Genomic DNA, 43,946 nt, shown 5'->3' on the forward strand with positions numbered 1-43,946 from the left:
GGCTCACCGACCCCGGCCGTCACCCGCGGAGGGCCCTGAGCCGCGTCACGGTGGCCCGTGGGCTGCCCGGCCTGCCGGCGTGCCGCAGCCGCAGCAGACCGCACGCCACGCGGCCTGAACAGGCACGCAGCACGCGTTCAGGTTCCGTTCAGGTTGACGCTGTCAAGGTCAGTGGTGGTGATCGCCCCCGTGGCGGTCGCTCTTCCGGCAGGGCGCTCGCCCCCATGCGTGGGGCGGGCGCCCTGCCGTACGACCACACAAGGAGCCCCCCACCTTGCAGCAGCCGAAAGTCCTCACCGACTCCGACGTCGCGAGCACGACGAAATCGGTGATGAAGAAACTGCCCGAAGTCACCCTGGCCTTCTGGATCATGAAGATCGCCGCGACGACGCTGGGCGAGACCGCCGGAGACCTGTTCTCCCAGACCCTGAAGCTCGGCTACTTCCTCACCACGATCGTGCTGTTCCTGATCTTCGTGGTGACGCTCGTCGTCCAGCTCCGCTCCAGCCGCTACAACCCGTTCTTCTACTGGACGGTGATTCTGTCGACCAGCATGGCCGGCACCACGATGTCCGACTTCATGAACCGCGACGCCAGCGCCAAGTTCCTCTCGAACGGCGCCACTTCACTCGGCTGGGGACCGCAGGGCCTGGGCCTCGGCTACCCGGCGGGCGCGGCGATCCTGCTCTCGATCCTGCTGGTCATCTTCGCGGTCTGGCGGCTGAGCGGGATGACCTTCCAGATCCGTGACATCGTCACCTTCCGCGGCGAGGCCCTGTTCTGGTCGGCGATCCTCGTCTCCAACACCCTCGGCACCTCCATGGGCGACTTCCTCTCCGACAGCTCCGGCCTCGGCTACGCCGGCGGCGCGCTGCTGGTGACCGGGCTGCTCGCCGTCCTGGTCGCCCTGATGAAGGTGCCCGTGGTGCCGAACGTCCTGCTGTTCTGGATCGCGTTCGTCCTCACCCGCCCGCTCGGCGCCACCGCGGGCGACTTCCTGACCAAGCCGGTCGCCAAGGGCGGTCTGGACCTCGGCACGGCAGGCTCCTCGGCCGTCCTGCTGGCCGTTCTGCTCGGCCTCATGGCCTACGCGCACGTCAAGGAAGGCAAGGCCCGCGCCGAGCGGGGGTAGCCGCCCGGTCGGGGACCACACGGTGTTCTGACGGTGCGAAGGGTCCTCGCAGGTGTGAGCCTGCGGGGACCCTGTTCACGGGTGCCGGATCGCCGTCGGTGGCCAGGCCGGGGCGGTGTACGGACAGCGGAACGTATGGCGGCCCGAACCGATCTCCAACGGGTCGCTGCCGTCGGGGAGCTGGACCTCGGCCCGGGTGTTCGGGGGGATCAGCGCCTCGACGACGAGCGTGCCCCCCTCGATGCGCCAGCCCGCCTCGGCCCTGCCGTACGGAGTTTCGTGGGCCGCCTTCGCCCACGTCAGATCGCCACCCGGGACCGGGGCGATGCGCAGCCGTCGCCAGCCGGGTCCGGCGGCGGCGAGACCCGCGACCGTGCGGTGCAGCCAGTCGGCGACGGCGCCGAGCGCGTAGTGGTTGAAGGAGGTCATCTCGCCGGGGTTGACGGTGCCGTCGGACAGCATCGAGTCCCAGCGCTCCCAGACGGTGGTGGCGCCCATGGTCACCGGGTAGAGCCAGGACGGGCAGCCCTTCTCCAGGAGCATGCGGTAGGCGAGCTGCGGTTCGCCCGCCGCGCACAGGGCGTCGCAGATCAGCGGCGTGCCGGTGAAACCGGTGGCGATACGGAAGGACGCGCGGCGCACGACGTACGCCAACTGTCAGGCGGCGCCCTGCCGTTGGCGTTCCGTCGGGAGGAGGGAGAAGGCGATGGCCAGGGCGTACGCGGTCTGGGTGTCCGAGGCGAGTCGGCCGTCCGGGGTGACGAAATGGTCGGCGAACCGCTCGCGTACCGCCTGTGCGTGGGCGCGGAAGCGGGCCGCGTTCTCCGTGTCGTCCAGGAGTTCGGCGGTCTCGGCGAGAACCTCGGCCGAGCGGACGACGTAGGCGTTGGCGACCAGGTCGCCGTCGGTCCGTGCCTCGCCCGGCCGGTCCGGCGGGGCCTGCGGGTCGAGCCAGTCCCCGAGCTGGAAGTCCTGCCGCCACAGTCCGTCGCCCTCGGCGGTGAGCCGGATCGTGGCCTCACCCCAGGCCCGCATGCTCGGGTACTGGGTGCGCAGCACCTCCAGGTCCCCGAACCGCTGGTACAGGGTCCAGGGGAGGAGCACCGCGACGTCGGCCCACACCGCCTGCGCGCCCACGCCCCGGAAGGCGGTCGGCAGTACGTCGGGGACGACCAGGGGCGGTACGCCGTCCGGCCGTGCCAGCTGTTCCGCGGACAGGTCGCGCAGCCAGCCGAGCAGCATGCCGGAGCAGTCGTGGAGGAAGGACGCGGTGGGTGCGAAGACCTGGATGTCGCCGGTCCAGCCCATGCGTTCGTCGCGCTGCGGGCAGTCCGTGGGGATGTCGAGGAAGTTGCCGCGCATGCCCTGCACGACGTTCTCGTGCAGCCGGCCGACCAGCGGGTCGGAGCACTCGAACCAGCCGGTGCGGGCCATGTCGGTGTGGAGCACGACCGCTTCGACGCGGGTGGGGTCGAGCGGTCCGGGCCAGTTCCCGATCTCGGCGTACCGGAAGCCGTGGAAGGTGAAGCGGGGTTCGTAGCTCTCGGTGCCTTCGCCGCGCAGGACGTAGGTGTCCGTGGCGCGGGCGAACCGCAGGGGGCGGGTGCTCAGTTCGCCGTGCTCCAGCACCTCCGCGTGGCGCAGGGTGATCTCGTGGCCGGCGGGGCCCGAGACACGGATGCGCAGCCGGCCGACCAGGTTCTGTCCGAAGTCCAGGACGGTCTTCCCGGACGGTGTCGTGATGACCTCGACTGCGGCGACGGTCTGGGTGCGTCGCACGGGCGGCCCCGTCGGTGCCACCAACTCGGCTCTGGGCGACGGGAGTTCACGGACAGGTGCCCAGTTGGACGCGTCGTGTCCCGGCGCGGACCAGCCCGGCCGCTCGCACCGCGCGTCGTAGGCCTCACCGTCGTAGATCTCCGAACGCTGCACGGGGCCGGCCGTCGTACGCCAGTGGTCGTCGGTCACGATGGTCTGCGTCGTGCCGTCGGCGTACCCGATCTCCAACTGGGCCAGGAGCGCGCGGTGTTCACCGTAGATGCTGCGCCTGCCGCCGTGGAAGCCCAGTCGTCCCGTGTACCAGCCCTCGCCGAGCAGCGATCCAATGGTGTTCTCACCGGTCCGCAGCAGTGGGGTGACGTCGAACGTCTGGTAGCGCAAGCGGTGTTGGTAGGAGGTCCAGCCGGGGGCCAGGATGTGGTCGCCGACGGGCTCGTCGTTGATCTCGGCCGCGTAGACGCCGTACGCGGTGATGTAGAGCCGGGCCGAGGTCACCGTACCGGTGAGGGTGAAGTCGCGGCGGAGCAGCGCTGCGGGCAGCGGTTCCCCGACCGGGGCGTCGCGGTCCGGGGTGACGGGCCGGGCCGTCCAGTCGGCCGGCTCCAGGAGTCCGGTCTCGGCGTGCGCGGCCGGCGACCAGGGCGACGGCTCGTCCTCGCCCTCGCCCCAGACACGTACGCGTACGCCGACTCGTTCCCGGGAGCCGAGCCGTCGCCCGGGCCAGGGGACGAGGAGGGACTCGGCGGACGCCACGCGTCCGGTGTCGGCGAGGACCGTGCCGTCGGCGGCGGTGATCTCCACCTGGCGGGCGGCCTGCCGCCAGCCCGCGGCGTCGGTGACCGTGCGCCAGCTCAGGCGGGGAGCGGACTCGCCGATGCCCAGGGGCTCGCGGTGGTGCTCGAAGGCGGGTGGTGTGACGTGCACAGGCGTCAACTCCGGCTCGGGTCGTGGCAGATGTACACCCGTGGGGCACCGCCCTCGTCGGGGACGGGTTCCCCGGCGGTGGCGCGCACGCCCTCGCGGACGGTCTCGCCGGTCCGGGGGTCGACCACCCGGTAGGGGAGCGGGACGTTCTCCGGATCGGTGACGACCAGGGGGCCGCCCTCCTCCGCGTAGCAGAGGTACAGCACGCCGGGGACGGACAGGCCCCGGGGCGCCAGGGCGGACCGCCAGTCCGGCCGCATGTCCGTCAGCGGCAGGCCGTCGAGGATCCGGGAGATCAGCCCGACATGGCGGGAGCCCTCGAAGTCCAGCGCCTCCCGCCAGCCCGCGTCCCTGGCGAGGAAGAAGTCCTCGTGCCCGGGTTCGGAGGCGTGCAGCCGCCACTGCCACAGGCTCGCCGCGCCGTACACCACGCCCATCGTGCCGCCGGCGCAGAGGTTGCTCCAGGCCTCGTGCCCCTGCCACCAGCCCGCCGCCCGGCCTGGACGGCCGGTGTTCTCGTACGTCGGCTCGCCGTTGGCCACCGCCTTGGCCGGGGAGTTGCGCCACATGTCCGCGACCCGCTCCTGGACGTGCCCGCCCATGTGGCCGGTCTGGCACCACTGGAAGTGCAGCCAGGCCTCGCTCTGGTGGGCGCGGTTGCCGGCGTGCGGCCGGTAGTGGATGCCGCAGGGCTGGCCGTAGCCGTCCCAGCGGCCGACCTCCGCGCCGCCCGCCGCGATCTGCGGTTCGCCGCCCTCGCCGTCGGCACCGACCAGGTAGACGGCCGGAGCGGCGCCAAAACGGGCGACCAGGTAGCGGCAGTAGCGCGCGTACTCCTGCGGCGGGACCACCGGGCCCGCCGCCCGCAGCCCCTTCCAGCCGAACCCGTGGAAGAGCGGCTGGAGCACGGGGACGATCCCGTGGTCGCGGAGGATGCCGGTCAGCCGGTCGAGGTACTGGAAGTACGCCGGGTTCAGCACATTGACGTGCCCGGTGGGCAGGTCCTCGAAGCCGACGTCGAACCCCTCGTCCGCGGCGCGGTCACGCGGCCCGCGCGCGTCCATGTCGGGCTGGACGCTCATCAGCAGGGCCGCGTTGAAGCCCTTGGCCCGCCGGTCGGCGGCGTACCGCGTGACCTGTTCCTCGGTGGCCCGCCAGGGCAGGGCCCAGGCGGTGTCGCCGACCAGCAGCGCCGGCGTCCCGTCGGCGTGCACCAGGCTGCGTCCGCCGGGCGACATCCGCCAGAAGCCGTGCCGGTGGAAGGCGTCGCCGTCGTCCGCGGCGGGGCGGACGACGAGCGCCCCGCGCTGCCCGGACAGCCCCTCGTCCGCGACGGAACAGCCGCTGCGCCAGGTCCAGCGGCCGTCCGGTTCCGGGGAGGCGAACCGGACCTTCCAGACCCGGCCGCCGTCCCAGAAGGCCGGGCGGCGCAGTACGGCCCCGGACTCGTGCGTGAACTCGGCCCATACGTCGACGTCCGTGTACGGGTTGGCGTACTCGCGCGCTCCGGTCAGGGTGATCTCGGTCTGCCGCCAGGGGGCGGCCACCGGCTCCGGCCGCGTACTGGTCACCACCGGTCACTCCCCGCCGACGGAGATCTCGGCCGTGAGCGGCAGGGTCGTCGACGACGGGCCCGCTGCCAGCCCGAAGGTCCCCGGCTCGACCGCCCAGCGGCCCGCCTCGGTGTCCCAGTGCCGCAGCGCCCGCGCGTCCAGCCGCACCGTCGCGACGACCTCCTCGCCGGCCGCCGCCTCGACCGCGGCGAACCCGGCGAGCCAGCGGACCGGGCGCTCCACACCACTGCCCGGACGGCCCGCGTACACCTGCACGACCTCCTTGCCGTGCCGCGTGCCGCTGTTACGTATCCGTACCTCCGCCGTGAAGCCGGCGTCGGGCCGCACCTCGCCGGGGACGTCGATCGAGACGTAGTCCCAGGTGGTGTACCCGAGTCCGTGGCCGAAGCCGTAGCGGGGCGGCTGCCGTCCGGGACGGCCGTCGCCCCGGTAGCCGATGAACAGCCCCTCGTCGTAGGCGAGGACGCCGTCGACCGGCTCGGTGGCGGGCAGCCCCCGCTCGGACGCGGGCCAGACCGTCGGCAGCCGTCCGCCCGGCTCCGCCACGCCCAGCAGGACATCGGCGAGCGCGTTGCCGAACTCCTGCCCGGGGAACCAGGCGAGCAGCACCGCCGGCACCTCCTCGGCCCAGGGGAGCAGCACCGGGGCCCCGGAGTTGACCACCACGACGGTACGGGGGTTGGCCTCGGCCACCCGGCGGACGAGTTCGTCCTGCCGGCCGGGCAGGGCCAGGCTGTCGCGGTCGAAGCCCTCGCTCTCGACCTCCTCGGTGGTGCCGACCACGACCACGGCGACATCGGCCGCGCGGGCGAGCGCCACGGCCCGCTCGATCTCCTCGTCGTCGCTGCCGTGCGGCGGCTGGAGGTTGAGCTGGAACACGGTGACCGCGTCACCGATGCCGTCGCCCGCGGAGACGGAGTCGATGTCGTGGGTGAGGATGATCTCGGTCTCCTCGCCCTCCGCCAGGCCGATGGCGTGGAGGTGCTGGGGCGGAGTCATCAGCCCCTCCACCAGGTCCGCGCCCGGCGGGAGTTGCAGGCGTACGTCGAAGACCTCCACCCCCGCGACGGACATCCGGAAGCGGCCGATGCCCGAGCCGCCGACGGCGTACCGGCCGGCGTCGGTCGCGCGGACGACGGTGCGGACCTCCACCCGGGCCACCTGACCGGTGGGCACTCCGGCGCCGTAGGACCCCATCCAGGTGTAGGCGGCCCCGGCGCGGCGCTCGGAGCCGAGCAGGGTGCCGTCCGCGGCGAGGAAGCGCACCTCCGTGCCCGCGCCGGAGCCGTCGGGGTGGCGAAGGTATGTCAGAGCCGCCACGGGTGTGCGGGTCTGCGGGGTGACGCCCACTCCGTGGGTGACCTCGACGCCGTCGCCCAGGGCGGCGCGCAGGCCGTCGAGGGGCGAGACGGTGTAGGGCGGGAAGACGGTGGCACTGCCGCCGCCGAGGGTCCGGGCCACGGCGGCGTTGGGGCCGAGGACGGCGATCCTGCTCAAGGCCGCGCCGTCCAGCGGCAGTACGGCGTTCTCGTTGCGGGCCAGCACGAACCCGGCGGCGGCGGTCCTGCGCAGCCGGGCCGCCACCGACGCCGCGTCGTACTCCGGCGGCCGGGCGGTGGCGGGCACGCCGCTCAGCGCGCCGACCCGGGCGGCGAGCCGCAGCAGCCGCAGCACCTTGTCGTCCACGAGCGCCTCGTCGACCTTGCCCTTGCGCACGGCTGCGACCAGCGCGTCGCCCCACGGGCCGATCGGGCCGGGCATCACCAGGTCGAGTGCGGCGCGCGCCGACGGCTCGGTGGTGCGGGTGGCGAACCAGTCCGACATCACCAGCCCGTCGAAGCCCCAGTCGTCGTGCAGGACCTCGCGCAGCAGCGGGCTCTCGGTCATCGGGTGCCCGTTGACCCCGTTGTAGGCGGCCATGACGGCCCAGACGCGGCCCTCGCCGACGATTCGCTCGAACGGCGTCAGGTACAGCTCCCGCAGGGCTCGTTCGCCGATCCGCGCGTCGACCGTCATCCGCTCGGTCTCCGAGTCGTTGCCGACGAAGTGCTTCACGGTGGCCGCGACGCCGCCGCCCTGCACACCGCGCACATAGGCGACCCCGATCCGCGCGGTGAGCAGCGGGTCCTCGCTGAAGCACTCGAAGTGCCGTCCGCCGTAGGGGGTGCGGTGCAGGTTCACGGTGGGGGCGAGGAGGACGTCCACGCCCTTGCCGCGCGCCTCGTGGGCGAGCAGCCCGCCCAGCCCCTCGATCAGCGGCTCGTCCCAGGTCGCGGCCAGCGCCGTGGGCGAGGGCACGTTGGCGGAGGGGCTGCGCTCGTCCCACAGCTCGCCGCGGACTCCGGCCGGGCCGTCCGAGACGACCAGCCGGCGCAGGCCGGCGGCGGGTTCGGGATGCAGGGACCAGAAGTCCGCGCCGGTCAGCAGCCTCACCTTCTGTTCCAGGGTGAGCGCGCCGAGGCGCCTGGCGAACTCTGCTTCGTCAGCCGCGGACGGGGCGTCGGTGGGGGTGGGCTGCCGGGTCACGGCGTCCTCCTCGAAGAAGTGGGGGCGGTGGGGGAAGGGGGTGTCGCGGGGGTGTCGCCGTCGCGCTCGACATCGCGCTCGATGAGCACCCGGACGTCCCAGGGCCCGAGCGCGAGCGAACTTCCGGCGGCCAGGTGTGCGCCGGTGAACAGGTCGCGGACGTCGCCCGGCAGGCGGTAATCGACCGGATCCCAGGCCCAGTTGTGGACGAAGCGCAGGACGGCGCCGTCGGCGGTGGCGGCCGACGTACAGGTGACGGACGCCGGCCGGTCCGCACGCCAGGCGTCGGGCGGGAGCGAGACCGCGGCGACCCAGTCCGCGAGGCTGTGCGAGAGCTCGCGGTCCGGGACGGTGCCGATGTACGTCACCCGGCCGGCGCCGTACTCGTGGGTGGTGACGGCGGCGAACTGGCCCAGGTGCGGATGCCCGTACCCGGCGAGGACGGTGGCGCCCTCCGGGACGAGCCCGTCGGCCCACGCCGTGGCGTGCCCGTGGAGGGCGGGGCCGGGCAGAGAACGGTCCCCCGGAGTGATCGTGACCGGGGTCAGCACATTGGTGAACTCCTGGTAGCACGCGCCCGCGGCGGGGCGCAGCACGCCGGGCATGACCTCGTGCCGGGCGACGGCCTCCTCGTCGGCGTAGCCGGTGCGGGGAGTGAGGACGAGATGGCCGCCGGCCTCGGCGTACCGGCGCAGCAGATCGAGCGTCGCGTCGTCCGCGATGTACAGCGCCGGGACGGCCAGCACCGGCCAGCGGTCCACCAACTCCGGAGGATCAGAGGGCAGTTGCTCCGGCGAAACGATGTCGACGGACAGCCCGGCGTCGAACAGCCCCCGGTAGAACGCGGCGACGATGCGGTCGTAGGACTGCGGATCGCCGAACCAGGCGGGGGTGTTCCCCCTGAGCGGCGCCATGAACTCCATGGCCCAGCGGCTGTCGGCGGACAGCAGCATCGCGACGTCGCTGCGGGGCCGCAGGCCGTCGATCGCCGGGCCGGCCTGCCGGAGCTCCCCGGCGATCACCGAGAGCTCCTGGTACGTGCGGCCGGGCTCCAGGCTGTGGCCGAGGATGCCGCCCCAGTAGGTCTCGGCGCCGTAGTGCAGGGAGTGCCAGTGCCAGTACTCGATCATCCTGGCGCCGCGCGCGACCATGCTCCACACGGCCTGGCGGGCCTGGCCCCGGTAGAGGGGGAAGTTGTCCGCTGAGCCGCCGATCGAGGTGGCGTTGGTCTCCATGACGAGGAAGGGTTCCTGGCGGATGCCGCGCGCCAGGTCGTTCTGGAGGTAGAGCCAGGCGGGTCCTGACCAGGCGACGAAGAACGGATGCAGCCCGTCGGCGGGCTCGTCGGGTCCCGGCAGGGCCAGCCCTTCCTGGGTGGCGTAGTAGATGTTCGCCCCGGCGACGTCGAGGGGCCGGCCGATCGCCGAGATGTCCAGGCCCTGCTGGCCGAGGGCGACACAGGTGGTGACGAAGTGGTGCTCCGGTACGAGGCCGCGGACCAGCTCCGCGTGCCAGGTGATGTACTCCTGGGTCAGCCGGGACTGGTAGCGGCGCCAGGCGAGGTCGTACGACGGGGTGGAGTTGCCGTCCGGGGTCCACAGGTCCGCCCAGTCCTGCAGCCGGTGGGACCAGTAGGTGAGCCCCCAGCGGCGGTTGAGCGTCTCGACGTCGCCGTAGCGTTCGCGGAGGTGGTCCAGGAAGCCCTGGAACACCGAGTCGTTGTGGAAGAGCCGCAGGCCGGGCTCGTTGTCGACCTGCCAGCCGATGACCGCCGGATGGTCGGCGTAGCGCCCCACGATCCTGCGGACCAGCCGCTCGGCGAGATGCCGGAAGGCGGGGTGCGAGTAGTCCGCGTCCTGCCGCATCCCGTACGGAAGGGGCTGCCCGGTGCCGGAACGGGCCGCCGTCTCCGGGTACTTGCGGCGCAGCCACGGCGGGACGGCGTAGGTCGGGGTGCCCACGATCGCCTTGATGCCGCGGTCGTGGGCGGCGTCGAGCACCGGTTGCAGCCAGTCGAGGTCGAACTGCCCCTCGCGGGGTTCCCAGGTCGACCAGACCGACTCGCCGACCCGGATGACGCCGAACCCGGCCTCGGCCATCAGGTCGAGGTCCTGCGCGAGCCGCTCGTACGGCTGGTACTCGGTGTAGTAGGCGGCTCCGAAGAGCATGCGCGGAAAGAATGTGCCCATGCGGTACTGGTGACTTTCTGTCAGGTGCCGGTCGGGTGTCTCGGTCGGGTGTCTCGGACGGGACGAAGGCGTCAGTCCTCGCCCCGGTAACCGAACCGGTCGAAGGCGACGGTTCCCTCGGCGGCGTACATGCCGACGACACGGCCCGTGAAGGACGCCGAGGTCTCGGCGGAGACGTAGCGGCCGTCCAGCACCGCGAGCTCGACCGGTCCGGTACCGGAGTCGGCGGACAGCCGGACCAGGTCCGGGCCGAGGGCGTCGAGACCCATCCCGCTGACCGGCTCGGTCCTGATCTGCAGGGTCACCGGTCCCGGGGGAACCGGCTGCTCCCAGGTCTGGCAGAGCCCGCCCACCCGGGCGCGGGCCCGGGCGACGCCGGCGCCCACCTCGATGTCGTAGTGGTGGCGTTCGTCGATCCGCAGGCTCAGCCCGCCGACTCCGCCGGTGCTGTCCACCCGGACCGAGAAGACGGCCGACCGGTGCTGCTGGCGGCGGCCGACGAACCGCGGACGCGGGTCGTCCATGGCGGAGCCGTCGGCATGCACGACGAGGTGGCCCGGCCGCTCGGTGAGCGAGGACCAGTCGGCGGCCGGTGTCCGTATCGAGAGCCATTCCGGGCCGAGTTCGGCGCCGGTGAAGTCGTCGTGGTGCTCGACCGGTGCGGTGGGCGGTGTCAGCTCGACCGGCTGTACCACCGGCCAGCCGTCGACCCACTCCAGCACGGTGCTGAACGTCTCCCGGCCCATGGGGGAGAAGGCCCTGGTCAGGCCCCCGGGCCGCATGCCCAGCAGGAACAGCGCCCAGCCTCCGTCGGGGGTGCGCACCAGATCGGCATGACCGGTGTTCTGGACCGGGCGGGCGGTGCTGCGGGCGCTGAGCACCGGATTGGCCGGGCAGCCCTCGAAGGGGCCGTCCGGACGGGCGCCCCGGGCGATGCTCACGGCATGCCCGCGCTCGGTGCCGCCCTCGGCGATCAGGAGGTACCAGGTGCCCTCGATCTCGTACAGGTGCGGCGCCTCGGGGAACATCAGTCCGGTACCCGACCACAGCGAGCGGGGTTCTTCGAGGGCCTGGCCGGTCTCCAGGTCCATACGGACCTGCTGGATGCCCAGGTGCTCGCCGGCCCGGTCTCCGTCGAGCTGGAGACCCGAGTAGGTGACGAAACAGGTGCCGTCGGAGTCCCAGGCGAGGTCCGGGTCGATACCGGACACCCCCTGCATGACGACGCCGTCCGACCAGGGCCCCTCCGCCCGGTCGGCGGTGAAGACCAGACTGCCGCGCCCCATCGCGTCGGTGACGACCAGCCAGAAGCGGCCGTCGTGGAACCGGATGGTGGGCGCCCAGGCACCGCCGAGCGTGGGGACCTTCTCCACCGCGAGCTGCCCCGGGCGGGTCACCACGTTGCCGATCTGCTCCCAGTGCACCAGGTCGCGGCTGTGGAACAGCGGCAGGCCGGGAAGGTACTCGAAGCTCGAACAGGCGAGGTAGTAGTCGTCGCCGACGCGGGTGATGCTGGGATCCGGGTGGAAGCCGGGGAGGGCGGGGTTGGGCAGGGTCATGCTCGGTCTCCCGACGTGGAGGCGATAACGGAAGTGTTCGAGGAGGTGCCGGCCGCCATGGCCGCCGCCAGACGGTGCCGCTCGGCCCGGCGCTCCGCCTGCCGACCGGGGTCCGGCACCGGCGCGGCGAGCAACAGCCGCTGCGTGTAGGGGTGTTCGGGCGCGGTGGTGACGGTCGCCGCGTCCCCGGTCTCGACGATCTCCCCGCCGCACATGACCGCCACCCGGTGGCTGATGTGCCGGACCACCGAGAGGTCGTGCGTGACGAAGAGATAGGCGACGCCGGTGCGCTCCTGGATCTCGACGAACAGGTCCAGGACGCGGGCCTGCGTCGACAGGTCCAGTGCGCTGACCGGCTCGTCGCAGACGACGACCCGCGGGTCCCGGGACAACGCCCGGGCGATGGCGATGCGTTGGCGCTGGCCGCCGGAGAACTCCCGCGGCAGCCGCTCCCCGGCGTCGGCGGGCAGCCGGACCTGGTCGAGCAGGTCCTTCACCCGCTTCTCGGCCTCCGTCCGCGAGGTTCCCGCGACTCTCAGCGGCTCGCTGAGGACGTCGGTCACCGTCATCGCCGGGTTGAGCGAGGTGTACGGGTCCTGGAACACGACCTGGATGTCGTCGCTGAGCGCCCGGCGCTCCTTTCGGCCCAGGCCCGAGATGACCTTGCCGCGGTAGCGGACGGTGCCGGAGGTGACCGGAGCCAGTCCGAGGACGGCCCGGCCCAGGGTGGTCTTGCCCGAGCCCGACTCGCCGACCAGCCCGAGGGTCTCGCCCGCGCCGATGGCGATCGACACCCCCTTCAGCACCCGGAACGGCGGCTTCCGCCAGCCTTTCGACGGGTACTCCACGACCACGTCGTCGGCGACCAGCAGGGGTTCCGCCGGGAGTTCCTTGTCCAGTGTCCCGGTCATGCCGGACCCTCCTGACGTGCGGTGTTCATGCTCGTGGCCACGCTCGCCGGCACGGCGGGGCCGAGCGCGGACCGCGGCTCGGCGTCCTCCAACGTGGACGACAGGAGCATGCGGGTGTACGGGTGCCGCGGCTCGGCGAACAACTGCCGTACGGGGGCGGACTCCACCACGGCACCGGTCTGCATCACCGTCACGCGGTCGCAGATGTCGGCCACCACACCGAAGTCGTGGGTCACCAGGATCACGCCCATGTTCCGCTCGCGCTGCAGGGACCGGATCAGGTCGAGCACCTCGGCCTGCACGGTCACGTCGAGCGCCGTGGTCGGCTCGTCGGCGATCAGCAGGTCCGGTTCGCAGGACACCGCGCCGGCGATGAGGACGCGCTGCGCCATACCGCCGGAGATCTGGTGCGGATAGGAGTCGAAGACCCGTTCCGGGTCGGCGATGCCGACCCGCTCCAGCAGGCCGAGGGTCTTCGCCCTCGCCTCGGCCGCCGACAGCCCGAGGTGCCGGCGCACCGGCTCGACCAGCTGGGAGCCGATACGGAAGGAGGGGTCGAGGTTGGACATCGGCTCCTGCGGCACGTAGGCGATCCGACGGCCGCGGTACCGGTTCATCTCCGCGCGGCCGAGCCCTGCCAACTCCTTGCCGTCGAAGACCAGTCGGCCGCTGGAGACCCGGGCCTCCCGGGGCAGCAGGCCGAGGACGGCGAAGGCGGTCTGGCTCTTGCCCGAGCCCGATTCCCCCACGAGTCCGAGGACTTCGCCCCGGCGCACCGTCAGGGAGACACCGCCGACGACGGTCTTCTCTCCCTCGGCCGTCGGATAGGAGACCTTCAGGCCTTCGAGGACGAGCAGCGCGTCGTCCGCCCCGGACGTCTCGTGGGTGGCGGACGGCGCCTTCTTCTCCGCGGCCCGCTTGCGGGCGGCGCCGCGTGGCCTCCGCGCCTTGACCGCACTCCCGTCCAGCGCGTCCCGCAGGGCGTTGCCCAGCAGACCGAACGCGGCGACGGTCACCGCGAGCGCCACTCCGGGCCAGACCATCAGGACCGGCCTGGTGTAGATGTTGGCGAAGGCGTCGTTGAGCATGGAGCCCCAGCTCGCCTGGTCCGCCGAGCCCAGGCCGAGGAATTCGAGCCCGGACTGGATGACGATGCCGAGGCCGAGCATCTGGGCGGCCTGGATGACGGTCGGCGCCTGTACGACGGGCAGGATGTGCCGGCGGATGATCCGCGGGTCGGCCAGACCGGAGACCCGCGCCGCGTCCACGTACAGCTCTTCGCGAACGGAGATCACCGAGGCGCGGATCAGCCGGAACACACCCGGTGACATCAGCACGCCGAAGACCGCCATGGCGATGTACGTGTTCTGCCCCACCGCCGACATCACGACCAGCAGCACGATGATCGCCGGTACGGCCATCAGCAGGTTCGCCAGCCAACTGCTCACCGCGTCGAACCACTTGCGGTAGTACCCGGCCACCAGGCCGGCGGGAACCCCGATCACCAGGGCCACGGCCACCGCGAGCAGGGCTCCCAGCAGGCTCGTACGAGTGCCGTAGAGCAGCCGGGCCAGGACGTCACGGCCGACGCCGTCACCGCCCAGGGGGTGCTTGCCGCTCATCGGGGCCAGGCTGTCGGTCAGCGAGGTGTGGGCCGGGTCCTGGCCGGTCAGCAGCGGCGCGAACAGACCGGCCAGCGAGATGAGGACGAGGAGGACCAGACAGGTCACGGCCACCGGGCTGCGCAGGAGCCGGCGCAGGAGTCCCGCCCGGCCGGGTACGGCGGCCGTGTGTGCCGTTGCTTCGGGCTGAGGGAGCGTCATCCGACACGCACCTTCGGGTTGAGCCATCCGTACGCGAGGTCCATCAGGATGTTCACCACCACGACGAGGGCGACCATCACCACGACGACGCCCATGACCACCGGGGTGTCGCCCTGGGATCCGGCGGTTGTCGCCTGGCTGCCGATCCCGTTGAGGCCGAAGACCTTCTCGACGACCACCGCGCCGCCGACCAGCCCGATGAACTGCAGGGCCAGCACGGTCAGAGCCGCCGGTGCCGCATTGCGCAGCGCATGCCGGAACAGCAGGCTCCGCTCGCTGATGCCACGGCTGCGGAGGGTCCGTACGTAGTCCGCGCGCAGTACGTCGACCATGGAGCCACGCACCTGCTGGGCGGTGGCGGCGATCGCTCCGACGGAGAGCGACAACGCCGGGAGGGTGATCGACTTCAGCCAGCCGCCCGCCGAGTCCGCCAGCGGAACATAACCGGTGGCCGGCAGCCAGCCCAGGTCGACGCCGATCACCACGGCGAACACCAGGGCGACCAGGAAGCTGGGCACGGCGAACCCGAGGACCGCGAGCAACTGCACCAACTGGTCCAGAGCGCCCCGGCGGACGGCGGCGGCCACTCCCAGTACCGTGCTCAGCACCGCCGCCAGCAGCAGCGCCGCCAGCACGATCGACAGCGTGACCGGCAGCTTGTTGGCGAGTGAACCCGTCACGGACTCACCGCTGAACCACGAGCTGCCGAGGTTGCCGTGCACCGCGTCCGAGAGCCAGTGCCCGTAGCGGGCCACGAAGGACTGGTCGAGTCCGAGCTCGGCGGACTTGGCGGCCACCTGCTGCCGGGTCGCGGTCTGCCCCACGATCTGGCGCACCGGATCGGAACCGGTGAGACCCATCAGCGCGAAGGTCGTGGTCGCGATCACCAGGACCAGGACCAGCCCGGCGGCGATGCGCCGGACCAAGAAAACAATCATCAGTCTCTCCACCTTGCCTTTCCCTGACCGGTGTTGATCGGCGGCCGGGTGGGGGCGGGGCCACCACCCCCGCCCGGCCTGTCGCCCGGGTCAGCCGACGGGCTTGAAGTTGTAGATCGGAGGAACGGCGGCGAACGTCTGCGGGGTGAAGGTGACGCCCTTGGTCGTCGCGTAGACGGCCTGCACGGAGTCCCAGGGCGCGTTCCACGCCTGGTCGACGAGGTAGGTGTTGAGCTCCTTGAACAGGGCGTCCTGGGTGGCACCGGTGGCCGACCGGGCCTTGGTGATCAGGCCGGTGACCTTGGCGTCCTCGGTGTGCAGCGGATTCCACAGCGCGCTCTTGCCCACCTCGATCTGGATGGTGTCCCAGGGGCGGAAGGAGGCCAGGGTCATGTACGACAGGGGGTACTTGCCCGCGAGGAGGGCGCTGATGAACTGGGCGACCGGGATCTTGTCGACCTTGACCTTGATCCCGATGTCCTCCAACTGCTGGACCATGGCGGCCTGCTGGTCAGGGAAGACCGCCGAGACATCGGGGACGGTGACCGAGAAGCCGTTCGGGTAACCCGCCTCGGCCAGCAGCTGCTTGGCCTTCGCCGGGTCGTAGGAGTACTTGGAGTTCAGCGAGTCGTCGAAGGCGGAGCCCGCCGGGTTGAAGATCTGGGTCGTCGCCTTGCCCAGCCCCTGCTTCGCCGTCCTGACGATCGTGGAACGGTCGAAGGCGTAGTTCAGGGCCTGGCGCACCCGGACGTCGCCGAGCGCCTTGACGATCTTTCCTTCGCGGTCCCAGATGTAGACACCCTCGACGTCACCGGAGGTGTACTTGGTGACGTCGAGCCCGCTGCTCTTGGCCGGCGCGATGTTCTTCGCACTGGCCAGCAGCGCGCCGTTGACCTGTCCCGAGCGCAGCGCGTTGAGCACGGCGGTCGGGTCGGTCAGCGGCTTGAGGACGATCTTGTCGAAGGGGAAGGCGGACTTGTTCCAGTAGCCCGCGTTGCGCACGAAGGTGTACGTGCTGCCCGCCGTGGTGGCGGACTTGTCCAGGGTGTACGGGCCGGAGCCCACCGGGGTGGTCTTGATGGTCCCCGCGGTGATGGCCTTGGGGCTGGCCATCATGCCGGCCACGTTGCCGAGGTTCGGCACCAGCGAGGGGTCGGGAGCGGAGAGCTTGATCGCGACCGTGGTGGCGTTGACGACGTCGACGCCGCTGATGCTGGCGAGCTGGCCCGCCGCCTCGCTGCTGCCTCCCTTGGTGTGCAGCAGGTTGGCCTTGACGGCCGCCGCGTCCAGGGCAGTGCCGTCGGTGAACTTGACGCCGCTGCGCAGGGTCAGCGTGAGTACCGTGCGGGCCGCGTCGTACGACCACTTGGTGGCCAGATTGGGCTTGACCTCGGCCGTCGGGGACAGCCGGAACAGCGAGTCGTATACGGGCTGGTAGTACTGCGCGTTGTTGCCGAGCCCGGCGTCGGCCAGGTCCCACGGCTGCGCCGCGACCAGGGGGGCCAGGGTGAGGGTGCCGCCGGTGGCCGCCTTGCCCGAACCGGAACCTGAACCCGAGCCGCACGCGGCCGCGGACAACATCAGGGCCGCGGACACGGCCGTCAGCGCGATTCTTCGCATGGGTACTCCGCTGGTGAGTTGATGACCGGGCGGCGTCGGGCATCGAGCCGCCCGCAAGGGCCTCGGAGGTAGTGGGAAACCAGGTCCTGACGCGGCTTCGACCGCTCTTGGCAGTCAGCCGTCCCTGGCCGAAGGAGGTTTGTTGTCCACCGTTTTCGGTGGGTGAGAACCAGCCACTGATACGTACAAGTGAAACGTATGCGTAACGTAAGCCCAGCCCTTGGCGGGCCACAAGACCCGTGCGTCACTCTTTTCCGGAAAGCCGGAATTCGGGGGAGAGCGGCGTCATGGCGCGCCCGAAGAAGGCCCCGCGACCGGGGCCGGCGGGCGTCAGGCCGACTCGCGTACGACCAGGCTCAGCGGAGTCACCTGGGGCGGCGCCGGCAGCGATCGGCCGGTCACGCCGCTGACGATCATCCGGGCCGCGCGGCCCACGACGACGTCGAGGTTGTTGTCGATCGTCGTCAGCGGCGGCATCGCGAAGGGCGCCAGCTTGTCGTTGTCGACACCGATCACGGCCAGGTCGCCGGGGGCGGAGAGGCCCACCCTGCGCATGCCCGCGAGGAGGGCGAAAGCCGTCTCGTCGTTGTAGGCGCACACTCCCGTGACGGCGGGGACGGCCGAGTGCCAGTGCTCGGCCGCCGCGGCGGCGGCCGAGATGTCGAGGGGCACCTCAAGTACCACGGGCGGTTCGAGGCCGCGTTCGGCACAGGCGGCACGGGCGCCGTCGAGCCGCAGGGTCAGGAACCCCTGGAGCCGGGGATCCCCGGGGGCGGCATAGCCGATGAGCGTGTGCCCCGTCGCCGCCAGCCGCTCGACCTGCATGGTGCCGATGAGGTGCTGGGGAATGGTCAGGACGCCCGGGTCGACCGTCGGGCCCATCCCGGCGCTGACCACGTGGATTCCGGCCGCCCGCATGCTGGCCACGTCCTCGGCGGAGACGTCGAAGGTCGTCATCACGGCCGCCGGCATGAGTTCCCGCCACAGCGACTCAAGCGGGGCGTGCCGTTCGCGCCGTGTGACGAGGTTCAGGCCGTGGCGCTCCAGCTCGTCGCCGAGCAGTTCGACCAGGGCTGTCAGAGTGCCGCCGACCGGAACGTCCGGAAGGAACATCAGCACCAGATCGCTGCGGCCCAGGCGGAGCGCGCGTGCGGCGGCCGACGGCTTGTAGCCCAGCTTCGCCACCGCATCCAGCACCTTGCGCCGGGTCTGCTCGGAGATCTTCTGGTGCGGCACGTCGTTCAGCACATAGCTGACCGTGGTCTGTGAGACTCCTGCCTCCTTGGCGACGTCGGTCGCCGTCACGCGGCCGGTCCTGCGCGCCATGGGAGCCTCCTGGGAACATCTTGGACAAGCCGATACAGCGCGCTCGACTCAACGGTGAGCGTCACTGAATCGTAACAGTGAGGAGGTGTCGGTGTCCGAGAACCCGGACACGCCCCGCCGCCTCGCGGATCTCCCGCTCCGAAGGTTCTGCGACCGGGCGACTGCCTTCGGGCTACGCCTGGATGAGCACGGTGAGCCATTCGGCTTCCCGGGGCCGGTACCCGTAGCGATCCCACAGTCCCGACACGATCGCCGGGACGTGGCCGGCCCCGTAGACGACGGCCACCCGGATCGGCTCCTCGCCGCGCTCCGCGTGGATCTCGCCGAGCGCGTCGAGCAGCCGCTGGTCGCGACGGCCGGTCATCGCCTGCTCCACGGGATTGTCGGCCATCATCTCCGCCCGCAGTGTCGACGGCAGATCCTCGACCGCCAGGTCCTCGTCGAAGAAGACGCTCGGACCGCGCAGCGCGAACACCAGGCCCATCACCGGGGCCGCGACCATGAGCAGCAGGTACATCCACCGCGGCAGTGTCCTGAGGTCCTCGATCGCCTCCGCCGCGGTCACGTCCGGATTGACGACCGGCACGTCCTTGGGAAGCAGGAGCTCGTCGCGCTGTTCCTGCAGGCCGTTGCGCCGTCGGCGGGGGGCGAACCGGTAGGCAAGCGTGAGGGCGCTCACTCCGGCCGACTTCCCCCGGATTCCCTCCAGGACGATGAGGTCGCACTCCCTGAGCCTGAGGCGGACCTGGGAGTAGAACGTCGGCGAGGCCACATGCAGCATCGGGAAGATCACGAACTCGAGCGGCGCCCCCGTCCGCCTCATAGTGATCACAGCAGATCGGACGGAATACCCGGTCACCTCGATGATCTGCATGATTCCCCCGCGAACCTCGCCCGGTTTCCCTTTCGTCTGCACCAGGACACGAGCCTGCCCGGAGCCGCGGTTCCCTCAAGGCGTTCCGGTACCGGATCCCGCCCGCGGCGGCCTGCGCGTCGGCGGGAGGTTTCCGGCACACCCCCTTGCTCATGGTGTGGTGGCGCGGGGGACGTTGTAGCCCTCGACCCGCAGGCTGGGGCGGGTGACCGGCAGGTCGGCCGGCCAGGTCGCGGTGATGGTCCGTGACTCTCCGGGGAGCAGCCACAGGTAGTTGTCGCTGTAGAGCGTCGGCAGTACGCGGTCGCCGGAGCGGGCGTCGTGGAGGGAGACCCGGAGCATGGCCGCGACGGCCGGGCCCCGGTTGGTCACCCGGGTGGTCGTCGTGTGGCGTTCGGTGCGGGTGGGGCCGACGGAGATCCGGGTCCGCTCCATCCGGCTCAGGGCCTGCATGGCCTCCGGGGAGCGATAGCGCCAGTACGTGTTCTCCGAGAGCAGCGTGCCCCGCGCGTCCGTGAGGCGCAGCCGCAGCAGGTGGAGGTCCGGCAGGCCGTCCTCGACGGGCGCGGTGAACGCGGTGGTGGCGGCGGACGGCGCGATGTCGACGGTCGCGCTCCGCTCGGGGGCGACCTGGCGGCCGGTGAGGTCGTACCGGCGAGCGGTCACGGTCGCGCCGCCGACCGGCCGCGGGGTGTGGTTCACGGCGATCACCCGGCCGTCGACGGGATCGGCCTGCACATGGAGCGGCTCGGCTGCCTTGCGGGCACCGTAGTAGGCGCCGTTGACGTCGAAGTCGTAGTCGTAGGTCTGCCAGACCGTGCTGTACCAGGCGGGGTGCGACATCCACAGCATCAGCCCGCTCGCGTCGTCCCAGAGCCGGGCGTTCCAGGCCTCGAACATGGCGCGGATGTTCTCGTAGTTGACGAACTGCGCCTTGCGGCAGAAGTCGTCGAGGTCCGTCGCCGCGCCGAGGCGGGACTCGATGGCGGCCCGGTAGTTCTGCGGAGCCTGGTTCCCCCTGGTGCTCCAGTCGTGGAGGTACCAGGCGCCGCCGACGGGCCACTCGGGCTCGTCGCCGACGAGGCGGCGCATCGTCTCGGCGGTCGGGACGACCGGCATGCCGATCTCCGTGTGGAAGCCGAAGCTCCCGCCGCCGTAGGTCGAGGGAGAGGAGTAACGCTCGGGTTCGACCCAGCCGTACGGGCCGCCGCCGGAGACGATCCCGGCCGCGGAGTTGTTCTGGAAGAGGACTCCGGGCGCCTCCTCCCGGACCGCGGTGCGCATGCCGTCGTCCACCGGGCCGGGCGGGTTGCCCTCGTTGGCGCCGCACCACACGACCACGCTGGGGTGGATCCGGTAGCGCCGTACGGTGTCCCGGGCGAGGTCGAGGAAGGCCTGGTGGTCCGGCGGGTCCATGGCCCAGGCGTTGGGGAAGTCGTTCCACACGAGCAGCCCGTGCTCGTCGCAACTGGCGTAGAACTCCTCGCGGTTGCTGCTGCCCACCCAGTTGCGGACCATCGTGAAGTTCATGTCGCGGTGCAACCGCACGGCGGTGTCCATGCGTCCGGCCGGCATCCGCCGCAGCAGTTCGTCCCAGCCCCAGTTGCCGCCGCGGCAGAACACCCGGACGCCGTTGACGCTGATCTTCAGCGGCACGGTGGAGTTGTCGACGGACCGCACGTCGGTCCAGTCGGAGCCGTCGTCGGAGACCTGGACGGTGTACGTGCGCGCGTACGCCGTCTCCCAGGTGATGACGACCCGGTCGAACGGCACGGCGCCGCCCAGGTCGACCTGGATCCACTGGCCGTCCTCGAAGGCGGAGGACCAGCGGGTGCCCGGGTCGCCGTCGGTGGCGTTGCCCGGCCCGTGCCCGGGGTCGTCGACGGAGGACGCGGTGGCCGTCCTGTGCAGGGCCAGATCGGTGTCCGGCGCCGAGCTGTCCAGCACCGCCAGGCTCCACATCGACGCGCCCCAGCCTGTGGCGCGCGTACCGCACAGGACGCGTACGTACCGTGCCGTCCGCCGGGTGAGGTCCACGGTCTGCGCGACCGCGTTGCCGCCCGGCGGGAAGGTGAGCGGGACCTCGTCCTCGTAGCCGAACTGGCGTATCCCGAAGCGGGTCGTGCGCCGGTCGCTCTCCTCGCCCCCGACGGAGGCGGTGAGGGTCAGACGGTGCAGGGTCGGCTCGCCGTAGCCGTTGGGCCACCACAACTCGGGCTTCTGGAGGCGCAGTCGGGGATGGTCGGCCGGGGTGAGGACGGCGTCGGCGGTCTCGCTCGCGGGCACGGTGACCGTCTGCGACACCCGTACGTCCCCGAAGGCGGCGGTGACGGTGACACGTGCGGACCCGGTGCCGGTGTTGCGCACCGGGACCACGACGGTCAGCTCGGCCGTACCCGTGTCGGGCAGGTCGGGCAGCCTGGTGTCCACCCGGGGGTCGCCGAGGACCACCGGGCCGGTCGAGCGCAGCCGGACGTGGTTCCAGATGCCGGCCGCCCGGTCCCGGACCGCCGGCATCCAGTCCCAGCCCGAAGCGGCCAGGTACGTCGGCGAGTTGCGGTTCATCATGTTCGCGCCCGCGTCCACGAAGGCCAGCCCGGCCGGGCCCTTGTCGCCGGGGCTGCCCGGGAAGGGAATCGGGGTGATCCGGACGGCGAGGGCCTGCGCCGGGCCGTCGGCGAGCAGCTCCGTCACGTCGAAGGCGGCACGGGCGAAGGGGAAGGCCAGGTCACCGGCCCGGCTGCCGTTGAGCCAGACCTCGGCGCGGTGGTTGATCCCGTCGAACTCCAGCCACACCCGGCGTCCGGCGCCGGTGCGCAGGCCCCCGGGCAGGCGGAACTCGCGCCGGTACCACCAGGAGTGCCGCGAAAGCGCCTCCGGGACCCGGAGGTTGTGCAGGCCGGACACCGGGTCGGGCAGCTTGCCCTGGTCCACCAGCGAGGCCAGTACGGTGCCGGGCACCGTGGCCGGCAGCCAACGGCTCGTGTCCACCGAGGGCCTGGACAGCGCGGTGCCGTCGCCGTCGGCCCAGTCGTCCAGGGTCAGGTCCCAGCCGGACTCCAGCGGGACGGTGCCGTCCGCCGCGACGTGCAGGGGTTCGGGGGAGCGGGGACGCGTGCCCCAGTCCGTCCAGCCGGTGGCGCCGGGGCGCGGAGCGTCGCACGTGCCGTACACCTGGAGGCCGTTGAGGCCCAGCGGGTTGGTGTTGGAGCGCTTGTGCACCGTCATGCGCACCCAGCGGGCCTCCACCGGCTCGGACAGGGTGATCTCCATGACCCCGCCCGTGCCGGAGTCGGTGCGGTACACCGTGGTCCAGGTCCCGCCCTCGCGCGAGGTCTCGATGACGAAGCCGACCGCGCAGCTCGACAGGATCTCCTGTCCCGTCGTGTCGTTGCGCGGGCTGCCGCTGGGCGAGTCGGTGAACGGCGGGTCGTCCAGGGTCGCCTCGAAGACGAGCCGCAGCGACTCGACCCGGCACCGGGCCTGGAGGTCGACGGAGATCCACTGCGGGTCGCCGGCGGCGGCCCGCCATCCGGAGCCCCGGACGCCGGCCGTGCCGAGACCGTCCACGGCGAACTCCGCGGGTGTGGCCGCATAGTCAGTGGAGGACACCGAGACCGGCCGGTACGCGGCGAGTTCGCTGCCGGAGGAGCTTCGTGGCGGCTGTCCGGATCCGGCCGTGGCGGTGGTGGCGAACGGACCGATGCCGAGCCCGAATCCGGCCAGCAGGGTGGTGCCGGCAGAGAGAACGGCACGGCGGGACGGCGGAGTTGACTGATCCGACATGGACGAGGGCTCCGATCAGGGGAGTTCGAGCCGGGCACCAGGGTGATGACAACGTTGCCATGGCTTCTGACAACGTTGCCGAACACTGCCGTCGCCGGGTGGACCTGTCAAGACTCTGTGCACACCCCCGCTCTGCTTCTATTAAATTAGTAATTATTCTTGACATGGTTTCGGCCGCGGGCCACAGTCTTCGCCGTGACGTCGTAGGCCTGCTCCGGCAGAGCGGCCCGCGTCCCGTTCTCCTGCTTCCCGACCCCTGGGAGACGTACGTGACCTCGCACCCGCCCGCACCGGGACCCCGGCACCACCGCTTCACCCGGCCCGCCCTCGCGGCCGCCGTCGCGGTGGTCCTGGCCGCCACCGTGACCCCCGACGCCGTCGCGCAGACGGCCGTCGACCAAGGCGCACCCGCCGGCTACGACAGCGGCCTCGCACCGACGCCCTACATGGGCTGGAACACCTACTACGGGCTCGGCGCGCCCACCGAGAAGGAGGTGCGCTCCGTCGCCGACAAGCTGGTCAGCAGCGGTCTGCGCGACAGCGGCTACGACATCGTCTGGCTGGACGGCGGCTGGCAGGCCGACAACCCCCGGGACGCACAAGGCCGGTTGGTCGCGAACCCGGACCGCTTCCCCTCCGGCATCCCGGCCCTCGTCTCCTACCTCCACAAGCGGGGCCTGCGAGCCGGTATCTACACCGACGCCGGCACCTACGACGGCGGCAAGAGCTGCGGTCTCGGCAGCCGTGGGTACTACGACCAGGACGCACGGCAGTTCGCGGGCTGGAAGATCGACGCGATCAAGGTCGACTTCCTGTGCGGGATCGGCGCGAAGCTCGATCCGGGGCCCGCCTACAAGGAGTTCAGCGACGCGGTCGCCAAGTCCGGCCGGAAGATGCTGCTGAACCTCTGCAACCCGCTCACCGACGACTGGGGCCTGCCGCACACCCCCGAGCAGGACGCCCACAACACCTACGTCTACGCCCCGGCGATCGCCGACTCCTGGCGCACCGGCACCGACATCGCCTGGGGCACCCCGAGCCCCGGCGAGTGGCCCGACATCCTGCGCAACATGGACGCCAACGCCTGGCACCCCGAGGCGCAGGGCCCCGGCCACTACAACGACCCCGACTACCTCATCCCCATGCGGAAGATGACCGACGGGACGTACGAGCTCACGCAGGAGGAGTCCACCACCCAGTTCGTGATGTGGGCCGAGATGGGCTCACCGCTGATGCTGGGGTCCGACCCGCGCACCCTGTCCGACTCGATGCTCGAAACCCTCCGCAACCCGGAGATCATCGCCGTCGACCAGGACCCCCTCGCCGTCCAGGGCGTACGGGTCGCGACCGATTCCGTCGGTGACGTGTACAGCAAGGTGCTGCGCGGGGACGGACAGCGCGCGGTCGTCCTGCTCAACCGCTCCGACCAGCCGGCCCTGCGCACCGTGCAGTTCGCCGACACCGGACTCGGCGGCCCGGTGCGCGTCCGTGACCTGCGGGCACGTGCCGACCGGGGTACCCACACCGGGTCGTACACCGTCGAGGTCCCCGCGCACGGCACCGCGTTCCTCAAGCTCACCGGCGCCGACGCCGTGCCGGGGACGGACCTGGGCGTGACGGCCACGGCGAGCCCGGCCGTGACGAGCGACGGCACCACGTTCTTCCGGGGGCCGCACGGCTCGCTCGTCGAGAGGACCGACGGGAGCACGAAGGACCTCGGCGGTCCCGCACAGGGCAGGATCCTCGGCCAGCCCGCCGCGTACGCCTCCGCCGGCGGCCGGATCGACGTCTTCGTGCGCGGCGCCGACTCCCGGGCCTACCGGCGGGTGTACACCGACGGCCGCTGGGGCCGATGGCAGTCCCTGGGCGGCGAGCTGACCGACGCGCCGTCCGTCGCCTTCACCGATCCCGCCCACTGGACGCTGTTCGCACGCGGCGCCGACGGCACGGTCGTACAGCGCGGTCCGGCGACCGGCTGGTCCTCGCTCGGCGCGCCCGCCGGACGGCAGGTCTCCGGGCGCCCGTCCGCCGTCGTCGACGCGCAGGGGCGGGTCCATGTCGCCGTACGCACCGCCGCGGACGACGTGTGGACCCGGACCCGGGACACCTCGGGGGAGTGGTCCGACTGGACGTCCCTCGGCGGGACCGTCAGCGGCAGCCCGACGCTGGTAGCCGTCGCAGACACGGTGCTGCTGTACGTGCGGGCCGCCGACTACACGCTCTGGCAGCAGCGGTACGCCGACGGCGCCTGGCAGGGCTGGAGCAAGCGGCAGGAGTTCCCGAGCGCCGCGTTCGACGGAGCGCTCGGCGCGGTCGCCGGCCAGGACGGAGCCGTGGACGCGGTCTTCCGCGGAGTCGACGGCCACGTGTACCGGACCCAATTCAAGTGAACGAGGAATCCACCATGGCCAACCCCCAGACCAGCAGACGGCGGTTCCTCGCCGGACTCGGTGCCGCCGGGACCGCGGCACTGCTCAGCGGCTGTGTCACCGACACCTCCACCGGCAAGGGCTCCTCGAAGGGCGCGGTGACCCTCCAGTCCAACCTGTCCGCCCCGCAGGCCAAGACCGCGATGGAGGACCTGGTCGCGGCGTACGGCAAGCAGGGCTCCGGCAAGGCCAGCCTCAACACGATCGCCGCCGAGACCTTCCGCACCCAGCTGCCGACCTACCTCACCTCCGCCAACCCGCCGGACGTGTACACCTGGTACCCCGGCTCGGTCGCGGACGCCTACGCCAAGAAGAACCTGCTGCTCGACCTCGACGAGGTGTGGAGCTCCTCGCCCGACCTCAAGCGGTACACCAAGGCGCTGCACTCGCTCTGCACCGCGAGCTCCGGCAAGAAGGTCTTCGTGCCCAACACCTACTACTGGTGGGGCATGTTCTACCGGAAGTCCAACTTCGCCAAGTGGGGCGTGAGCGAGCCCACCAGCTGGGACGGCTTCCTCGACCTGTGCGACAAGCTCAAGAGCAAGGGCGTCGCCCCGATCGGGCTCGGCGCGGGCGGCAACACCCCCTGGGTGGCGTCGGCCTGGTTCGACTACCTCGACATCCGGATCAACGGCGCCCAGTACCACCGTGAACTCCTCGCCGGGAAGCACCGGTTCGACGACCCCGAGGTGCGCAAGGTCTTCGACCGCTGGCAGGAGGTGCTGCCGTACTTCGACCCGAACGGCACCGCCCTCGCCTTCCAGGACGCCACGACCGCACTGCTGGGCGGCAAGACCGGCATGATGCTCATCGGCACCTTCTTCGCCGACTCGGCACCCAAGAGCGCCCTGGACGACATCGACTTCTTCCGCTTCCCCGTCATCGACGCCAAGATCCCGCTCGCCGAAGAGGCGCCCGTCGACGGCTACTTCGCCAGCGCCCGCACCGGCCGCCGCGACCAGGTCGTCGACCTGATGAAGTACCTCGCCACCGCCGAGGCCCAGGAGATCTACATCAAGGGCTCCTCCGGCACCGTCCTGCCCTGCAACCCGGACGCCAAGGACGCCGGCACCACGCTGGTGAAGAAGGGCCGCGCGCACGTCGCCGAGGCCGCCGAGATCACCCAGTTCTTCAACCGGGACTCCAGCGACGCCCTCCAGCCCACCGCGGACACCGCGCTGACCAAGTTCCTGGCCAAGCCGAAGCAGATCGGCAGCATCCTGACCGACTGGCAGCGCGATGCCCAGAAGATCTGGAACGCCTGACGTGGCTGTGCTGACCGCCCCCGACCGGAAGTCCCCGGCCCGCATGCCCATCAGTGGCAGGCGGGTCCGGGGCCCCCGGCGCACGCCACCCCTGGTCCTCGCCTTCGTGCTGGTCCCGCTGCTCGCCGAGGCCCTGTGGGTGTTCTGGCCGGCGCTCCAGGGCTTCTACCTGGCCCTGACCAAGTGGGACGGCGTCTCCCCGCCGCAGTTCGTCGGCCTGGACAACTTCCGGGAGATGGCCCACGACGACGTCTTCCGCAGCGCGCTCGGCCACACCGTGCTGTGGCTGGTCCTCTTCGGCGGCCTGTCCGCCGTGCTGGGGCTCGCCGCCGCGCTGCTGCTCCAGCAGGAGCGGCGCGGCGTCGGCTTCTACCGGGCCGCCCTGTTCCTGCCGGTCGTCTTCTCACTGGTCGCCACCGCCCTGGTCTGGCAGGCGATCTACCAGCCCGACGGCGTCCTGAACCGGGTGCTGGACGCCGTGGGCCTCGGCAGCCTCCAGCACGCCTGGCTCGCCGACCAGGACACCGCCCTGTACGCGGTGATCGTGCCCGCCCTGTGGCGCCAGATCGGCTACGTCATGGTCCTGTACCTGGCCGGCCTCAAGGGCATCGACCCGGCGCTCTACGAGGCCGCCAAGGTCGACGGGGCGAGCGCCTGGCAGCGGCTGCGGCACGTCACCCTGCCCCAGCTGCGCAGTGTCAACGCGGTCGTCCTGTCGGTCATCGTCATCGACTCGCTGCGCTCCTTCGACGTCGTCTGGTCGCTCACCCGCGGCGGCCCCTACCACTCGTCCGAGCTGCTGAGCACCTACATGTACTCGACCGCCTTCCAGTCCCTGCGACTCGGCTACGGTTCCGCCCTGGCCGTCGTCATCTTCGTCCTCGCGTTCGGGGTCATCGCCTCCTACCTCGTGCGCGCCTTCCGGGAGGCCGACTGATGTCCGCCGACACCGCGGCCAACTCCACCGCACTGCGTCGCAGGCGGGCCGCCACCGCCGGATTCCACCTGGGCGCGGGCGCGTTGGCGGTGCTGTGGCTGCTGCCCATCGCCCTGGTCCTGGTGACCAGCCTGCGCTCCTTCGACGACATCGCCGCCCACGGCCTGGGCAGCTGGCCGCGCTCCTTCACCCTGGCCAACTTCGGCCAGGCCTGGAGCGACGGCGGCCAGCAGCAGGCACTGATCAACAGCCTGCTCGTCACCGTCCCCTGCGTCCTGGTGACCCTGGCCCTGGCGGCGATGGCCGCGTTCGCGCTCAGCCGCTACGAACTCCCCTTCCGCCGCTCCCTGTTGCTGCTCATGCTCGGCGGCAACCTGCTCCCGCCGCAGATCCTGCTCATCCCGGTGTCCAAGCTCAGCGAGGTGATGGGCGTCTACGACACCCTGCCCGCGCTCATCGGCGTGCAGATCGGCTTCGGCGTCGGCTTCTACGTCTTCGTCCTGCACGGCTTCATGCGGTCGATCCCTGCGGAGATCCAGCAGGCGGCGGTCGTCGACGGCGCCGGACCCTGGCAGATCTTCTGGCGGATCATCCTCCCGCTGACCCGCCCCGCCCTGGCCGCCCTCAGCGCCCTCTCCTTCACCTGGATCTTCAACGACCTGCTCTGGGCGATCACCGTCCTGCGCAGCGACACCAAGATGCCGATCACCGCCGCCCTCATCGGACTCCAGGGCCAGTACGTGTCGGAGTGGAACGTGATCGCCGCCGGGTCGGTCATCGCCGCCGCGCCCACGGTCGCCGTCTTCCTGCGCTTCCAGCGGCACTTCGTGGCCGGCCTCAACCTGGGAGCGGTCAAGTGACGTACCAGCGCTGGACCTTGCGGACAGCCAACACCAGCTACACGGTCCGGCTGTCACCGGACGGGCCGTGGGCCGAGCTCGACGCCTGGGGCCCGCTCGGCGTCGAGGACGGGCCGTCCGCCCTGGACTGGTCCCGGCGCACCCACTTCATCACACCCGCCGACGCGGCCCCGGCCGAGTATCTGCCGTACGGACTGCGGCCGTTCACCGGATCCGAACTGGTGGTACGAGGTCCGGGCGAGGACCGGGGCGTGTGGTGGGAGTTCGACGGCGCGGAGGAGTCGGACGGGGGCCTGCGACTCGCCTTCACGGACGAGGTGACCGGCCTGCGGACGGTCCTCTGCTACCAGACCGTCCCCGGCACCGACGTGATCCTCCGCTGGACCGAGTTCACCGCCACGGCCGAACTCCGCCTGGAACGCCTCGACTCGGCGGCCGTGAACATCCCGGTCACCGGTGCGGCCCGGCTGACGTACCTCGCCGGACAGTGGTCGCAGGAGTTCCAGCGCACTCAAGTCGACCTCCCCCGGGGCACGTTCACCATCGGCAGCCTGCAGAGCGTGCCCGGCCACGCCTACGCGCCCTGGCTCGCTGTTCAAGACGCGCAGGACGTGCAGTCCGCGTACGGTGTCGCCCTCGAATGGCCGGGCAACTGGCACATCACGGCGGAGGCCGAGCCGGGCGGGACCGTCCGGGTCCGGGCCGGCCGGGTCCCGCACGAGGGCGCCGTACACCTGGCCCCCGGGGAGACGCTCACGACTCCCCGGCTCGCCTGCGCGTTCAGCCCGGACGGACTCGACGGCCTGTCCCGGGTCTGGCACCGCTACGAGCGCCGCCTCTCCGGCGACCGGCTGCACCGCCCCCGCAAGGTGCTCTACAACTCCTGGGAGGCCACCGGCTTCGACGTCGAGGCGGCCGGGCAGCTGGAGCTGGCCAAGGTCGCCGCGGACATCGGGGCCGAGCTGTTCGTCGTGGACGACGGCTGGTTCACCGGCCGCGCCGACGACACCGGGGGACTGGGCGACTGGTACCCGGACCCGGAGGCGTTCCCGCAGGGCTTCGACCGGTTCGTGGCGGACGTCCGCGCCCTCGGCCTGGACTTCGGCCTGTGGGTGGAGCCGGAGGCGGTCAGCCCCGGCAGCCGGCTGTACGCCGAACACCCCGAGTGGGTCTACCGCATCGACGGCCGCCCGGCCCGCCTCGTCCGCAACCAGCTCCTGCTCGACCTGGGCCGCACCGACGTGCAGGACTTCGTCATCGGCACCCTCGACCGGCTGCTCGGCGCCCACGGCATCGGCTATCTGAAGTGGGACATGAACCGCCCGCCCACCGAACGCGGCCGCCCCGGCGCCGGTCCCGCCGACCTGGTCGACCTGGACGCCGAGCACGTCGCCGGATACCTGCGGGTCCTCGACCACCTGCGCGCCGCCCACCCCGACGTCACCGTCGAGGGCTGCGCCGGCGGCGGCGGACGGATCGAACACGCCACCCTCGCCCGGACCGACGTCGTCTGGCCCAGCGACAACACCGCGCCCCTGGACCGGCTGCGCATCCAGCACGGCTTCCTGCACGCACACGCGCCCCACGTCATGAGCTCCTGGGTCACCGACGCCCCCGGAATCTTCGACCCGCGCCCGCGCAGCCTCGCCTTCCGCTTCGTCAACGCCATGTGCGGAGTCCTCGGGATCGGCGCCGACCTGCGCGCCTGGACCCCGGAGCAGCGGGCCGAGGCCGCCCGGTGGATCGCCCGGTACAAGGAGGTCCGGGACGTCGTCCACCACGGGGAGGCCCGGCTGCTCGGCACGCCGGACGACCCCACCTGCGGCGTGCAGTACGACGCCGGTGACCGCACCGTCGTCGCCGCGCTCTCCACCGGCCGCCTCGACGGGGCACCGCTGCTGCCCGGCCGCCCCGCGCGGCTCCGGCTGCGCGGCCTGGACCCGGCGGCCCGCTACCGGGACACGGCGACGGGAACGTCGTACGGCGGAGCCCATCTGCTCCACCACGGCCTGCCGTTCGCGTGGAGTGCCGAGCACGACGCCGACCTGGTGGTGCTGAGACGCCTGTAGGACGCATATGTTGCCAGCAGCTCACCCTCTAAGGAGCCCGATGGACCAGTCCGTACCACGGTACGGTGCCCGCTTCACCGGCCGTACCGCCGTGGTGACCGGCGCCGCCTCCGGCATCGGAGCCGCCACCGCCGCACGCCTCGCCGGGGAGGGCGCCGCCGTCGTACTCGCCGACATCGCCGACGAACGCGGCCAGGCCGTGGTGGACGGGATCGAGAAGGACGGCGGCCGGGCCCGGTACGTGCACGCGGACGTCGCCGCCGAGGACGACTGGACGCGGATCGTGACCGCCGCCCACGCTTTCGGACCGGTCGACGTGCTCGTCAGCAACGCTTACACCGTCGAGGTCCGGCCGGCCCACGAGATGACCCTGCCGTCCTGGCAGCGGCAGCTCGCCGTCAACCTCACCGGCGGCTTCCTCGGCGTCAGGGCCGTCCTGCCCGACCTGCGCGCCCGCCGCGGCGCCGTGGTGCTCACCTCGTCGGTGCACGCCCACGCGGGCATCCCCGGCCACCCCGCCTACGCCGCGGCCAAGGGCGGCCTGCTGTCCCTGTGCGGGCAGCTCGCCGTCGAGTACGGGCCCGAGGTGCGCGTCAACGCGGTACTCCCCGGGCCCATCCTGACCGGGGCCTGGAACAGGGTGCCGCCGGAGGAACGGGAACGCAGCGTCGCCGGAACGGCCGCCCGCCGTTTCGGCACCCCCGAGGAGGTGGCCGCCGCGATCGCGTTCCTCTGCGCCGACGAGGCCTCCTACATCACCGGGTCCAGTCTCGTGGTGGACGGCGGCTGGAGCGTCGTGAAGGCCTCCGCATGATGCCCTTTGAACAGAAAGGCTGTACGACATGACGCCCTACGCCCGCCGCGGTGTGCACGGCCAGACCGTGGAGGCCCTGGCGCGCCGCATCCTGGGCGGCGAGATCCCGGAAGGGGCCACGCTCGACCTGGTGGCGCTGCAGAGCGAACTCGACGTCAGCCTCACCGCCCTGCGCGAGTCCCTCAAGGTGCTCGCCGCCAAGGGCATGGTCGACGCCCGCCAGAAACGCGGCACCTTCGTGCGGGCCCGCGCGGACTGGAACCTGCTCGACGCCGACGTGCTGCGCTGGCAGTTCGAGGGCGGCCGTACGACCGGCGCGGAGTGGTCGCTGCTGCGCAACCTCGCCGAGGTCCGCGCCATCATCGAACCGGCCGCCGTCCGGCTCGCCGCCGAGCGCCGCACCGAGGCCGACCTGCTGTTGCTGGAGACGGCCGTGGAGGCGATGGCCCGGGAGGACGCCGACCCGGGCCACGCCGTCGACGCCGACCTCGCCTTCCACCGCGCCCTGCTCGCCGCCACCCACAACGAACTGCTCGAACGCATGGAGATGGTGATCGAGTCGGGGCTGGCCCACCGCGACCGGATCGTGCACAGCGCCCCGCACAGCGAGGATCCCGTCCCTGCCCACCGCGCCGTCCTGGACGCCGTGCGCGACCGCGACCCACAGGCGGCCGAGACCGCCATGCGGGCCCTGCTCGACCAGGCGGGCCGCGACCTGGCCCGGCTCGACGGCCCCGAGGACGGGACCGGGACGGACCGGGCGACAGGGTCCGACGACACGAAAGGCAGCCGCGGCCGGTGAAGATCGAGCGGATAGAGACCTTCCTCGTCCCGCCGCGCTGGCTGTTCTGCCGCGTCGAGACGGACGACGGAGTGGTCGGCTGGGGCGAACCCGTCGTCGAGGGGCGCGCCGAGGTCGTCCGCGCGGCCGTCGACGTCCTCGCCGAATACCTGGTGGGGCAGGACCCGCTGCGTATCCAGGACCACTGGCAGGTGCTCACCAAGGGCGGCTTCTACCGGGGCGGCCCGGTGCTGTCGAGCGCCGTCGCGGGCCTCGACCAGGCCCTGTGGGACATCGCCGGCAAGACCTACGGCGCGCCCGTGCACGCCCTGCTGGGCGGTCCGGTGCGCGACCGGGTGCGGGTCTACGCCTGGGTCGGCGGCGACGAACCCGCCCAGCTGACCGAGCAGATAGCGGCCCAGGTCGAGGCGGGCTTCACCGCGGTGAAGATGAACGCCGCCGGGGCCACCTCGCCGCTGGCCACGGCGGCGGAGACGGCGGCCGTGGTCGCCCGGGTGAGCGCCGCCCGGGACGCCCTGGGCCCGGACCGGGACGTCGCCGTCGACTTCCACGGCCGCTTCACCGCCGCGAGCGCCCGCCGGGTCCTCGCCGAACTCGCCCCGCTGCACCCGCTGTTCGTGGAGGAACCGGTCCTCCCCGAGCACGGCCACCTGCTGCCCGGACTGGTCTCCGCGAGCCCGGTGCCGCTGGCCACCGGCGAACGCCTGTACTCGCGCGCCGAGTTCCTGCCCGTCCTCGCCGCCGGCATCGCGGTCGCCCAGCCGGACCTCTCGCACGCCGGCGGCATCTCCGAGGTGCACCGCATCGCCTCGCTCGCCGAGACCTACGGCGCCCAGCTCGCCCCGCACTGCCCGCTCGGCCCCATCGCCCTCGCGGCCGGCCTCCAAGTCGCCTTCGCCACCCCGAACTTCCTCATCCAGGAACAGAGCCGCGGCATCCACTACAACAAGGAAGCCGACCTCCTCTCCTACCTCGTCGACCCCGAACCCTTCCGCTTCGTGGACGGGCACGCGCACCGCGGTGACGCCCCCGGGCTGGGCATCACCCTCGACGAGTCGGCCGTACGCGCGGCCGACCGCGCGGGGCACCGGTGGCGCAACCCGGTGTGGCGGCACGCCGACGGCTCCTTCGCGGAGTGGTGACCGTGCCGCTCGAAGCCGTCACCGACCTCGCGCACGGCGGCCGCTGGACCTCGCTGCGCCACGGCGGCCGTGAGTGGCTGTGGCGGCGTGAGAGCCCCGAACGCCACGGCGTGGCACCGGGCGACGCGTTCGTGGACGCGGGAGGACTGGAGGAGTGCGTCCCCACCGTCCGCGGCACCCCCGACCACGGGGACGCCTGGTCCCGGCCCTGGACGCGCGACGGTGCCGGTGACGACGGTGCCGGGGAGACCGTCCGCTGCGACTGCTTCACCCTGACACGCACGCTGCGCGACACGGCCGACGGTGTCGAGGCCGACTACGTGCTGACGGCCGACCCCGGCTTCCGCTTCCTCTGGGCCGCCCACGCGCTCCTCGACCTCTCCGAGGAGGCCGTCCTGCTGGCCCAAGAGGGCGCGCCCACCCGGCTGTTCCCGGAGGCGGCGCCCCTGCTGGCCCGTCCCTGGCCGGACGGCGCCCCCTGGGTGACGGGCACCTGGCCCGCACCCCTGGGGCTGCGGCTCGACCGCTTCGGACCGGATGACGGTACGGCGGTCGGGGCCGTGGTGGACGGCGGCCGGTGCTGTGTGCACGACGGCGCGGACCGGCTCGCCCTGGCCGTCGAGGCGGAGGGGCAGCCGCTCTCCGTCGCCCTGTGGCGCAACCTCGGCGGCTTCCCCGCCGACCGGCCCTATCGCAGTACGGGCGTCGAGCCGATGCTCGGCCGCGTCTTCGACCTCGCCGACGCGGGCCCGGACGACGCCGCCCGCGTCCCCGCCTCGGGCGAGGTCCGCTGGCGGCTCACCGTCGGCGCCGACTGCCGCTGCCCCCGCTGACCATGGAAGGAGCCCCGCTCGTGGATCTGCGAGCCGCCCTCGCCGCCCGCCGCCTGCTCGCCATCGTGCGCGGCGGCGACCCGGAAGCCGCCCTGCGCACCGTGCTGGCCCTGGCCGAGGAGGGCATCGAACTGATCGAGGTGTCGCTCAGCGGCGCGGACGCCCTCGCCGTCATCGCCCGGGCCCACAAGGAACTCGGCCCCGAACGGCCGCTGGGCGCCGGCACGGTGCTGACCGCCGCCGACGCGCACGCCGCCCACCGGGCGGGCGCCGCTTTCGCCGTCACCCCCGGCCTCGGCGCCGGTGCCGACACCGCGCGGCAGCTCGGCATGCCGGTCCTGGCCGGCGTGCTGACCCCCACCGACGTGATCGCCGCGCAGGCCCGCGGCGCGGCCGCGCTGAAGCTCTTCCCGGCCGCCGAGGCCGGGGGAGCGGCGTACCTGAAGGCGCTGCGCGGGCCGTTCCCCGACGCCGCGTTCGTCCCGGTCGGCGGCGTCGACGTCCCGGCCGCACGGGCCTACCTGGCCGCCGGGGCCACCGCCGTCGGCGTCGGCTCCCCGCTCGTCGGGGACGCGGCGGACGGCGGCAGCATCACCGCCCTGCGCGAGCGGGCCCGGGCGTTCCGGGCCGCCGTACCGGAGGAGGGACCGGCGTGAGGGCTCCCTGGCGTCCGGCCCCGGGACCGGTCGTCTGCCTCGGCGAGACCATGGCCGCCCTGGCCCCCGACCCGCCCCGGCCGCTGGCGGACGCCGAGCAACTGCGGCTGTCCGTCGCGGGAGCGGAGTCCAACGTGGCCATGTACCTCGCGGACCACGGCGTTCCGGCCCGCTGGCTCTCGGCCGTCGGCGACGATCCGCTGGGCCGCCGGGTGCGCGCCGCGGTCGCCGCCGCCGGGGTCGACGTGACGCATGTGCGCACCGACCCGCACCGGCCCACGGGCCTCCTCCTCAAGAACCCGGGCCCCGCCGGAACCCGCGTCCACTACTACCGCGCCGGCTCGGCGGCCTCGGCCCTCGGTCCCGGCCTGCTCGACGGCGAACCCCTGAGCTCGGCCGCCCTCCTGCACCTCACCGGCATCACCCCCGCCCTCTCCGCGTCCTGCCGCGCCCTGGTGACCCGGGCCCTCGACACGCCTGCGGCCGAACGGCCGTACGCCGTCAGCTTCGACGTCAACCACCGGGCCGCGCTGTGGCCGGACGGCACCGCGCCGGCCCTGTTGCGCGCCCTCGCCGACCGCGCTGACATCGTTTTCGTGGGCCTCGACGAGGCCCAGGAGCTGTGGGGCGGCGACCTGACCGTCACCGGCCTGCGGGAGCTGCTGCCCGGGCCGCGGATCCTCGTCGTCAAGGACGGCGCCCGCGCCGCGACCGCCGTGACCGCGAACGGCGCGTGCACGGTGCCCGCGCTGCGGACGGCCGTGGTGGAACCGGTCGGCGCGGGCGACGCGTTTGCGGCGGGCTTCCTGGCCGGGCTGCTGCGCGCGGAGACGCCGGCCCGTGCCCTCCGGCTCGGCCACCTCACCGCGGTCTCCGCCCTCAAGGTGACGGGGGATCACGGTCCGCTGCCCGAGCCGGCGGACATCGCCCGGCTCCTCGAACTCACCGACCGGGACTGGCAGCGCTACGACGACGGATCCGTCGACGGACCGGCGGCCGGGCCGGAACGGCGGCGGCGAGAAGGCTCCGAGGCGGTCCGAAGTTAGTTAATCAAGGCGATGGAATAATCGCCGGGCCGTCGCTAGACGCGCCAGCGCGATCGGCGGGGAAAGGGACGGCCTCGCCGGTCGGGCCACGTCGGCTGCCTGCCGGGCCGAGGAGGGATACGGCTGATCGCGTTAGAACGCCGCGATCGCGCCCTGGTGGGCCAACGGACTGCGGATCGCCGGCGGGCGCAACGTCGGGATGACGAACAACCTGGTGAACAGCGTGTCCTCCAACAGCGCCCTGGACATCGGGGTGTTCGGCGACACCGGCCACCCCCTGGAGTCGGCCACGGTCAGCGGCAACGTCCTGATCGGCGGCGGTTGGAACGGTGTCCGGCACGGGGTACGGATCAGCTCTCCGGCCGGCACCTCGCTGTATCCGGACGCCACTACGAACGTCATCCTGAGCAACAACGTGTTGCGCGGCGCCTTCCGCGCGGGCCTCTGCATCGACCGCACCGTCGACATCACCGGCTGACCGGCACCGTCGGCAGGCTCCAGCCCCGAGTTCATAAAACGTATTGACAAACTATGAGAGGCATTCATAGGTTCACATCGCCCCCAGTCCGACCCGTTTTTCGATTCCGACCCGCCCTTTCGACACCGACCGCCGCGCGCAGCTGTGCGGCGCCGATGGGAGCGTGCGATCACCTTGACCACCGACATCCGGCGGGCGCTGGTCGTCCGCGGCGGTTGGGACGGGCATCAGCCCGTGACGATCAGCGACGGCTTCGTCCCCTTCCTCAAGGAGAACGGGTTCGTCGTCGAGACCTCCGAGGACCTCGCGGTGTACGAGGACACGGAGCGCCTGGCCGCCACCGACCTGGTCGTGCAGTGCTGGACCATGGGCACCATCACCCGGGAGCAGAGCGACAACCTCGCCGCCGCGGTACGCGCCGGCACCGGCCTGGCCGGCTGGCACGGCGGCATCGTCGACAGCTTCCACGACCACGGCTACCACCTGCTGACCGGCGGCAAGTTCGTGATGCACCCGCCGGGCTTCCACGACCACACCGTGCACCTGCTGCCCGAGCGGGCCGGCCACCCGGTCGTCGCGGGGCTCGACGACTTCGCCGTGCACACCGAGCAGTACTGGCTGCTGACCGACCCCCACATCGACGTCCTCGCCACCACCACCTTCCCGCCCGACGAACTCCGGGACCGGCCCGCGGTGATGCCCGCCGTGTGGACCAGGACCTGGGGCGCGGGGCGGGTCTTCGTCTCGGCCATCGGGCACAAGCCCGACGACTTCGACGTGCCCGAAGTGCGCACACTGACCGAAAGGGGACTGCTGTGGGCGAGCCGCTGAAGCCCTTGGACATCGGCATCGTCGGCGCCGGGAAGATCAGCGGCGCCTACCTCTCGACCCTGGAAGGGCTCAAGTCCGTACGGCTCACCGCCGTCACCGACCTCGACCCCGCCCGCGCCCGGAGCGTCGCCGAACGGACCGGGGCGACCGAGGTGCCGGACGTCGCCGCGCTCGTGGCCCGGGACGACGTGGACGCCGTACTCAACCTCACCGTTCCCGCCGCCCACGCGGAGGTCGCCGTCACCGCGCTCGCCGCGGGCAAGCACGTGTACGGCGAGAAGCCGCTCGCGGCGAACCGCAAGGAGGCCGACGCCGTGCTGGCGGCGGCGCGGGAGGCCGGGCTGCGGGTCGGCTGCGCGCCCGACACCGTCCTCGGCACCGGAACGCAGACCGCGCGCAAGGCGGTCGACGACGGTCTGATCGGCCGGCCGGTCGCGGCCACCGCCTTCATGACCAGCGCCGGACACGAGAAGTGGCACCCGGACCCGGAGTTCTACTACCGGCCGGGCGGCGGCCCCCTGCTCGACATGGGCCCCTACTACCTCTCCGCCCTGGTCCACCTGCTGGGCCCGGTGGTCAGGGTGACCGGCGCCTCCTCCCGGCCACGGGCCGAGCGGACCATCGGCAGCGGCCCGCGCGCGGGGACCGTCTTCCCGGTGGAGGTGGACACCCACATCACCGGTGTCCTGGAGCACACCGGGGGAGCGCTGTCCACCCTGGTCATGAGCTTCGACGTGCGCGCCGCCCGGCTGCCGCGCATCGAAGTGCACGGCACCGAGGCCTCGTTGTCCGTGCTCGACCCGAACGGCTTCGACGGCGCCGTCGAACTCCACCGCGGCGACGGCTGGCAGACCCTGCCCGTCTCCGCCGGTCACCGGGACGCGGGCCGCGGCATCGGCCTCGCCGATCTCGCCGAGGCACTGACGGAGGGGCGCCCGCACCGCGCGTCGGCCGAACTCGCCGCCCACGTCCTGGACGTCATGCTGACCCTCATGGACGCGGCGGACCAGGGCCGCGCACTCCCGGTGACCAGCACCTGCGAGCGACCCGCTCCGCTCCACTGACCCGCACCACGCAACAGGAGACCCCCTTCATGCACGACGACCGGAACCTGGTCGAAGCACGTCTGGAACGCGTCCTCAGGGAACGCATCCGTCCCGCCGTCCACCCCGTCACCACCCCCCTGACCGTGGAGATCTGGTCCACCCCTGACGAACCCGTCCCGGTGGCCGAGGGGCTGGCCGTCCCGACCCGCCCCATCGCCCCGGGCACCCCGTGGGGCACGCCGTGGGGAACCAGCTGGTTCAAGGTCACCGGCACCGTCCCCGCCGAGTGGGCCGGCCGGACCGTCGAGGCCGTCCTCGACCTCGGCTTCACCCCGCGCACCCCTGGTTTCCAGTGCGAGGGACTCGTCTACCGGCCCGACGGCACGCCGGTGAAGGGCCTCCACCCGCGCAACACCCACGTCCGCGTCGGCTCGCCCGTGGCCGGCGGGGAGCAGGTCCACTGGCGCGTCGAGGCCGCCTCCAACCCCGACCTGGACGCGAGCGGCGTGCCGTTCCAGCCCACCCCGATGGGTGACCGGGCGACCGCCGGTGACGCGCCCCAGTACGTCCTCGGCGAGCTGCGGCTGGCCGTCTTCGACGAGACCGTGTGGAACCTGGTCATGGACCTGGAGGTCCTCGGCGAGCTCATGGCGGAACTGCCCGTCGACGGGGCGCGCCGCTGGGAGATCCTGCGCGCGGTCGGCCGGGCCCTCGACGCCGTCGACCTCCAGGACGTGGGCGGCACGGCGGAACGGGCGCGTTCGTGTCTTACCGAGGTACTCGCCGCCCCAGCCGCCCCGGCCGCCCACCGGATCAGCGCGGTCGGGCACGCGCACATCGACTCGGCGTGGCTGTGGCCGCTGCGCGAGACGGTCCGCAAGGTCGCCCGCACCACCGCCAACATGACCGCCCTCCTGGCGGAGGAGCCCGAGTTCGTCTTCGCCATGTCCCAGGCCCAGCAGTTCGCCTGGATCAAGGAGCACCGGCCCGAGGTGTACGCGAAGGTGAAGAAGGCCGTCGCGGACGGGCGGTTCGTGCCGGCGGGCGGGATGTGGGTGGAGTCGGACACCAACATGCCCGGTTCGGAGGCGATGGCTCGTCAGTTCGTGCACGGCAAGCGGTTCTTCCTCGACGAGTTCGGCATCGAGAACGACGAGGCCTGGCTGCCCGACACCTTCGGCTTCGCCGCCGGGCTCCCGCAGATCATCAGGGCGGCGGGCTCGACACGGCTCCTCACCCAGAAGATCTCCTGGAGCCGGACCAACAGCTTCCCGCACCACACCTTCCAGTGGGAGGGCATCGACGGCACCCGGATCTTCACCCACTTCCCGCCCGTCGACACCTACAACTGCGAGATGACGGGCAGTCAGATCGCGCACGCGGCCCGCAACTTCAAGGAGAAGGGCGTAGCCACCCGCTCCCTCGCCCCCACCGGCTACGGCGACGGGGGCGGCGGTACCACCCGGGAGATGGTCGCCAAGGCGGCCCGGCTGCGCAGTCTGGAGGGCTCGGCGGCCGTCGTCTGGGAGACCCCGGCCGACTTCTTCGCCAAGGCCGAGGCCGAATACCCCGACCCGCCCGTCTGGGTCGGCGAGCTCTATCTCGAACTGCACCGCGCGACCCTCACCAGCCAGGCGAAGACCAAGCAGGGCAACCGGCGCAGCGAACACCTGCTGCACGAGGCCGAGCTGTGGGCCGCGACGGCTGCCGTGCGCGCCGGATTCCCGTACCCCTACGAGCAGTTGGACCGGATCTGGAAGACGGTCCTGCTCCACCAGTTCCACGACATCCTGCCGGGCTCGTCGATCGCCTGGGTGCACCGGGAGGCCCGCGAGACCTATGCGCGGCTGGCCGGGGAACTGGAGGACGTCATCGGCGCGGCCCAGCGTGCCCTGGCGGGGGAGGGGGAGCGCACCCTGGTCTTCAACTCCGCTCCGCACAGCCGGGGTTCGGTGCCCGCCAGAGGTGCCGCGTCCCGGGCCGTCCAGGGGGACACCGTGACGCCGGTCCCGCGCGAGGGCGGCGGCTATCTCCTCGACAACGGTCTGCTGCGGGTCGAGATCGACGGACGGGGACTGGTGGTCTCGGCGTACGACATCCCCGCGGACCGGGAGGCGATCGCGCCGGGGCAGGCGGCCAACCTGCTCCAGCTGCACCCCGACTTCCCCAACCAGTGGGACGCGTGGGACGTCGACGCCTTCTACCGGAACGTCGGCAGCGACCTCACCGAGGTGGCGGGACTGGCGGCCGAGGGCGGCGCGGTGCGTGTCGAGCGGGTCTTCGGCGGCTCCCGGGTCACCCAGCTGCTGTCGGTCCCGGCGGACGCCAAGCGCCTCGACATCGACACCGAGGTGGACTGGCACGAGACCGAGCGCTTCCTGAAGCTGGCCTTCCCGCTGGACGTCAGGGCCGACCGGTACGCCGCCGAGACGCAGTTCGGGCACGTGTACCGGCCCACCCACCAGAACACCAGCTGGGAGTGGGCCAAGTTCGAGGCCTGCAACCACCGGTTCGTCCACCTCGACGAACCGGGCTGGGGCGTCGCCGTCGTCAACGACTCGACGTACGGCCACGACGTGACCCGCGCGGTGCGCACCGGCGCCGGGGACGCGGGTACGACGACCACCGTACGGGCGTCGCTGCTGCGGGCGCCCCGCTACCCGGACCCGGACACCGACCAGGGCGTGCACCGCTTCCGGCACGCGCTGGTACCGGGCGCGACGGTCGGGGACGCGGTCCGCGAGGGCTACCGGGCCAATCTGCCCGAGCGACGCGTCCAGGGGGTCGCCGAGGTGGCGCCGTTGGTGACCGTCGACAACGACGCCGCCGTCGTCAGCGCGGTGAAGCTGGCCGACGACCGCGGCGGCGACCTGGTGGTGCGGCTGTACGAGGCGAACGGCGGCCGGGCCCGGGCCACCGTGTCCGCCGACGGCTTCGCGGCGGACCGCGCCGTCCTGACGGACCTGCTGGAGCGCCCGCTCGCGGACGCCGAGCGGCCCGCCGCGGCGGACGGCGGTGTCGTCCTCGCGCTGCGGCCGTTCCAGATGGTGACGCTGCGGCTGCCGCGCGCCTGACCCGGTGACCCGACACACCGGGCCCGGCGCGTCCGCCGGGCCCGGCGCCGTCTCCGATTCCGTCGTCGTACGCACCGAGAGAGGACCCGGCACGATGACCGCCCCGTCCGGCCGGCCCACGGCCGTGTCCGTCATGGATCCCGTCGTCGCGGACCAGGTGCTCCCCGCGGAGCTGCGGGACCGGCTCTCCGGGCTCGTCCGGCTCGCCCCCGGCCCGGCGGGGGCGGCCTTCCCCGCCGCGTTCGCCGAGGCGGAGGTGCTGATGAGCGACCCGTACGTCACCGACGGACAGGCGGCCCGGCTGGGTGCGGAGCGGGTCGGACTGGCCGAGCTGTGCCGCCGGTCGGCGGTGGTGAGCGTGCACGCGCCGCTGCTGCCGGAGACGTCCGGTCTGCTCGACGCCGGGATGCTCGCCCTGATCCCGGACGGGGGCGTGCTCGTCAACACGGCCCGTGGCGCAATCGTCGACACGGCGGCGCCGACCCGCGAGTGCGCGTCCGGTCGGCTGGAGGCGTACCTCGACGTGACGGACCCCGAACCGCTGCCGCCCGGCCACCCTCTGCTGTCCCTGCCCGATGTGCTGGTCACCCCGCACATCGCCGGCGCCCAGGGCAGCGAGCTGCGCCGGCTGGGCCGGTACGCGCTCGCGGAGGTCGAGCGCTGGACGGCCGGCGAGCCACTGCTCGGGGAGGTGACCGAGGAGGCCCTGCACCGACTGGCCTGACCGGGACCACGGGGCCGTCGCGAGCGTCACCGCGGTAGACGCGCTACCGGCAGGCCGTCCGGCCGGGGGCACGGAGCGCCCTGGACGCCACCGCACCAGGTCAGGGTGCGTCGTCGCGCCGGCCGGCGCGACCGGCGGGGCCGTCCGCACCGGTGCCCCTCAGTCCTCCGCCACCCGGATGATCGTCCTGCCGGGCGTGCGCTTCTCCGGGGTGAACGCGGCAACCGCCTCGGCGAGCGGCCGGACCGCGCCGACGACGGGCCTGAGGCGCCCGTCCCGCACCCGTGCGGCGAGGTCGGCGAGGCGTGCGCGGTCGGGTTCGACGACGAAGAAGACCGCCCGCCCGTCCGCGGGGTGGACGGTGACCGGACGGGCGATGGTGACCAGCGTGCCGCCGGCGCGGACCAGTGCCGTGGAGCGGTCGAGGACCTCGCCGCCGATCACGTCGAACACCACGTCGACCTCGCCGATGTCCTCCAGCCGCCCGGCCTGGAGGTCCACGAAGGTGTCCACGCCCAGGTCGCGGGCGAGGTCGCGGTCGGCCGCCCGGCCGGTGCCGATCACCCGCGCGCCCGCCGCACGGGCCAGCTGCACGGCGATGGAGCCGACGCCGCCCGCGGCACCGTGGACCAGTACGGTCTGGCCGGTGGCCAGGCGGCCGTGGTCGAAGAGGCCCTGCCAGGCGGTGAGCCCGGAGATCGGCAGGGCCGCGGCCGTGACATGGTCGACGTCGGCCGGGAGCGGGGCGAGGTTGCGGGCCTCGACGGCGGTGTACTCGGCGAGCGTGCCGTCGCGGGTCCAGTCGGCGAGCCCGAACACCCACTGGCCGACGGTCAGTCCGGTGGTGCCGTAGCCCAGCTCGGTGACCACGCCGGACAGTTCGTGGCCGGGCACGCTCGGCGTGCGGTCGCGGCCGGCGCGGTCGGTCCAGGTGGCGGGCCAGGTCAGCTCGCCGGGCGTGAACCCGGCGGCGTGCACGCGCACGATCACGTCGTTCTCCGCCGCGTGCGGGAGCGGCAGCTCGGTGAGGGCGAGACCGCCGGCTCCGGCGTCGCGGTCCTTGACGGTGATGGCTTGCATGAGGGGTACCTCTGGGAGGGTGGGGGAGTCGCGGCGACGGACCGGTCCCGCCCGGCGGCGACCGCCCGTCGTGACCCATCTCAGCGCCCCGCGGCGAGCTCTGCCACCGCGGGCGGCGGCCGGCCGAGGGGGCCGGCGGACGCTGCTGTCGTCACGCCTTCGACCGTATCCCGGAACCGGCCCGGACCTCTGGGCCACCTTTCGTCCCGTGGCATGGGCCACTTTGCCCGCGCCCTGCGCCCTCCCCTCGGGCGCCGGCAGGTGTCGGCGGTCCCTCCCGTCACGCCACTCCCGTCCGCCGCAGGCCGCACCGCGCCTACAGCGCCGTCCCCGGGGAGACCTCGGGCACCCTGCCCTGGCGCACCGCCAAGTCGCTGATCCTGCTGGTCTGCGTGGTCCTGGTGGTGCTGCCCTTCGTGGCGATCGTCTCGACCTCGCTGGCGGACTCCGCCGAGGTCACCAGGGCGGGCGGCTACGTCCTGTGGCCCGACCACCCCACGCTCCTTGCCTACACACTCCTCAACGGCGGGATCGTCTCCAGGGCCATGCTGGTCAGTGTCGGCATCACCGTCGTCGGCTCGGCCCTCAGCCTGGTCTCGTCCATCATGCTGGCGTACGGCCTCAGCCGCCGCGGGTCCTTCGGACACAAGCCCGTGCTGCTCCTGCTGCTGATGGCGATGCCGTTCGTGCCCGGTGTCATCCCGAGCTACCTGATGGTCAGGCAGCTCGGCTTGATCAACAGCTACTGGTCGCTGATCCTGCCCTCCTTGCGCGGAGGCCGCCGTCGACCTCGGGTTCCGGCCGTTCCAGATCCGGACGCTGCGGCTGCGCCCGGCCGGCGGATCCCCGGACCGGACCTGACGTGTACGCGCAAGGATCATCCGGGGCCGCAGAGCCGT

At 72.4% G+C, this 43,946-nt stretch carries 31 protein-coding genes and 2 pseudogenes (1 of these 33 cut by a window edge); 19 read left to right on the forward strand and 14 right to left on the reverse strand.

Annotated features, from left to right (window positions below; translation table 11 throughout):
* A protein-coding gene (locus SSP29_RS49395) for a transglycosylase domain-containing protein (protein ID WP_245883584.1) crosses the window boundary here: on the forward strand, positions 1-39 show its 3' portion. 2,178 nt of this gene lie to the left of the window's left edge; the window shows 39 of its 2,217 coding nt (coding positions 2,179-2,217); the start codon falls outside the window, past its left edge; it ends in the stop codon at positions 37-39.
* A 235-nt stretch (positions 40-274) separates the two neighbouring features.
* Positions 275-1,132 carry a COG4705 family protein gene (locus tag SSP29_RS49400; RefSeq protein ID WP_150136463.1) on the forward strand — a complete coding sequence of 286 codons (858 nt, stop codon included), beginning with the start codon at positions 275-277 and terminating at the stop codon, positions 1,130-1,132.
* Positions 1,133-1,207: 75 nt separating this feature from the next.
* On the opposite strand, the gene SSP29_RS60775 is transcribed toward SSP29_RS49400, so the two are convergent.
* The 13 genes and pseudogenes from SSP29_RS60775 to SSP29_RS49460 all read right to left on the reverse strand — a co-directional run bounded on the left by SSP29_RS60775 (position 1,208) and on the right by SSP29_RS49460 (position 22,961).
* On the reverse strand, positions 1,208-1,516 hold the full coding sequence (locus SSP29_RS60775) for an alpha-L-rhamnosidase C-terminal domain-containing protein (RefSeq protein ID WP_275539797.1): 309 nt from the start codon (positions 1,514-1,516) through the stop codon (positions 1,208-1,210).
* Positions 1,514-3,835, reverse strand: a pseudogene (locus SSP29_RS49405) (family 78 glycoside hydrolase catalytic domain); the annotation flags it as partial. The gene SSP29_RS60775 and the pseudogene SSP29_RS49405, both read right to left, overlap by 3 nt.
* 5 nt (positions 3,836-3,840) lie before the next feature.
* On the reverse strand, positions 3,841-5,409 hold the full coding sequence (locus tag SSP29_RS49410) for a glycoside hydrolase family 140 protein (protein ID WP_150136466.1): 1,569 nt from the start codon (positions 5,407-5,409) through the stop codon (positions 3,841-3,843).
* Positions 5,410-5,412: 3 nt separating this feature from the next.
* Positions 5,413-7,935, reverse strand: coding sequence for a beta-glucosidase family protein (locus SSP29_RS49415; RefSeq protein WP_089107581.1), 2,523 nt, complete (start codon positions 7,933-7,935; stop codon positions 5,413-5,415).
* Entirely contained in the window at positions 7,932-10,124 is a 2,193-nt protein-coding gene (locus SSP29_RS49420) for a beta-galactosidase (RefSeq protein ID WP_089107582.1), read from the reverse strand. The genes SSP29_RS49415 and SSP29_RS49420 overlap by 4 nt, the downstream gene beginning before the upstream one ends.
* Before the next feature lie 71 nt (positions 10,125-10,195).
* A complete protein-coding gene (locus SSP29_RS49425; RefSeq protein WP_089107583.1) occupies positions 10,196-11,683 on the reverse strand; it encodes a glycoside hydrolase family 43 protein in 1,488 nt (495 codons plus the stop codon).
* Entirely contained in the window at positions 11,680-12,594 is a 915-nt protein-coding gene (locus SSP29_RS49430) for an ATP-binding cassette domain-containing protein (RefSeq protein WP_089107584.1), read from the reverse strand. The genes SSP29_RS49425 and SSP29_RS49430 overlap by 4 nt, the downstream gene beginning before the upstream one ends.
* Positions 12,591-14,417 (reverse strand): dipeptide/oligopeptide/nickel ABC transporter permease/ATP-binding protein, encoded by a 1,827-nt coding sequence (locus SSP29_RS49435; protein WP_089107585.1) that lies wholly within the window; start codon positions 14,415-14,417, stop codon positions 12,591-12,593. The genes SSP29_RS49430 and SSP29_RS49435 overlap by 4 nt, the downstream gene beginning before the upstream one ends.
* A complete protein-coding gene (locus SSP29_RS49440; protein ID WP_089107586.1) occupies positions 14,414-15,355 on the reverse strand; it encodes an ABC transporter permease in 942 nt (313 codons plus the stop codon). The genes SSP29_RS49435 and SSP29_RS49440 overlap by 4 nt, the downstream gene beginning before the upstream one ends.
* 90 nt (positions 15,356-15,445) lie before the next feature.
* Entirely contained in the window at positions 15,446-16,975 is a 1,530-nt protein-coding gene (locus SSP29_RS49445) for an ABC transporter substrate-binding protein (protein WP_089107587.1), read from the reverse strand.
* Between the two features lie 330 nt (positions 16,976-17,305).
* A complete protein-coding gene (locus SSP29_RS49450; protein ID WP_089107588.1) occupies positions 17,306-18,301 on the reverse strand; it encodes a LacI family DNA-binding transcriptional regulator in 996 nt (331 codons plus the stop codon).
* 172 nt (positions 18,302-18,473) lie between these two features.
* A complete protein-coding gene (locus SSP29_RS49455; RefSeq protein WP_150136470.1) occupies positions 18,474-19,094 on the reverse strand; it encodes a hypothetical protein in 621 nt (206 codons plus the stop codon).
* A 231-nt stretch (positions 19,095-19,325) separates the two neighbouring features.
* On the reverse strand, positions 19,326-22,961 hold the full coding sequence (locus SSP29_RS49460) for a discoidin domain-containing protein (protein ID WP_089107590.1): 3,636 nt from the start codon (positions 22,959-22,961) through the stop codon (positions 19,326-19,328).
* Positions 22,962-23,125: 164 nt separating this feature from the next.
* On the opposite strand from SSP29_RS49460, the gene SSP29_RS49465 reads away from it, so the two are divergent.
* The 16 genes from SSP29_RS49465 to SSP29_RS49540 all read left to right on the forward strand — a co-directional run bounded on the left by SSP29_RS49465 (position 23,126) and on the right by SSP29_RS49540 (position 41,967).
* Positions 23,126-25,351, forward strand: coding sequence for a DUF8189 domain-containing protein (locus SSP29_RS49465; protein ID WP_089107591.1), 2,226 nt, complete (start codon positions 23,126-23,128; stop codon positions 25,349-25,351).
* Between the two features lie 14 nt (positions 25,352-25,365).
* Entirely contained in the window at positions 25,366-26,655 is a 1,290-nt protein-coding gene (locus tag SSP29_RS49470; RefSeq protein WP_089107610.1) for an ABC transporter substrate-binding protein, read from the forward strand.
* A 1-nt stretch (position 26,656) separates the two neighbouring features.
* Positions 26,657-27,592 carry a carbohydrate ABC transporter permease gene (locus SSP29_RS49475; protein WP_089107592.1) on the forward strand — a complete coding sequence of 312 codons (936 nt, stop codon included), beginning with the start codon at positions 26,657-26,659 and terminating at the stop codon, positions 27,590-27,592.
* Positions 27,592-28,452 (forward strand): carbohydrate ABC transporter permease, encoded by an 861-nt coding sequence (locus tag SSP29_RS49480; RefSeq protein WP_089107593.1) that lies wholly within the window; start codon positions 27,592-27,594, stop codon positions 28,450-28,452. Before SSP29_RS49475 ends, SSP29_RS49480 begins: the two co-directional genes overlap by 1 nt.
* A complete protein-coding gene (locus SSP29_RS49485) occupies positions 28,449-30,521 on the forward strand; it encodes an alpha-galactosidase (RefSeq protein ID WP_089107594.1) in 2,073 nt (690 codons plus the stop codon). The genes SSP29_RS49480 and SSP29_RS49485 overlap by 4 nt, the downstream gene beginning before the upstream one ends.
* 40 nt (positions 30,522-30,561) lie before the next feature.
* Positions 30,562-31,335, forward strand: a complete 774-nt coding sequence (locus SSP29_RS49490) for an SDR family NAD(P)-dependent oxidoreductase (RefSeq protein WP_089107595.1) — start codon at positions 30,562-30,564, stop codon at positions 31,333-31,335.
* A gap of 28 nt (positions 31,336-31,363) precedes the next feature.
* Positions 31,364-32,137, forward strand: coding sequence for a FadR/GntR family transcriptional regulator (locus SSP29_RS49495; RefSeq protein ID WP_089107596.1), 774 nt, complete (start codon positions 31,364-31,366; stop codon positions 32,135-32,137).
* The gene (gene dgoD, locus SSP29_RS49500; protein WP_089107597.1) at positions 32,134-33,279 is read left to right on the forward strand and encodes a galactonate dehydratase; all 1,146 of its coding nucleotides are present in this window, start codon (positions 32,134-32,136) and stop codon (positions 33,277-33,279) included. The genes SSP29_RS49495 and dgoD overlap by 4 nt, the downstream gene beginning before the upstream one ends.
* A complete protein-coding gene (locus SSP29_RS49505) occupies positions 33,276-34,112 on the forward strand; it encodes an aldose epimerase family protein (protein ID WP_089107598.1) in 837 nt (278 codons plus the stop codon). The genes dgoD and SSP29_RS49505 overlap by 4 nt, the downstream gene beginning before the upstream one ends.
* 20 nt (positions 34,113-34,132) lie before the next feature.
* Positions 34,133-34,768, forward strand: a complete 636-nt coding sequence (locus SSP29_RS49510) for a bifunctional 4-hydroxy-2-oxoglutarate aldolase/2-dehydro-3-deoxy-phosphogluconate aldolase (protein ID WP_089107599.1) — start codon at positions 34,133-34,135, stop codon at positions 34,766-34,768.
* Positions 34,765-35,814: a sugar kinase gene (locus SSP29_RS49515; RefSeq protein WP_150136478.1), complete on the forward strand. Its 1,050-nt coding sequence runs from the start codon at positions 34,765-34,767 to the stop codon at positions 35,812-35,814. The genes SSP29_RS49510 and SSP29_RS49515 overlap by 4 nt, the downstream gene beginning before the upstream one ends.
* A gap of 199 nt (positions 35,815-36,013) precedes the next feature.
* Positions 36,014-36,292 (forward strand): hypothetical protein, encoded by a 279-nt coding sequence (locus tag SSP29_RS49520; protein WP_150136479.1) that lies wholly within the window; start codon positions 36,014-36,016, stop codon positions 36,290-36,292.
* A gap of 174 nt (positions 36,293-36,466) precedes the next feature.
* Positions 36,467-37,123: a ThuA domain-containing protein gene (locus tag SSP29_RS49525; RefSeq protein ID WP_089107600.1), complete on the forward strand. Its 657-nt coding sequence runs from the start codon at positions 36,467-36,469 to the stop codon at positions 37,121-37,123.
* On the forward strand, positions 37,108-38,187 hold the full coding sequence (locus SSP29_RS49530; RefSeq protein WP_089107601.1) for a Gfo/Idh/MocA family protein: 1,080 nt from the start codon (positions 37,108-37,110) through the stop codon (positions 38,185-38,187). Before SSP29_RS49525 ends, SSP29_RS49530 begins: the two co-directional genes overlap by 16 nt.
* A 29-nt stretch (positions 38,188-38,216) precedes the next feature.
* Positions 38,217-41,243 (forward strand): alpha-mannosidase, encoded by a 3,027-nt coding sequence (locus SSP29_RS49535; RefSeq protein WP_089107602.1) that lies wholly within the window; start codon positions 38,217-38,219, stop codon positions 41,241-41,243.
* A 94-nt stretch (positions 41,244-41,337) separates the two neighbouring features.
* Complete coding sequence (locus tag SSP29_RS49540) at positions 41,338-41,967, forward strand: NAD(P)-dependent oxidoreductase (protein WP_089107612.1); 630 nt, start codon at positions 41,338-41,340, stop codon at positions 41,965-41,967.
* A 159-nt stretch (positions 41,968-42,126) separates the two neighbouring features.
* On the opposite strand, the gene SSP29_RS49545 is transcribed toward SSP29_RS49540, so the two are convergent.
* Positions 42,127-43,047, reverse strand: a complete 921-nt coding sequence (locus SSP29_RS49545) for an NADP-dependent oxidoreductase (RefSeq protein ID WP_089107603.1) — start codon at positions 43,045-43,047, stop codon at positions 42,127-42,129.
* A 392-nt stretch (positions 43,048-43,439) separates the two neighbouring features.
* Between SSP29_RS49545 and SSP29_RS49550 the strand changes: the two are divergent.
* Positions 43,440-43,946 (forward strand): annotated as a pseudogene (locus SSP29_RS49550) (carbohydrate ABC transporter permease); the annotation flags it as partial.

Source organism: Streptomyces hyaluromycini (genome assembly GCF_002217755.1).
Lineage (GTDB): Bacteria > Actinomycetota > Actinomycetes > Streptomycetales > Streptomycetaceae > Streptomyces > Streptomyces hyaluromycini.

What these genes read in the sequence shown, in the direction of transcription:
- SSP29_RS49425 (WP_089107583.1), bottom strand. Translation starts at nt 11,683, where the DNA reads ATGACCCTGCCCAACCCCGCCCTCCCCGGCTTCCACCCGGATCCCAGC.
- SSP29_RS49495 (WP_089107596.1), top strand. Translation starts at nt 31,364, where the DNA reads ATGACGCCCTACGCCCGCCGCGGTGTGCACGGCCAGACCGTGGAGGCC.
- SSP29_RS49460 (WP_089107590.1), bottom strand. Translation starts at nt 22,961, where the DNA reads ATGTCGGATCAGTCAACTCCGCCGTCCCGCCGTGCCGTTCTCTCTGCC.
- SSP29_RS49465 (WP_089107591.1), top strand. Translation starts at nt 23,126, where the DNA reads ATGGTTTCGGCCGCGGGCCACAGTCTTCGCCGTGACGTCGTAGGCCTG.
- SSP29_RS49480 (WP_089107593.1), top strand. Translation starts at nt 27,592, where the DNA reads ATGTCCGCCGACACCGCGGCCAACTCCACCGCACTGCGTCGCAGGCGG.
- SSP29_RS49450 (WP_089107588.1), bottom strand. Translation starts at nt 18,301, where the DNA reads ATGGCGCGCAGGACCGGCCGCGTGACGGCGACCGACGTCGCCAAGGAG.
- SSP29_RS49545 (WP_089107603.1), bottom strand. Translation starts at nt 43,047, where the DNA reads ATGCAAGCCATCACCGTCAAGGACCGCGACGCCGGAGCCGGCGGTCTC.
- SSP29_RS49470 (WP_089107610.1), top strand. Translation starts at nt 25,366, where the DNA reads ATGGCCAACCCCCAGACCAGCAGACGGCGGTTCCTCGCCGGACTCGGT.
- SSP29_RS49420 (WP_089107582.1), bottom strand. Translation starts at nt 10,124, where the DNA reads ATGGGCACATTCTTTCCGCGCATGCTCTTCGGAGCCGCCTACTACACC.
- SSP29_RS49540 (WP_089107612.1), top strand. Translation starts at nt 41,338, where the DNA reads ATGACCGCCCCGTCCGGCCGGCCCACGGCCGTGTCCGTCATGGATCCC.
- SSP29_RS49435 (WP_089107585.1), bottom strand. Translation starts at nt 14,417, where the DNA reads ATGACGCTCCCTCAGCCCGAAGCAACGGCACACACGGCCGCCGTACCC.
- SSP29_RS49445 (WP_089107587.1), bottom strand. Translation starts at nt 16,975, where the DNA reads ATGCGAAGAATCGCGCTGACGGCCGTGTCCGCGGCCCTGATGTTGTCC.
- SSP29_RS49535 (WP_089107602.1), top strand. Translation starts at nt 38,217, where the DNA reads ATGCACGACGACCGGAACCTGGTCGAAGCACGTCTGGAACGCGTCCTC.
- SSP29_RS49430 (WP_089107584.1), bottom strand. Translation starts at nt 12,594, where the DNA reads ATGACCGGGACACTGGACAAGGAACTCCCGGCGGAACCCCTGCTGGTC.
- SSP29_RS49440 (WP_089107586.1), bottom strand. Translation starts at nt 15,355, where the DNA reads ATGATTGTTTTCTTGGTCCGGCGCATCGCCGCCGGGCTGGTCCTGGTC.
- SSP29_RS49490 (WP_089107595.1), top strand. Translation starts at nt 30,562, where the DNA reads ATGGACCAGTCCGTACCACGGTACGGTGCCCGCTTCACCGGCCGTACC.
- SSP29_RS49520 (WP_150136479.1), top strand. Translation starts at nt 36,014, where the DNA reads ATGACGAACAACCTGGTGAACAGCGTGTCCTCCAACAGCGCCCTGGAC.